This window comes from Pseudothermotoga sp. U03pept (assembly GCF_051235805.1).
In the GTDB taxonomy this organism is placed as follows: domain Bacteria; phylum Thermotogota; class Thermotogae; order Thermotogales; family DSM-5069; genus Pseudothermotoga_B.
On record NZ_JBPNXV010000002.1, the window covers coordinates 57,672 to 115,342 of the forward strand.

The 57,671-nt window shown below is 42.0% G+C and carries 47 protein-coding genes, 1 pseudogene and 1 CRISPR repeat array (1 of these 49 only partly in view); of the genes and pseudogenes, 24 read left to right on the plus strand and 24 right to left on the minus strand.

Features of this window, described 5'->3' with window-relative positions; genetic code table 11:
* The 10 genes in view from ACSFC1_RS10205 to ACSFC1_RS10250 are tightly spaced (at most 26 nt apart) and all read right to left on the minus strand, a layout consistent with a single transcriptional unit that may run on beyond the window.
* A protein-coding gene (locus tag ACSFC1_RS10205) for a transketolase (protein ID WP_435566078.1) crosses the window boundary here: on the minus strand, nt 1–1,012 show its 5' portion. The gene continues 878 nt to the left of window position 1, outside the view; 1,012 of the gene's 1,890 nt are visible here — the first part of the coding sequence; the start codon lies at nt 1,010–1,012; its stop codon lies off the left edge, out of view.
* 22 nt (nt 1,013–1,034) lie between these two features.
* Entirely contained in the window at nt 1,035–1,256 is a 222-nt protein-coding gene (locus ACSFC1_RS10210; protein WP_435566079.1) for a DUF2905 domain-containing protein, read from the minus strand.
* Complete coding sequence (locus ACSFC1_RS10215) at nt 1,240–2,058, minus strand: PSP1 domain-containing protein (protein WP_435566137.1); 819 nt, start codon at nt 2,056–2,058, stop codon at nt 1,240–1,242. Before ACSFC1_RS10215 ends, ACSFC1_RS10210 begins: the two co-directional genes overlap by 17 nt.
* 11 nt (nt 2,059–2,069) lie before the next feature.
* A complete protein-coding gene (locus tag ACSFC1_RS10220) occupies nt 2,070–2,924 on the minus strand; it encodes a hypothetical protein (protein ID WP_435566080.1) in 855 nt (284 codons plus the stop codon).
* Between the two features lie 26 nt (nt 2,925–2,950).
* Nucleotides 2,951–3,400 carry a YaaR family protein gene (locus ACSFC1_RS10225; protein ID WP_435566081.1) on the minus strand — a complete coding sequence of 150 codons (450 nt, stop codon included), beginning with the start codon at nt 3,398–3,400 and terminating at the stop codon, nt 2,951–2,953.
* Nucleotides 3,397–4,449, minus strand: coding sequence for an S-methyl-5-thioribose-1-phosphate isomerase (gene mtnA / locus ACSFC1_RS10230; RefSeq protein ID WP_435566082.1), 1,053 nt, complete (start codon nt 4,447–4,449; stop codon nt 3,397–3,399). Before mtnA ends, ACSFC1_RS10225 begins: the two co-directional genes overlap by 4 nt.
* Complete coding sequence (locus tag ACSFC1_RS10235; protein WP_435566083.1) at nt 4,446–5,474, minus strand: peptidyl-prolyl cis-trans isomerase; 1,029 nt, start codon at nt 5,472–5,474, stop codon at nt 4,446–4,448. Before ACSFC1_RS10235 ends, mtnA begins: the two co-directional genes overlap by 4 nt.
* Nucleotides 5,471–6,247: a nucleoside triphosphate pyrophosphohydrolase gene (gene mazG, locus ACSFC1_RS10240; RefSeq protein WP_435566084.1), complete on the minus strand. Its 777-nt coding sequence runs from the start codon at nt 6,245–6,247 to the stop codon at nt 5,471–5,473. The genes ACSFC1_RS10235 and mazG overlap by 4 nt, the downstream gene beginning before the upstream one ends.
* Nucleotide 6,248: 1 nt before the next feature.
* On the minus strand, nt 6,249–6,896 hold the full coding sequence (locus ACSFC1_RS10245) for a DUF47 domain-containing protein (RefSeq protein ID WP_435566085.1): 648 nt from the start codon (nt 6,894–6,896) through the stop codon (nt 6,249–6,251).
* A gap of 1 nt (nt 6,897) precedes the next feature.
* A complete protein-coding gene (locus ACSFC1_RS10250) occupies nt 6,898–7,830 on the minus strand; it encodes an inorganic phosphate transporter (protein ID WP_435566086.1) in 933 nt (310 codons plus the stop codon).
* A 215-nt stretch (nt 7,831–8,045) separates the two neighbouring features.
* Here ACSFC1_RS10250 and ACSFC1_RS10255 point away from each other — a divergent pair, with 215 nt between their 5' ends.
* The 14 genes from ACSFC1_RS10255 to fliE all read left to right on the plus strand — a co-directional run bounded on the left by ACSFC1_RS10255 (nt 8,046) and on the right by fliE (nt 21,357).
* A complete protein-coding gene (locus ACSFC1_RS10255) occupies nt 8,046–9,011 on the plus strand; it encodes a leucine-rich repeat domain-containing protein (RefSeq protein ID WP_435566087.1) in 966 nt (321 codons plus the stop codon).
* A 641-nt stretch (nt 9,012–9,652) separates the two neighbouring features.
* A complete protein-coding gene (locus tag ACSFC1_RS10260) occupies nt 9,653–11,269 on the plus strand; it encodes an HD-GYP domain-containing protein (RefSeq protein WP_435566088.1) in 1,617 nt (538 codons plus the stop codon).
* A gap of 401 nt (nt 11,270–11,670) precedes the next feature.
* Complete coding sequence (locus ACSFC1_RS10265) at nt 11,671–12,282, plus strand: AroM family protein (RefSeq protein WP_435566089.1); 612 nt, start codon at nt 11,671–11,673, stop codon at nt 12,280–12,282.
* Nucleotides 12,283–12,296: 14 nt separating this feature from the next.
* Complete coding sequence (locus tag ACSFC1_RS10270; RefSeq protein WP_435566090.1) at nt 12,297–13,835, plus strand: ABC transporter substrate-binding protein; 1,539 nt, start codon at nt 12,297–12,299, stop codon at nt 13,833–13,835.
* Nucleotides 13,836–13,880: 45 nt separating this feature from the next.
* On the plus strand, nt 13,881–14,837 hold the full coding sequence (locus ACSFC1_RS10275; protein WP_435566091.1) for an ABC transporter permease: 957 nt from the start codon (nt 13,881–13,883) through the stop codon (nt 14,835–14,837).
* A 1-nt stretch (nt 14,838) separates the two neighbouring features.
* Nucleotides 14,839–15,654, plus strand: a complete 816-nt coding sequence (locus ACSFC1_RS10280; protein ID WP_435566092.1) for an ABC transporter permease — start codon at nt 14,839–14,841, stop codon at nt 15,652–15,654.
* 7 nt (nt 15,655–15,661) lie between these two features.
* Nucleotides 15,662–16,834 (plus strand): M20 family metallopeptidase, encoded by a 1,173-nt coding sequence (locus ACSFC1_RS10285; RefSeq protein ID WP_435566093.1) that lies wholly within the window; start codon nt 15,662–15,664, stop codon nt 16,832–16,834.
* Entirely contained in the window at nt 16,831–17,793 is a 963-nt protein-coding gene (locus tag ACSFC1_RS10290; RefSeq protein ID WP_435566094.1) for an ABC transporter ATP-binding protein, read from the plus strand. Before ACSFC1_RS10285 ends, ACSFC1_RS10290 begins: the two co-directional genes overlap by 4 nt.
* Nucleotides 17,794–18,735, plus strand: a complete 942-nt coding sequence (locus ACSFC1_RS10295; protein WP_435566095.1) for an ABC transporter ATP-binding protein — start codon at nt 17,794–17,796, stop codon at nt 18,733–18,735.
* Nucleotides 18,736–18,738: 3 nt separating this feature from the next.
* Nucleotides 18,739–19,656: a DUF1177 domain-containing protein gene (locus ACSFC1_RS10300; protein WP_435566096.1), complete on the plus strand. Its 918-nt coding sequence runs from the start codon at nt 18,739–18,741 to the stop codon at nt 19,654–19,656.
* A 3-nt stretch (nt 19,657–19,659) separates the two neighbouring features.
* Nucleotides 19,660–20,220, plus strand: coding sequence for a cupin domain-containing protein (locus ACSFC1_RS10305; RefSeq protein WP_435566097.1), 561 nt, complete (start codon nt 19,660–19,662; stop codon nt 20,218–20,220).
* 46 nt (nt 20,221–20,266) lie between these two features.
* Nucleotides 20,267–20,644, plus strand: a complete 378-nt coding sequence (gene flgB, locus ACSFC1_RS10310) for a flagellar basal body rod protein FlgB (RefSeq protein WP_435566098.1) — start codon at nt 20,267–20,269, stop codon at nt 20,642–20,644.
* A gap of 4 nt (nt 20,645–20,648) precedes the next feature.
* Entirely contained in the window at nt 20,649–21,062 is a 414-nt protein-coding gene (flgC, locus tag ACSFC1_RS10315; protein WP_435566099.1) for a flagellar basal body rod protein FlgC, read from the plus strand.
* A gap of 4 nt (nt 21,063–21,066) precedes the next feature.
* Nucleotides 21,067–21,357 carry a flagellar hook-basal body complex protein FliE gene (gene fliE / locus ACSFC1_RS10320; protein ID WP_435566100.1) on the plus strand — a complete coding sequence of 97 codons (291 nt, stop codon included), beginning with the start codon at nt 21,067–21,069 and terminating at the stop codon, nt 21,355–21,357.
* Here fliE and ACSFC1_RS10325 read toward each other — a convergent pair.
* Genes ACSFC1_RS10325 through ACSFC1_RS10360 form a run of 8 tightly spaced genes read right to left on the minus strand, consistent with a single transcriptional unit; the run spans nt 21,338 to nt 31,223 of the window.
* A complete protein-coding gene (locus tag ACSFC1_RS10325) occupies nt 21,338–22,636 on the minus strand; it encodes a glycosyltransferase (protein ID WP_435566101.1) in 1,299 nt (432 codons plus the stop codon). The genes fliE and ACSFC1_RS10325 overlap by 20 nt on opposite strands.
* Nucleotides 22,633–23,469: a MurR/RpiR family transcriptional regulator gene (locus ACSFC1_RS10330; RefSeq protein ID WP_435566102.1), complete on the minus strand. Its 837-nt coding sequence runs from the start codon at nt 23,467–23,469 to the stop codon at nt 22,633–22,635. Before ACSFC1_RS10330 ends, ACSFC1_RS10325 begins: the two co-directional genes overlap by 4 nt.
* Entirely contained in the window at nt 23,457–24,638 is a 1,182-nt protein-coding gene (locus tag ACSFC1_RS10335; RefSeq protein WP_435566103.1) for a glycosyltransferase family 2 protein, read from the minus strand. Before ACSFC1_RS10335 ends, ACSFC1_RS10330 begins: the two co-directional genes overlap by 13 nt.
* 2 nt (nt 24,639–24,640) lie before the next feature.
* Nucleotides 24,641–27,175, minus strand: a complete 2,535-nt coding sequence (locus tag ACSFC1_RS10340) for a glycoside hydrolase family 38 C-terminal domain-containing protein (RefSeq protein WP_435566104.1) — start codon at nt 27,173–27,175, stop codon at nt 24,641–24,643.
* Nucleotides 27,172–28,245, minus strand: a complete 1,074-nt coding sequence (locus ACSFC1_RS10345; RefSeq protein WP_435566105.1) for an ABC transporter ATP-binding protein — start codon at nt 28,243–28,245, stop codon at nt 27,172–27,174. Before ACSFC1_RS10345 ends, ACSFC1_RS10340 begins: the two co-directional genes overlap by 4 nt.
* Nucleotides 28,246–28,258: 13 nt before the next feature.
* Entirely contained in the window at nt 28,259–29,053 is a 795-nt protein-coding gene (locus tag ACSFC1_RS10350) for a carbohydrate ABC transporter permease (RefSeq protein ID WP_435566106.1), read from the minus strand.
* The gene (locus tag ACSFC1_RS10355; RefSeq protein WP_435566107.1) at nt 29,050–29,907 is read right to left on the minus strand and encodes a carbohydrate ABC transporter permease; all 858 of its coding nucleotides are present in this window, start codon (nt 29,905–29,907) and stop codon (nt 29,050–29,052) included. The genes ACSFC1_RS10350 and ACSFC1_RS10355 overlap by 4 nt, the downstream gene beginning before the upstream one ends.
* A 53-nt stretch (nt 29,908–29,960) precedes the next feature.
* On the minus strand, nt 29,961–31,223 hold the full coding sequence (locus tag ACSFC1_RS10360) for an ABC transporter substrate-binding protein (RefSeq protein WP_435566108.1): 1,263 nt from the start codon (nt 31,221–31,223) through the stop codon (nt 29,961–29,963).
* Between the two features lie 617 nt (nt 31,224–31,840).
* Here ACSFC1_RS10360 and ACSFC1_RS10365 point away from each other — a divergent pair.
* The 10 genes and pseudogenes from ACSFC1_RS10365 to ACSFC1_RS10410 all read left to right on the plus strand — a co-directional run bounded on the left by ACSFC1_RS10365 (nt 31,841) and on the right by ACSFC1_RS10410 (nt 47,999).
* The gene (locus ACSFC1_RS10365) at nt 31,841–33,106 is read left to right on the plus strand and encodes an MFS transporter (RefSeq protein WP_435566109.1); all 1,266 of its coding nucleotides are present in this window, start codon (nt 31,841–31,843) and stop codon (nt 33,104–33,106) included.
* 670 nt (nt 33,107–33,776) lie between these two features.
* Nucleotides 33,777–34,043 carry a hypothetical protein gene (locus ACSFC1_RS10370; RefSeq protein WP_435566110.1) on the plus strand — a complete coding sequence of 89 codons (267 nt, stop codon included), beginning with the start codon at nt 33,777–33,779 and terminating at the stop codon, nt 34,041–34,043.
* A gap of 379 nt (nt 34,044–34,422) precedes the next feature.
* Nucleotides 34,423–34,629, plus strand: a complete 207-nt coding sequence (locus ACSFC1_RS10375) for a hypothetical protein (protein WP_435566111.1) — start codon at nt 34,423–34,425, stop codon at nt 34,627–34,629.
* Between the two features lie 1,032 nt (nt 34,630–35,661).
* Nucleotides 35,662–38,766: a DUF499 domain-containing protein gene (locus ACSFC1_RS10380; RefSeq protein WP_435566112.1), complete on the plus strand. Its 3,105-nt coding sequence runs from the start codon at nt 35,662–35,664 to the stop codon at nt 38,764–38,766.
* Complete coding sequence (locus ACSFC1_RS10385; RefSeq protein ID WP_435566113.1) at nt 38,766–39,335, plus strand: DUF3780 domain-containing protein; 570 nt, start codon at nt 38,766–38,768, stop codon at nt 39,333–39,335. The genes ACSFC1_RS10380 and ACSFC1_RS10385 overlap by 1 nt, the downstream gene beginning before the upstream one ends.
* Nucleotides 39,336–39,348: 13 nt before the next feature.
* Nucleotides 39,349–42,234, plus strand: a complete 2,886-nt coding sequence (locus ACSFC1_RS10390; protein ID WP_435566114.1) for an anti-phage-associated DUF1156 domain-containing protein — start codon at nt 39,349–39,351, stop codon at nt 42,232–42,234.
* 78 nt (nt 42,235–42,312) lie between these two features.
* Nucleotides 42,313–42,699, plus strand: a pseudogene (locus ACSFC1_RS10395) (IS607 family transposase); the annotation flags it as partial.
* Nucleotides 42,700–42,722: 23 nt separating this feature from the next.
* Nucleotides 42,723–44,201, plus strand: a complete 1,479-nt coding sequence (locus ACSFC1_RS10400; RefSeq protein WP_435566115.1) for an IS200/IS605 family accessory protein TnpB-related protein — start codon at nt 42,723–42,725, stop codon at nt 44,199–44,201.
* A 178-nt stretch (nt 44,202–44,379) separates the two neighbouring features.
* Nucleotides 44,380–45,264, plus strand: a complete 885-nt coding sequence (locus ACSFC1_RS10405; RefSeq protein WP_435566138.1) for a restriction endonuclease — start codon at nt 44,380–44,382, stop codon at nt 45,262–45,264.
* A 29-nt stretch (nt 45,265–45,293) separates the two neighbouring features.
* Nucleotides 45,294–47,999: a phospholipase D-like domain-containing anti-phage protein gene (locus ACSFC1_RS10410; RefSeq protein WP_435566116.1), complete on the plus strand. Its 2,706-nt coding sequence runs from the start codon at nt 45,294–45,296 to the stop codon at nt 47,997–47,999.
* Between the two features lie 702 nt (nt 48,000–48,701).
* Here the strand turns inward: ACSFC1_RS10410 and ACSFC1_RS10415 are convergent.
* From ACSFC1_RS10415 to ACSFC1_RS10440, 6 genes are all read right to left on the minus strand, one after another.
* A complete protein-coding gene (locus ACSFC1_RS10415) occupies nt 48,702–48,866 on the minus strand; it encodes a hypothetical protein (protein WP_435566117.1) in 165 nt (54 codons plus the stop codon).
* 263 nt (nt 48,867–49,129) lie between these two features.
* Nucleotides 49,130–50,910: a CRISPR direct-repeat array (repeat unit 36 nt; unit sequence GTTGCCATCCCTTTCAGAGAGGACCTTCTTTCGGAC).
* A 1,359-nt stretch (nt 50,911–52,269) separates the two neighbouring features.
* Nucleotides 52,270–53,376, minus strand: a complete 1,107-nt coding sequence (locus tag ACSFC1_RS10420; protein ID WP_435566118.1) for an ROK family protein — start codon at nt 53,374–53,376, stop codon at nt 52,270–52,272.
* 21 nt (nt 53,377–53,397) lie between these two features.
* Nucleotides 53,398–54,624: a glycosyltransferase gene (locus ACSFC1_RS10425; protein ID WP_435566119.1), complete on the minus strand. Its 1,227-nt coding sequence runs from the start codon at nt 54,622–54,624 to the stop codon at nt 53,398–53,400.
* A 13-nt stretch (nt 54,625–54,637) separates the two neighbouring features.
* Nucleotides 54,638–55,459 carry a carbohydrate ABC transporter permease gene (locus ACSFC1_RS10430; protein WP_435566120.1) on the minus strand — a complete coding sequence of 274 codons (822 nt, stop codon included), beginning with the start codon at nt 55,457–55,459 and terminating at the stop codon, nt 54,638–54,640.
* Entirely contained in the window at nt 55,456–56,334 is an 879-nt protein-coding gene (locus ACSFC1_RS10435; RefSeq protein WP_435566121.1) for a carbohydrate ABC transporter permease, read from the minus strand. Before ACSFC1_RS10435 ends, ACSFC1_RS10430 begins: the two co-directional genes overlap by 4 nt.
* Nucleotides 56,335–56,338: 4 nt before the next feature.
* Nucleotides 56,339–57,511 (minus strand): ABC transporter substrate-binding protein, encoded by a 1,173-nt coding sequence (locus ACSFC1_RS10440; RefSeq protein ID WP_435566122.1) that lies wholly within the window; start codon nt 57,509–57,511, stop codon nt 56,339–56,341.
* Nucleotides 57,512–57,671: the final 160 nt, after the last annotated feature.

Below are 57,671 nucleotides of genomic sequence, written 5' to 3' on the forward strand. Positions count from 1 at the left end.
TTTCACTGTCTTTGTTCGCTTTTACCAAATCTAGCAACGCCTTCCCAAAGGCTCCGCGATTGTCCATTTTGTCGGTGTATGTCCTATTCTGTGGGACAGTTACTTTGATGGGATATTCAACATGTAGTGGCTTGTGTTTTTCATTTCCAAGCTGTTGTCTCATCTTGATGTACTTTTCGACATCGTTCTCTATTCCTAATTCACTTAGAGCCTTTTCGAGTTGTTCTTTTGTGAGTGCCTTTCCATGATAAGAGACATCGTTCTCCATGAAAGAAACACCTTTACCCATGACTGTGTGTGCGATGATCACAACGGGATTTAGCTTGTCTTGTACCGCTTCATTCAGGGCATTCAGAAGTTGTTCTATGTCATGGCCATCAACTTCTAAAACTCTCCATCCGTCTGCTTCATAATTTGCCTTTATGTTTACCGGCATGATATCTTGTGCGCGTCCAGATATCTGGGCGTCGTTGTAGTCTATGACAACTGTTATGTTGCTCAAACCGTACTTCTTAGCCACTCTGCGGGCTTCGGCAACCTGTCCTTTTGCTTGTTCTGCATCGCTCATAGCCACAAAGACATGATAGTTTTGCTCCTTTATCTTGGCGGCAAGCGCGAATCCAACACCAGCAGACAAACCTTGCCCTAAGTTTCCTGTGGTCCATTCCACGCCAGGGATACCACGTGTCACATGGCCCTCAAAGATACTCGCATGATGTCTAAAACCTGCTATGACTTCGTCTGTGCTCACAAACCCAAGTCTACCGAGTACTGAATAAACACCTGGTGATGTATGCCCATGGCTTACGACAATCCTATCTCGCAATGGGTCGAAAGGATTCTTAGGATCGATATTGGCAAAAGAGAACAGACTCAAAAAGATCTCCAATGAAGACATAGAACCACCTGGATGACCAGAGTTCGCAACGTAGGTCATCTTCAAAATATCTCCCCGACAGAGCCGAGCTATTTCTTTAAGCTGTCTAATCCTTTCTCTGTTGAAGATCTTCATTCGTTCCAACCTCCCTTTACCTTCACTTTCCCAGTTTTGAGATGATCAAAAAGATCAGTGTGAGAATACCACTTATCAGCAAACTGGTGGCTATTGGAAAATACAAAACAAATCTTTCCCTTTTTATCACTATGTCTCCGGGTAGACGTCCAAGCGGTGTGAAACGTCCCACCAAGTAGGTGATCACTCCAACGATCGTGATGATCAACCCTAAAACAATGAGTACCTTACTCAGTTGGAGCACCTTCATCACCTCTGAAGTATGAAAATGGCAAATAGACCATCTCGCCTTCTTCGGAGACCACCAAAACGTTCTTTTTGAAAACATCGATTGATTGAACTTTGTAGTTCTTCTGATTGTAAAGGACTGTTTCACCTTCCTCGGGAATACCACGTAGCTCTTGATCGTAGAAATCGTACTCGTACATCAAACAACACAAGAGTCTTCTGCACGCGCCAGAGATCTTTGCAGTGTTGATCATAAGCTGTTGGCATTTTGCGTGCTTGAGGGTGATGCTCTCGAATTCACGAAGAAAGGTGCTACAACATGTTGGTAGTCCACACAAGCCGAGACCACCTAAGAATTTGAGTTCATCACGAACTCCGACTTGTCTCAATTCTATACGCGTTTTGAAGATTCTGGCAAGGTCTTTCACGAGCTCTCTGAAATCCACCCTTGTTTCCGAACTGAAAAAGAAGACTAACCTCGATCTGTCGAACATATACCTTGCATGGAGTAGCTTCATGGGTAGATTGTGTTCTCTTATCTTTTCGCGACATATCTGCATTGCTTCTTGTGCATCCTTAAGGTTTTGTTGATGAATCTGGAGGTCCTCTGAGGTCAATTTCTTGATGATGGGTCTTAACTCAGTTCCAATCTCTTCTATTCCCATCTCTTTTGGGCCTCTTATCACTCTGCCTACATCTGGACCGAACTCGGTCATCACCAACACAAGATCGTTGGGCTTTATGTCTTCTCCATTTTCTGCATAATAACTGAGTTTACCCTTTGGCGAAACTTCTATCGCATAAACAACTGCAGTCATTTCCAACTCAATCACCTCTTCTCAGATCTCTTGACGAGTATCAACAGATTCAGCAATGTCAGAGAACCGTTGAAGTTCATCAGCCTATTTGCCACTATCGAATCAAGCCATTTGAAGACTGAAAGATCCCTGCAACCTTTCAACTCCAGGATCATCTGAAATGCCTTGCACATAAAAACTATCATACCGTTTAGGTCTATCTTATTAGATTTTTCCATTAAGTTCATGTACAATTGTACGAATTCTTTTTCTGAAAGATTCAAGAGCCTCTTATAGAGGTCTTCGAGCATCAAAACAGCTCTGATCTTGTTTACGACAGAAAGTTCATTCTCAGAAAAGAGTTGGACGAACTCTGTTTCTTCAAAATTCATAGGTTCCAAAGATTCAGTCCTCTCATTTAGGTGAATGAATATGTCGAAGTCATTTTTGCACAGTTCGAAGATCAGGTCAGCATTTGAATAAGCGGATATCTTTTTCCACACCGAGTCATAGACTTCTCTGCTGACAGAGATATTCATAGTTTTTACCCTGCTTCTGATCGTTGGAAGAAGCTCGCTGAATCTTGTTGTGGTGAGTACGATAGCAGAGTGAGGAGGTGGTTCTTCCAAGATCTTGAGCATCGAGTTTGCCGCTTCTTGCAGGATTCGGTCGGCTTTCTGGATGAAGACTAATTTGTAACCATCATCGCTGGCGGTATATAGAAAATCTGTAAAGTAACGTATCTCATCAATGCCTGGCTCGCTCAAAATGAGATATTCTTTTGTGATTCTTCGAGCTACTTGTGAGCACACCCATTGTAGAAGAGATTCGTCTCTTGAAACCAGGCAGATCGATGAGCCGATATTCTGAATGATGAATCTTTGCACTCTATTGGCTATCTCCTCCATACTTTTCACCTGTATAGGTCCATCAGAAGTCCATATATCTCTTGCACTCTTGCAGCTAACAAGATTGCACCCTTTTCTGCTTCTATCAATTCTTTTGCAATCTGCTCGAGTCTTTGATCTATCTGATCTGCCACAACGTGTAGATCTATCTCCGATGAAAGCTGCTTCCCCACCTTGTAAAGTCTTTTTTCCACAATCTTGAGAAACTCTTTCACGCTCTCACGATAACTTTTGAAATTCTCCTGTGTGGGGGAACGAACTAAATCATTACCCGCCCTGACAACACGTTTTATCAGAGCTTGTAGAATCTCTTCAAGTTTCTCTTCTTGTGCATCTTCGAGGACTTCAAAAAAGCCTGATTTTGAGCTTTCGCTAATAGCTTTTGACCTTGCCGCTTTCTTTCTTTTCACCTCAGAACTCTTGAAGTTCCCATCTTCCAAGGGATTTATTCTCACATCTTGCCCTCCGATGAAAACAATCTTGCGATACTCTGATCGTATGGCGGTCTCAGGATGCCTTTCTCAGTAATAATTGCGTTGACCAATTCGTGTTCTGTGACGTCGAAGGCAGGATTGTAGACTTTAACACCTTCAGCAGCTACCCTCACACCGTTCAAGTGTGTTACTTCCGTGTGAGATCGCTCTTCGATAGGAATTTGTCCACCATCTTTGATCCTTATATCTATTGTAGATGTGGGTGCAGCTACGTAAAAAGGAACTTTGTTTTTATGCGCGAGAACCGCCACTGAATAAGTCCCTATTTTGTTAGCCACATCCCCATTGGCTGCTATTCTATCTGCACCGACTATTACCGCGTTTATCTTGCCCTGTTTCATGACCCAACCAGCCATGTTGTCGGTTATGAGAATACTTTCTACTCCAAGCTGTACGAGTTCCCAAGCAGTGAGACGAGCACCTTGAAGATATGGTCTTGTTTCATCGACGTATGCTCTTATCTTCTTGCCCTTCTCAACGGCTGCTCTGATCACACCAAGAGCTGTGCCGTAATCAACCGTTGCGAGTGCACCGGCATTGCAGTGTGTCAGCACCGTATCGCCATCTTTAAGCAATTCTTGACCATGCATGCCTATGGCTTTGTTGATCTCGATATCTTCCATTGCTATTCTCATCGCTTCTTCTTCCAAAGATTTCAAGAGTTCTTCAGAACTGGAAATACTGTCAAGTTTCTTGTTCATTCTTTCGAGTGCCCAAAACAGATTCACCGCTGTTGGTCTGGTTGAGGCAAGAGTGTTGTGAACGAGATTCATGGAACTTAGAAACTCTTCTTTGCCAAGTTTCGAGAATTCTTTTGCGCCAAGAACAAAACCAAAGGCTGCCACAGCGCCTATGGCGGGCGCGCCACGGACGATCATATCCTTGATCGCCCGGGCAACCTCTTGATAGGTTTTGCACTCGACATACTCAACAATGTGAGGTAACTTTCTTTGATCTACGAGTACCAAAGACTCTCCAGTCCACTGCAACGTCACAGTCTTCAGCTTCATTTACTTGACTCACCCTCTTCGGTTAAAAGATATATCTTTATATCACTGGAGTTCTTGAAAGGAATAAACTGTTGAGTGATCCAATCTTGCCACAGTTGCTGTGCCTTCTGCTGAGTAAGATACTGATAGATATCCTTTGCGACATCTTCGAATGCCTCATACCCTTTTGGTCTTTTGTCCAGTATTCGGTAGATCTCCCAGCCTCCCGATGTCTGAAGAGGTCCAAGCATAGCTCCTTTGGGGCTTGCGAAGAGCTTTTCCTCAACATCGGCTGCTATAAGACCACTGTTTCGCTCGACCCAACCAAGATCTCCTGCTTTGCCCTTTGTCAAAGGATCGATAGAGACATCGCTTGCGACCTGCGAGAAATCTTCGCCCGATCTTATGCGATCGAGTACTTGATTTGCTTTGTCTTTACTGTCGACTATTATGCGCAGCAGCTTTACTCCCTCTTCTATTGTGAAGTACTCCTTGTTCTCTTCGTAGAACTGTTTTGCCTCTTCTTCGGTAATTGTTGCAGCAGAGGTTATCTGTTGCTGAATCGATGAAACAGTTTGCTGAACCGAGAAGATCCATCTGAGCCTGTCTTTGAAAGACTCAAGATCACCAAGTCCAGCTTGTTTGAGGTACCAGTCCAAGTCGCTTTCAGTCATGCTGTACTGGGTCAGAGTTTTGTTCAACTCATCAGATACCATCTTTTCTATGGCTTCTTTGGAGACAGTTATGTTCATTTTCTCAGCTATTTGTATGATGAGAACTTGGTCTATCAATCCGTTCAAGATTTCTCTTTTGTAACGAAGCAAAAGATTCATTCCCTCTGATGTGCTTGTGAGTACCTCGTAGAATCTTTCATCGATCGATTGTATCTGGACAAGCAGTCTGTTCAGATTTACTTCTCTGTCCAGTTCGTCCATTGTGATGAGCGTGCCGTTGACCTCTGCAACCACAGTAGTAGCTGGCTGAGTTTCTTGAGCAACTGCAACGAATGCCAAAATAGTCACGAGAAAAATCAAAAACTTTTTCATTTCAATTCTCCTCCTTTCGCTTCTTCCCAAAGTGCATCCAACTGCTCAAGGGAAAGTTTTTTCATGTCCAGTCCTCTTGAGCGAGCGAATTCTTCAACAACTTGAAATCGCTTGACGAATTTCTCTGTTGCTTTTCTCAAAGCAATCTCTGGATCTAAGTTCAAAAATCGCGCGACGTTGACCACTGCAAAGAGTAGATCACCCAGCTCTTCTTCCAGGTAATCCTTTTCATTCGCTTTCATGGCTTCTTTAAGCTCTCGAACTTCTTCGTCGATCTTCTCCACGGCACCTGAAACATCTGGCCAGTCAAAACCAACAGCTGCCGCATTTTCTTGAATTCTTCGAGCAAGACTCAGTGCAGGTAATGCATGGTTGATCTTACCGATGACTGATACTTTCTCTTCTCCTTTCTCTTGGGATTTAATCTTCTCCCACTGTTGGTATGAATATCCTGGGCTGTCGCCGAAAACATGTGGATGTCTTCTGATGAGTTTTTGGTTTAGATTTTCTATGACGTCCTGAATACAAAAAGCTCCTCTCTCGGAGGCAATCTGGCTGTGAAATACAGCTTGAAGCAAGACATCACCGAGCTCTTCCTTCATCTTCTGATCATCACATTGATCTATTGCTTCGATTAGTTCAAAGGCTTCTTCTATCAAATAAGATTTCAAGCTCTGGTGGGTTTGCTGCCTATCCCATTCACAACCATCAGGTGATCTGAGTTTTTCCATTACAGAGACTAATTCTTCGAACCTCTGCCCAACTTGGGACAATTCAAACCCTCCTCTTCAATGAGACTATCTCTACCCTGTCTGAGCAGTCTTCTGTGCGATCTGCAATGTCTGCTATACTTCTCACAAGTTCCTTGAGCTGAAGTTTGTGTCCATTAGAGATATCCAGTCTGTAGATCTGTTTTATGAGGCATCTCTCGACTCCATCGGCTTCATGTTCCTTTTGCTCAACGAGTAAAACGTGCTGTTCGATCTTTTCAAGATCTTCGAACAGATCTTGTATGCAAATCTTCAAAGCCTCGTAAGCCTCCACACAAATGTCATACAGCTTCAGAAATTTTGAGTTTAAAAGATCTGGTATGACAGGGCGTTCCAGCTCGAGTATGTCTGCCACATATTCACCTTTATTGCCGATCTTATCTGCTGCTTCGATGATACCGAGCAAGTCTCCTCTGAAGTTCGGTAAAAATGCGCCACTGTACATCATTGTTTCAGCCTCTCGTCGAGCGATATCAGCTTGGTGTTCGTAGTATCTAACCTTTTCGGCGAGTGCTTCGATTTCATCGAATTCATGATTCAGGTATTTCTCGATGAGTTTCCTGAGTTCAGATAATTCTGTGCTCATTACGTCGAGATGTTCTAAGACCTTTTTGATGATCTCTTGTTCCTTTTTTCCAACTATCCAGCCCATGTCACCCTCTCCTCAAAAGAATGTAAAGTAACACAGCAAGAGTACCTGAAAAACACGGCGTTAGGGTCAGTCCCAAGACTATTCGAGCTCTCGTTCTTCTACTGCTGAGGTGCTCGCCTCGGCTCATACCCACACCAATCACAGTACCTATGGCAGACTGAGTTGCAGAAACTGGTACACCAATCAAAGAGAATATAAAAACATTTGTTGCCGTAGATACCGCTGCAACGAGTGACGAAAAATGATCCAATAATATTATACTTTTTCCAATCACAAAAGTCATCCTTTTACTAAAACCCAGGATGCCAATGCTTATACAAAATCCTCCAACCAAACCCGAGAGCGTGTAACTCAACCCTCTGCTCAAAAAAGGTCCAGCCACGTTGGCAACATTGTTTGCCCCAAGCGAATAAGCACTGTAGCACAATGCAATCAAAGACATGTATCTGAGGACAAAGTCTTGTACTCTTATGTTTTTCAATCGTCTGAAAAAGACCGCAAAGATTCTGTAGGACAAGAAAGATATCAGGGTTGCCAACAGCGGTGTGGCAACCCAGATACTTGCTATTTTCAACAACACAGTCCATCTCACAATCGTACCGCTGATCAACGCGACACCAAGAAGTGCACCAACTACAGATTGAGATACAGAACCAGGCAGTTTGAGAGATATCATCATAACAACTGTGATACTGGCTGCGAGCACTGCAACTGAATTACCAAAGCTGTTGAGTGTGGTCAAACTGCCAAGAGTCTTCATACCACCTGTGCCACCGAGGAAAGCTCCAAGAACGACAAATACACTGCTCAGCAGTACTGCTGTTGAACGACGTATTGATCCAACTGCTACCTGCGGGCCAAAGATGCTCGCACCATCGTTGGCACCGAGTACTATACCCAATGCTATGCCAGGAAGTAAATAAAGCCAGTCCATCGCTCACCATTCCTTACAAAGTTTACAGTGAATCTTATTATACAACTTTGATCTCAGTAAAGGATACCTGGATGTGCTGTGCAGCATCTATTCTGCTGAAAGTCATATCTAAAGTCTCTTTTCGCCAGCGAGCAGACTCGTCAAATGGTAAGAAGTTTCCCCAGAACACTTGCCAAAATCTTGTGTTATCATAACCTCAAAGGGGGTATGGGGAGATGAAAAGGTCAATCATCTTTGTAATCCTTACTCTGCTTGTAGTAGTTCAGAGTGTATACCCAGCAGGTTCAAACACCGTAAAACCAGATGTGATGATCGTTTTCCCGGCAAACAACTCGGCAGTGTTTGGCACTGTTACAATACAGCTGCTCATCAATGGCAATGTAGCTAAGGTAGAGTTTTACATCGATGCAATTAAAATAGCAGAAGCAACGTCACACCCATACGAGTACAGCTGGAATACAGATAAGCTTGCCCATGGTTCTGTTCATACGATCCAAGTGAAAGCTTACGACGATGCAGGAAATGTAGGAACAAGCGCTACAGTGAGTGTGACTGTCGTTGATCCCAATGCACCGGTAGTCTTTACTGATCCCGGTCTTGAAAAAGCGGTGCGAAGTGCTTTGCAAATACCTTCAAACCAGTCTGTTACAAGAGCAGATATGGCAAAATTAACAACTTTCATTGCACGCAATAAGAATATACAAAGCCTCTCTGGACTCGAATGGGCGATCAATCTGAAAGAACTGCGTCTTGTTAAGAACCAAATAAGCAACCTTAGTCAGTTGGCTAAGCTGACCAAATTGAAATGGATCGCCCTCAATGGTAACCAGATAATTGATATCAGCCCATTAGCCAACTTGATTGACTTGCACTCGATAGATCTCTCCGATAACCAAATAGGTGACATCAGCCCGTTAGCCAATCTCGTTAACTTAGAGTGGATAGATCTCTCTAACAACAAGATAAGCGATATCGGTCCGTTGACCGAGCTCGTCAATTTGAAATGGGTGCTCCTCAATAACAATCAAATAAGTGATATCAGCCCGTTGGTCAACAACACTGGATTGGGAAAAGGGAAGATAGTTGAGCTGAAAAACAATCCCTTGGACCTTTCCCCAGGCTCTGACGACATGCAGAATATCGAAACGCTCAAGAACAGGGGAGTAACGGTGAGTTATTGATGTTGCTCAGTACTGAGCTTTCCATCAAGGCTGTTGTAACAATCTTATGTTGCAGCTTTAGAAGTCTAAATCATCTCGCGTACGCTTCAGAGTATTTTCTTAGTGAATGAAAACAACAAGATATACTTACCCGCAAAGAGAGTAAGACTATTCTTGTAAGAAGGAAAAACAAGACCAGGTACAGGTGAGTACGCATGAAGAAAACACTTAGAAGGAATTCAAAGCAGTTGAGCTTGTGCATTTCGTCTGTGGTTTTTTACAAGCTAAACTGAGCAGAACATGAATAAACACAAACATCAATGCAGCATCTTTGAGGTCGTTAAGATTAGCTTTCAGTACTCATGAAGGATGAACGGTCTTAAACGTTTCTGCGTGACTTCATCGAATCTAACTTGTTGTGAGTTATCTTTCAATGATCTATGAACTGCCGGTGACATAAAAATTCTTCCACATATCATAGTCTCCTGCTATAATAGTGACGATCAATATCAGCAAAGAGTGTGATTTTCTCTTAGTGTGGACAGCGTCCTTTGAAGATTTTTGAGGTGTGGGATATGAATGAGAAGCAAAATCGTAAAAAGTCGATCTTTTCGAACATAAAGTTGTTCAAGATTTTTCTTTTGCTGATGAGCCTTTTTGTTATGGCTTCGTTGGTTTTTTTATTTGGAGTAACCTACGCTACATTGAGGGAATATCGAGACATAAAGAACGCATTCAGAAAAATTAATGCAGCGGTACTTGACCATTCGATGGCTGAGAGTTTAGTTGAAATAATGAGGCGCTATGGGTACGAACCTTTCGAATTCGTAGATGCAATCAAATCGAATGATTCACAGATCATTGCGGAAAAAATAAGAAATTTTGCGCGCTATATGCATGACTACGAAGAAAAAAGGATAAAAAACAACTTTAGGTATTTCACCTTCATGTTGATTCTCGTTCTTGTAGCTGAAACTTGCATTTATTTATTTTTCAGAAAAGCAGTTAATAGTTTAACAGTGTTCCAAGAAAAGATTTTTCGTGTTGTGAGAGATATGTACGAATCATTGTATATAGATAAAATAACTCGTATTCATCCGGAGGTATATCAAGAAGAAGCTGTTATGAACGAGTTAGTTGAAGAAGCCAACCTTAGAGACGACATAATAAGATATTTCAGAACCCTACCGTATGTTGATACAGTTGAAGATTACATCAAGGTTGTTGGAGAACAAGTTTGCAGTTTCTTCCGATGCGGAAGGTTTTCCCTGGCACTAATATCAGGCGAAGATGTGATAGCCGAGATTGCGTATTTCACTGATGCTGGACAAGAAGTTTTCTTGGATAAGGGCTTCAGTCAGAAATTAGCTGAAACATCTCTTGAAAAGATGATAAAAGAAGGTACAAAATATCGCATAATTGATGATTTGAGATTGGTTAACTCGAAAAGCTCAGCACTAATAGTTAAAGAAGGTTTTTTGTCAAACTTGACAGTTCCCGCGATTGTTAACGACGAGGTTATAGGCTTTTTCTTTTTATCAGCGGCAGAACCTAATCATTTCAACGATAAGGATGGAATACTGTTTCACATAGTCTCACTAATACTCTCACCAAAACTGTACCACACGCTGGCACTCCAACACATAATAGCAAATTTCGGTGGTTCGTTAGTCAACCTTGCGGAGTACAGAGACAACGAAACGGGTAACCATATTAAAAGAGTGTCGCTGTATTCGAAGATTTTAGCCGAAGCCCTGAAGTTAGAACCGAGGTTGGTAAGGGAGATATATCAGTTTGCACCGCTTCATGATATTGGAAAGATAGGAATACCAGATGAGATATTGTTCAAACCCGGAAAGCTTGATGAGGCAGAATGGGAAAGAATGAAGCAACATGTGGAGATAGGTGTTAGAATTCTTGAAAGCTTTGCCGAGAAGAGCCGGGAAGTTGTGGGTGAGCAAGCACTGAAAACAGCTATAAACATAGTTAGAGAACATCATGAAAAATGGGATGGAAGCGGTTATCCTCTTGGAAAAAAAGGGGAAGAGATAAGTATAGAGGCAAGGATTGTAGCGCTGGCAGATGTTTTTGATGCTTTAACGACAAGAAGGCCATATAAAAACGCGTTTTCATTTGAAGAATCGGTAAAGATATTGGAAGAGCAGTCTGGGAAACACTTTGATCCAGCAGTGGTGAGAGCCTTTATGAAGGATTTAGACAAGATAAATGCTGTGTACAATGAGCTTAGAGACGCTTTTTGTGAAGATACTGTTGCTTAAGCTTTTCCATAAGTAATATCAAAAGAAATGAACTCAAACTAAGAAAGCATAACAAGTTCGAGCACATCACAGTTTTCTACACGCATATTTATTGAGAAAGATATGATGTAGCAAGATTTTGGTTATATTTATTTCCTTGTTCGTACTACAAAACTTTTTCTTTCATTCACAAGCGTCGATCTATTGACAAACCTCACTACCCAAAAAGTAGGTTCGAATGGTTCTTATGTACTATCTTTTGGTCTTTAGTTCTGCTTGAGCTGTACCTACTTTAGAATCTGAACTCCACTGAATTATTTCACCTCTAAATCTGTCCAAATTCTCAAATTGTGTCAAGAAGGATCGTCTTGACATACTATATGACGTTTACTATAATTAATCACAACAATGGGGGTGCAACGATGTTGTTTGTTACAATCGGGGAAAGCCCGAGAGATGATGTCATACCAGAACTGATCGAAATAATTGGTAAAAAGGATCTTGCCTACAACGAAATAGGTTTGATTGAAGGTGTTGACAGCGAAGAATACAGACCGAAAAGCAATGAAGAGTTTCTCGTGAGTAAGAGGAAAGATGGCACCACAGCTTACATATCTCACGAATGGGTAGCTAAAAAACTCTCTCAGATGCACTTTGAAGATCTTGCCGTACTACTTTGCACCGCAAAATTTGAAGACGACAGATTGATACTGCCTTACAAAGTGATAAGAAACTTTCTCACAGCGATGCCGAAGATAAACAGTATGACAGTTGTAATTCCCGACAAAGCTCAGTGCGAAGAAGCGTTGAAGAGATGGGAGAAAGTTGCTCGCAGAATTCAGTGCATTGCGTTTTCACCCTATTCAGCAGTGATATCTGAACAAAATTTAAAAGATCTGAAAGGCGAACAGCTTGTATACTTAGATTGTATAGGTTTCACACTTGAACACGAAAGAGTTTTCAAAAGGTACACAACTGGTATTGTTTTGAGTGCGAGGAGGATTTTGGGGAATTATTTGAGGATATTACTCTAAGAGGGGGTGTTGGTGTGAAGAGGCTGGCAGTATCACTTGTAGTTCTTTTGATCGCCGCGGCACTCTTTGGGGCTCCAAACTATGATTCAGTGATCCGTGTTGGTTCTGACCAAAATCCAACGACTATGGATCCAGCGATGTACCAAGATTTGGCGTCTGCACAGGTTATGAGAAATGTCTTTGAGACCTTGGTCGCTTACGACGCCGAAGTCAAAGAGATTCATCCGGTTCTGGCAGAGTCTTGGGAAGTCAGTTCAGACCTCACGGAATGGACCTTCAAGCTGAGAAAGGGTGTGCGCTTTCAGAAGGGTAAATTTCAAGATGGGAGAGAGATGACCGCCGAAGACGTGAAGTACAGTTTCGACAGAGAAATTGCCATTAGTCCTATGGTGAGACTTTACATGATCGATCGTGTTGAAGTTATCGACAGGTACACGGTGAAGATTGTTCTTAAGTACCCATACGCTCCTTTCTTGACAGTCCTCACCGATATTGGTGGAGCCATCGTTCCAAAAGAAGAGTGTGAGGGCTGGAAGGATCAGTTCACTCTACACCCAGTGGGAACGGGACCGTTCAAGATGGTGGAATGGGTCAAAGACAGCCACATGGTTTTCGAAAGAAATGAAGATTATTGGGGAGAAAAACCATACCTGAAGCAGATCGTCTACAAATTCATTCCAGATAAGTCTGTACTGACGGTGGCATTGCTGAGTGGTGAGGTAGATATCACGAGCGACGTTCTTGACCAAGATATACCCAAGGTCAAAGCCAGTGTCAATGTTCAGGCGAAGATGGTTGGTGGGTGCAATGTTTACGCTGTTTATATGAACTCTATGAAGGGGCCAACTACAGATAAGAGAATAAGAGAGGCATTCTTCAGAGGTATCGATGTAGAACAGCTTGTGAAGGTGATCTTTCCAAACGGCAGTGCTGAAGCAGCCTATGGACCAATCCCAACTGGTTCCTGGGCTTACAACCCAAACGTGAAGTCCTTCTATACGAACTATGACCCAGAGAAAGCCAAGCAGTTGCTCAAAGAGGCTGGTTATGAAAATAAGCCTGTCAAACTCACGATCTACACACCAGAGGATCCCAACAGAAGAAAAGCCGCGGTAATAATCCAATCGATGCTCAAAAAAGTTGGTTTCGACATCGAAGTTCAGTCGCTCGAGTGGGGAGCCTTCACAGGAACGACCTCTAAGGGAGATGCAGATGCCTACACAATAGGCTGGACTTGGTATCCTGATCCAGAGTTTTTCATCTTTTATATGTTTCACTCCTCCAGAAAAGGAACGTATGGTAACGGCGGTGGCTACAACAACCCAGAGGTTGACAAATACATTGGGCTTGGAGAGTCTTCGGTAGATCAGAAGGAAAGAACTGAGTATTACAGAAAGGCAGAAGAATTGATCATGAAGGATCTGTATTACTTTCCAATGTGGCACAAATTGGTTGTGAACGGAGTTAACAACAAAGTGCAAGGTTACAAGCCATCGCCAGACATGATGATTCGCCTGTATGCTCCTGGCACCAACGTGTGGGTAGAAAAATGAATAAACCAAGGGCGCGCAAGCGCTCTTGGTTTTCGGAGTGATGCAATGGCAAAGTACATCGCAAGAAGGTTAATTCAAGTTATACCAACCTTGTTCTTTGTGGTTTTGACTGTTTTCATCATAATGAAGATGATTCCTGGAGACCCTGCAATGGTTCTGCTTGGTCCACAGGCAAGAGCAGAGGACATCGCGCGCTTCAGGCAAGAACTTGGCTTGGACAGACCTGTGTTGGTACAGTTCATCCTGTATCTGAAAAGAGTCGTCACAGGCGACCTTGGAAAATCATTGATATACAAGCAAGATGTCTTGTCGCTCATTCTTGAGAGACTTCCAACTACGATCACATTGAGCATCTGTGCACTCTTTATAGCTGTTCTTGTTGGAATACCAATGGGAATTGTCGCTGCGGTGAGACACAACTCCTTCATCGATCTCATTGTCACAATTCTTGCACTCATCGGTATATCGATCCCTATATTCTGGTTTGGAATGGTTCTCATCATTATTTTTTCTCTGCAGCTTGGGTGGTTGCCTGCGGTAGGGTTGGGGGATCCTTCAAAGGGACTTTGGGATGTATTGAGTCATTTCATCCTTCCTTCGCTTGCTCTTGGTATCCTTTCAACTGGTACCATTGCTCGTTTCACAAGATCGAGCATGCTTGAAGTACTAAATCAAGATTACATAAGAACTGCTTATGCTAAAGGATTGAGAAGAACTTTGGTCTTGTACCGACACGCACTCAAAAATGCGTTAATACCAGTGATTACAGTCATAGGTTTGCAACTTGGTAATCTCCTCGCTGGCGCAGTTCTCACCGAGACGGTCTTTGCACTGCCTGGGCTTGGAAAGTTGATGGTTGATGGTATCTTCAGACGCGATTACATGCTCGTTCAAGGTGAAGTGTTGTTCACGGCGATCGTCTATATTTTCGTTAATTTGGCTGTTGATATAGCTTATGGCTTAGTGAATCCGAAGATAAGACAGTCCTACAGAGGTGTATGAAATGCGAATGCTGAACAAACAAATTGTCTTTGGACTTGTAATAATACTCATAAATGTTTTTTCTGCGCTCTTTGCTCCGATCATTGCAACTCATCCGATCGATGAAATGGATTTCTTTTATATCTTTGCAAAACCCGGTGAAGGTAACCACATTCTTGGTACAGACGATTATGGGCGGGATATATTCTCTCGTTTGGTCTATGGAAGTAGGATCTCACTCTTGGTAGGTGTGATAGCAGTCGGAATAGGGGCGTTGATTGGTACCTCGCTTGGAATAGTGGCAGGTTACTTTGGTGGTTTTATCGATGCTTTAATCATGAGATTCACCGATGCTCTTTTGTCTTTCCCATATGTGCTTCTTGCAATAGCGATGATGGCTGTTTTGGGTGCAGGACTTTTCAATGCGATGCTTGCGATAGGAATTGTGATGGTACCAAGTTTTTCTCGGGTGATCAGAAGCGCTGTCATGAATGTGAAGAACGAGGAATTTGTTCTCGCAGCAAAGTCTATGGGTGCCTCAAATTTGTGGATAATCTTTCAGCACATAGTACCCAATATCATACCTGTTCTCATCGTCTACTCTTCGTTGAACTTTGCAGGCGCTGTCATCAGCGAGGCGACTTTGAGTTTTCTTGGTCTTGGGATTCAACCTCCAACGCCATCTTGGGGAAGCATGCTTTCTGAGGCGAAGAGTTATCTTCAGACAGCACCTCACATGGCGATCTTCCCAGGTCTTGCCATCTTGATCACCTGTCTTGGTTTCAATATACTCGGTGACGGCTTGAGGGATTTACTCGATCCACGACTGAAGAGCTGAAGGGGTGGTGAAATTGAAAGACAAGATTGCAGCGCAGATCGATTTGCTAAAAGAGAGCTTTGTAAAAACAGCTCAGACAATCTTTCAATTGGCGGAACTTTCATATCAGGAAGTGAAATCTTCGCAGCTGCTGGCGAATCTGTTGGAAGAGAATGGATTTTCAGTGCAAAGAGGTGTTGCTGGGCTTGCAACTTCTTTCATTGCCGTTGCTGGTAGCGGCACTCCCAAGATAGCTCTCTTGGCAGAGTATGACGCATTGCCGGCGATAGGTCATGCCTGTGGACACAACATGATAGGTGTTATGAGCTGTGGTGCTGCTATTGGTTTGAAGTATGCTTTTGAAACTTTACCTTTCACCCTCGTCGTTGTGGGTTGTCCCGCAGAGGAGCACGGGGCTGGAAAGAAAGATCTCATAAAGGCTGGCGTTTTCAAGGATGTGGACGTTGCAATGATGATACACCCCGCATCGATGAGCACGGGTTTTGATATTGCCTACGCTATAAGACGTTACAAGATAGAGTTCTTTGGCAAATCTGCCCACGCAGCAGCAGATCCAGCAAAAGGCGTCAATGCACTCGATGCAATGGTACTCTTGTTCAATTCTATAGGTTTGCTCAGACAACAGCTACCAGAGAAAGTGAGAGTTCACGGGATCATAACCAACGGTGGACAGTCCTTCAATACCATTCCAGAGTACACGAGTGCCGAGCTGGGACTGAGGGCTTTGAAGATGGAAGAAGTGAATTTCCTGGAAGAAAAACTACGTTCTTTGGTAGAAGGTTCTTGCAAGATGACGGGCTGTACGAGCAAGATCACAGTAGAAGAAGAAATGCCAGAGGTTTATGTGAACGTTCCTCTTGCAAAGACACTTGAAGAGAACTACAAACTTGTTGGTGAAAAGGTCAGTATGAGAACTTATGAACAAGGTGTTGGTTCTACAGACATGGGGGCTGTGACTCAAGTTGTTCCGGCAATACATGCCTATGTCAACATCACAGGTGAAAAGATTGTGCCAACTCACACAAAGGAGTTTGCACTGGCTTCTAACTCAGAGTATGGATATCAAGCGATGATCAGGGCAACTAAGGCACTCGCATTCACTGTCTACGATCTTGTGAACGACAAAGAACTTCTTAAAGAAGTCAAAGAGTACTTTGTCCAGAGGAGGAGAGATTTTTGAACCCTCTCTTGACTGTGGAAGATTTGGTAGTGGAGTTCAAGATCTCTAAGGCGAAATTCAGAACACCAGACGGTGTTTCATTCACTGTGATGGAAAACGAGTGTGTGGGTTTTGTAGGGGAAAGTGGTTCTGGCAAGAGCGTTACAGCTTTGGCGATAATGGGTCTTGTGCCAAAGCCGCAAGGAAGGATTTTGAGAGGCAGGATTATCTTCGATGGGACAGACCTATTGAAGGTCGATGAACACCCGCGTGGTAAGAAGATCAGCATGGTCTTTCAGAATCCGCTGAATTCTTTGAACCCAAATATGAAGATCGGGAAACAACTTACCGAGGTTCTTGAAGAGCATTACGGTATCTCTCACAAACAAGCGATTGAAAAAGTTGTCGAGATAATGAAACAGCTTCAAATTGCCGATCCTGAGGAGATGGTGAAAAGATATCCTTTTGAGTACAGCGGAGGTATGAGACAAAGAGTGATGATAGCGATGGCGATGCTGTGTGAACCAAAGTTACTGATTGCAGACGAACCGACCACTGCCCTCGATGTAACCATACAGGCACAGATAATACAGCTCTTCAAACAGCTGAAGAGTCAATCAAAAACTTCGATACTCTTCATCAGTCATGATTTAAGTGTCATATCACAGATTGCAGACCGAATAATCGTGATGTATGCAGGAAAGATCTGTGAAATATCTCCAATGAAAGAGCTTTTTGAAAAACCTCTGCATCCATACACCGCGGGATTGATCTCATCGATACCAGATATGAAAGAGAGAAAGACGAGATTGAAATCGATCGAGGGTAATGTTCCCAGTTTGATAGATCCACCCAGTGGTTGCAGGTTTCACCCAAGATGCCAACAAAGGATGAAAAAGTGTGTTGAAAGCGAACCACCTCTCTTTTCGATAAAAGGTAGACAGGTTAAATGTTGGCTGTACGAAGGAGTTGAAGATTGAATGCTCCTGAGGGTTGAGAATCTTTCCAAATCTTTTCCTGTTGAATTCAGTGTCTTTGGAAAGCCAACGAAGTTCTTGAGGGCTTTGTACGAAGTCTCTTTTGAAGTTGAAGCTGGCTCTATCTTCAGCATAGTTGGTGAGAGTGGCTCTGGAAAGTCAACGATTGCGCGTATTCTCAGTGGGATATACAAAGCTTCTGGTGGGCAGATATTCTACAACGAGAAGCCTTTGGAAGATCCTTCGAAGAATCGTGATATACAAATGGTCTTTCAAGATCCAGATACCTCACTCGACCCCAGAAAAACAGTCTCTTTCATCGTTGAAGAGGGCTTGCGCATACAAAATACTGTGAGCAAAAGGGAGAGAAGAAGATTAGTTCTCGACATCGTCAGATCTGTTGGACTGACAGAAGAGGTGCTTGTGAAATATCCACATCAACTGAGTGGAGGTCAGAAGCAGCGAGTTGCAATAGCGCGCTCTTTGGTGTTGAAGCCCAAGCTGCTCATACTCGATGAACCCACTTCGGCACTCGATGTTTCTGTACAGGCTCAGATACTGAATTTGCTCGTAGAACTGAAGGAGAGATATCAGCTGACATACATACTCATCACGCACGATTTGAAGATCGTCAACCACTTGTCTGATCACACGATGGTTATGTACCTTGGTCAGATAATGGAAATTGGCAGGACAGAGGATATCATTCACAAACCCTTGCATCCTTACACGAAGGCATTGCTTGAGTCTGTACCAAAGCCTGGCTTAGACAATTTATCAAAGTTTTCGATCAAAGGTGAGATACCAAGTCCGCTCAATCCTCCAAAGGGATGTCCCTTCAAGACAAGATGTCCTCTCTGTTTTGAAAGATGTCAAGAAAAACCAGAACTCGTTGATCTTGACAACAGAAAGGTCAGATGCCACTTGTACAAAAGGGAGGTATGAACGATGCTCTTTCAAGTTGAGAGAGTTATGGAGTTACTCGACAGTCCAAAGGTCGACGGAAGGTCGGTGTGTGATCTGTTCAGTGATTACGAAGGTGTGGATGCACAGTACGAACGAGTGGTTACCGCTCGCGGTAAGACAGACATAGTGAGAATAACAATACAGGGGCTGAACAAAGATGCGCCAGTTCTTGGTATCGTTGGTCAACTTGGCGGCGTTGGAGCAAGACCAGAGATGGTTGGTTTGGTGAGCGACGCAGATGGAGCGATCGCAGCTTTGTCGGCAGCTTTGAAGATTGCACAGATGAGAAAGGTCGGGGAGATTCTTCCAGGCGATGTCTACGTTGCAACACACATCTGTCCTGATGCGCCGACGATTGAACATAAGCCTGTGCCCTTCATGGACTCTCCCATTGGCGTGAAAGAGTCCCTGAAACTTATGTTGAACAGAGATTTAAATGCCATTCTTTCATTGGACACAACTAAGGGAAATCGCATTGCCAAAAGGAGGGGTTTTGCGATTTCTCCAACGGTGCTCAGAGGTTATATACTAAAGGTAGCAGATGATTTACTCGATGTGTACGAAAGAGTATGTGGAACGATGCCGTTTGTTCTACCAATAACAATTCAAGATATCACACCCTATGGGAATGGTGTGTATCATATAAACAGTATAATGCAACCTTGTACTGTTAAACTTGATGTTCCCGTTGTAGGCGTGGCGATCACCACAGAGACAGCGGTGGCGGGGTGTGCAACAGGAGCTTCACACGAGACAGATATAGAACTTGCGGCTCGTTTTTGCGTTGAAGTGGCAAAATATTTCGGTTCTGGTAAAATAAAATTCTACGACGAAGGAGAATTCAGCAGGCTCAGAAATCTATATGGTGATTTGACTTTCTTGGTCGGGAAAGGGGTGTGATATATGAGTGGTAACGAACTTGACAACATTGGTCAAAAGATAAGGGCACTGAGACAGTCGAAGAGTATGACCGTTAGAGAACTGGCAAAGTTGACAGGTGTCACACCAGGTTTGATAAGCCAAATCGAACATGGCAGAGTTTCACCATCGCTTGGCACTCTTAAAAAGATACTTGCTGCACTCGGTGAAACTATTATCTCTTTGGTAGAACAAGACGTTGGCGAACAAGCGATGAAGGGAATTGTTCGAAAGAGTGAAAGAAGAAGGGTTTTCGTATCTTCGGGTCTTACTTACGAACTTCTTTCGGCAAAGAACAAGGCTTACTCGATGTTTGTTTCATATCTTGAACCAGGTCACGACAGTGGTCAAAAGTTCTATTCACACGAAGGAATCGAATCTGGCATCGTTATTCAAGGCTCTGTTGAGATCTCCTTAGGGGATAAAACTATCTTGCTCAACGAGGGTGACAGCATAACCTATCCATCTACGATACCGCACAAATGGAGAAATGTTGGAAAAGTGACTGCTGTGGGAATCTGGGTGGTGAGTCCGCCGAGCTTTTAGGAAAAAGAAGGTCTCTTGTAGAACAGATACTCAGGGAGTGAAAAGGTTGTACAATGCGAATTTTCAGATAATAAAAACAGCTATGGATGTAGCAATGCTCAGGCAAAACGTCCATGCCCAAAACGTAGCTAATGCCGAGACACCCGGCTATAAGAGAAAATACGTTGTCTTTGAAGAGTTACTTCAAGAGTCTTTGAAGTTACAGCTCTCTAACACTAACAAATCGCACATTCAGAGGGTTCAGCAGCCAGTACAACCCCAAGTGAAGCAGGAAGAAGCATTTTTTTACAAAAATGACGAAAGTGGTGTAGATATAGATTTCGAGATCTCGCAGATGACAGCCAACGGTCTGAGGTATGAGGTGCTCTCCAGATTGATGTCTAAGAACATAGAATTCTACAACATAGTGCTGAGGAGCGTGTGATTTTATGAATGAGTTTCTAACGCTCAACGTGAGTGCCTCAGGAATGACGGCACAAAGGCTTAGAATCGACGTGATCTCCAGCAATATAGCTAACTCGGAAAGCACGAGAACCGAGCAGGGTACTCCATACAGAAGGCGAGTGCCGATCTTTTCAGAGTATTTGATGGGCGTAGGTAAGATCAAGAGCAGTGGTGTGAAGGTTACAAGAATCGAAGAGGATCCATCGCCTTTTAGGTTGGTTTATGATCCAACCCATCCCGATGCCAATGAAAATGGTTATGTTAGTATGCCGAATGTAAATGTGCTCAGAGAAATGGTAGACTTGATTAGTGCACAGAGATCTTATGATGCCAATGTGGCTGCTTTTAATGTAACAAAAGCGATGATCAGTAGTGCCCTTCAGATAGGGAGGGGATGATTGAATGATCGAGAGAATATCTAATGTTAATCAGAATGTGAGTTCATTGGGGCAGGGTTCACAGAAAAAGAGTGAGGTAGATTTCGCAAGTATTCTAAAAGATGCTCTTGACAAGGTGAATCAAGTACAAAAAAGCGCAGAACAAGCCTCTGCAGACTTTGCACTTGGAAAGATAAGCAACATACACGAAGTCATAATCGAGGCAGAAAAGGCGACAATTGCGCTGAGGCTCACTAACGAGGTGAGAAATAGGATAGTACAAGCGTATCAAGAGATCATGAGAATGCAGCTTTGATGAGAACTTCTTTCACCTTTTCTTGCAAGCTTTGCAAAGAAAGATACTTTTTGCCTATTTCAAAGTTGCGTTGAACTTTTTCTTGTAGAAGTTTTTCGTTATAAAGTAACATCTTCAGTTCTGATGCTGCTTTCTTTAGTACAGTGTTTTCAACTTCATACAGAGCTTTTTCTTTGTTGTAGATTGCTCTGTCAGACAAAGAGATGAAATCAAAACCAAGCGGCGCGATATCTGACTTATAAACAGGGTATTCAAAGACAACCAAAGGTTTTCTTGCAAAAACTGCTTCGATCAACTGATTGCCCCATCCTTCTAACAGTGAAGTGTAGGTCACTGCATCGGCGATGGCGTACATGTCCCAAAGTGAGTAATACTTTCTATCATCAAGATATCTACTCTGTCTCACCATTTGGTGGGCAAAGTGTGTTTTAAAACTCATCTGCTGTGATTTTTTCAAAAGTCTTTCGTAGTATCCCAAGGACTCTTTTTCGGCAAAACCAGCCACGACAAAGTGGACTGTTCGATCTTCAATCTTCTTGAATTCCTCAACAAAATCCATAGCTATCTCTATGGCTTTTCTCTCGACGATCCTTGTGCCGTGCAAGATCACCAGATCATCTTCACCTATAGCGAGTTTCTCCCTAAGATCTCTGTTGTAGTCATCTATCACCCAGGCAGGTTGGTCAAAATCAAAGACATTCGGTATAACCGTTGATTCAATTGCTTTGCGTTGAAGAAGCTCTCTTTTTGCCAGAGTGTTGATCGTTACATGAAAGATGTTATCACTCTTTGGGGGAAAGTAATTGCTTAAAATCTCTTGAACAAATTGGTTCTGAGGCTTTGAATATCTTTCTCTCTCCCAGTAAAAATCATGGTGATGTCCCAAGAGTTTTATTCTTTTTCTTTTTGCGTAGCAAGTTACAGCAACAGCCGCAGCGAGATTGAACCCCAACGAGAGTACGTTGTTCACTACGAGAAGATCTATCGGCGGTACACTTTCTTCAAGTTCTGTGTAGATTCGCTCAACATATTCTTCAAAGGTTTTGATGAAGCTTTCTTCATCTGTTGAGAGTTTCTCAAAGGCATTGGTGTGAATCCACAGATTGGTTTCGTTTTTCATCGACAGCGATGGTATCTCTACACCTGCAACTTCCTTTAGTTCTCCAGCGATGTAAATAACTTCGTGTCCCAATCTCTCAAGAACTACCTTCCATTTATCCATCTCAAGAGAAACACCGTCCGTTTCTCCAACTCTGAAGTGCAAAAGCCCTATCTTCATTCTCTTTCACCTTCGTATCTTTTGGGCTTGAGAACTTCTGAAAGATCATCCAAATAATCTGTCTTATCTGCAAGTGTGTTTTTGAGGATCATTTGAAAGAGTATCTCAACAACCGCCATTTCTCCAAGGTTTCCTCGCAGAAATTCATACTTTTCAAATCTTGCAACGGGGCTGTAAAGAGTTATCTGCGCGGTAGATGAGAGCGGTGAATTTATTCCAGCGGTTATTGCAACGGTCTTTGCCCCGACGTCTCTTGCGACCTGTGTTGATTTTACCGTGTCTCTGATGTTCCCGCTGTGGCTCACAGATATCACAAGGTCTTTCTCACACAAACCAGTTGCCACAATGACCTGGACGTGTGGATCGTTGTAATAAAAGGATGGAATTCCCAAAAGTGACAGCAGCAAGCTTCCATACTCGGCTACAACTGCCGAAAGCCCCACACCGAAAAAGATCGTCTTTTGTGAGTGAACAACCCACTGTGCAACCCTTTGTAGGTCTTCTTTCTTCAGGACAGTCTCTAAACGCTCTACGAGTGATTTTATCTGCGCTATGTAATCTTCAAAGGTGTCTTTTGTGCCGTAAGCAGCGACTTTTGCACCACTGGTCTGCTTGGTGAGCTCTATCTTGAAAGACTGATAGCCGTCGAACTTCATCTTTCTAATCAACCTGTATATGGTGGTTTCGCTTACGCCCACTATTCTTGAGAATTCTGTTATCGAGTAATGAATCACATCATCGGGTCTCTCCAATATGTAAGATGCAACCTTCTTCTCAGTTTCGCTCAATCTGTCGTAAATACCAAGCAGATAATCTAATATCAACCAAACCACCTCTTAAGAAACTCCTTTTTGCGATCTCTAAACAATTCGAGCTGTTCTTCAATGAGTCTTTCAGCCTCTTCACTACTCATATCTTTGGTTTTTTCAACAAAATCTGCAACTCTTGCAAAGTAAAATGGCAGGAGCTTCAGAACTGTCTCTTCTTTTCTTGTCTTCTTGTATTCTAATGCAGCACTGTAGACTGTTTCAACCCAATCGATCGGCTGAATCGTACCTGTGTTGATAACTCCTTCGACGATCTGCTTTGAAACAAAATGAAGATCTTCTGCTTTTTCTTTCAGCTCGTTCTTTGCCCTTTCTTTTAGAGCTTTTAGATCAACAACGATCTCTTCTACGTGCTGGGTGGGTTGCTCTCCGTATACCTCAGTTGCTGTGAGTTCTTCAACGGCTTTCCATCTACTTTCGTATTCAATCATCAGATCAAAGAGTGTTTGAACCACTTGAATGAACATGCCCTGAAGATGTTTACCAGGGTCTTTGACATCGTGCACCTTTGCTCCAAGCGCAGCTTGCATTGGTCTCTTTGAGGACTCATTAATTGCAATGGTGCTCATCCATATGTCGATACCGAATTTGGCTACATTTGTTTGCCACACAGAGGCAGGTTTTTCCAAATAGACTTCAAAAAGTTCTCTACCAACGCCGAAATCACCGCCGATTGGCTGGCGAACCTTCACACCGTACAATGCACAGGTGAGTGGGTAACAGATGTTGTTCGTTATTGTGCCATCGTATTTGTGTCTGAGATAGAGCGGTGCGATGTACTGTGTCTTACCATCGAGAATTGGTTTTGCAAGTCGCTCAATCCACCACGGCTCGACGCTTCTCAAATCTGAGTCGAGCATTATGAAAACCTTCGCTTTCACTCTGTGGGCAATCTCAAAGAGTGCACGAACAGCACTGCCTTTGCCAGAAAATCCTTTGTATCTGATAGAGAATTTTCTTACAGGCTCGGTTTGAACCGAAAGAAACCGTTCGATCGTTCCATCGGTAGAACCACCATCTGAGTTGGCGATCAAGCCTTTCAGCCCAAGATTGGTTATACCTTCTGCGGCAACTTTTGCAACGTGAGCAATCGTTTGTGCGTTGTTGAAGCTTGGTATGCCTACGACAATTTCACAATTCTCAAGATCTTCTGGCAGATCGTTGTAATACTCCATGATCATTCCTCCTTTTGCAGTTCAACTATGTAGTCATAGATTCTCTTTTTTGATCTTGCTTCATTCAACTGTCTCATCAGTTTCCTTGGCATTCTTCCCTTGATCAGTTCTCTTGAAATTTTTAACTCCAGCAAGGTTCTGCTTTGAGTGAGAAAGCCATGCATCAGCGAATGATAAGTTTTGTTTTCGAGATCAACTTTTTGAAGTTTATCTCTAAACTCTTCGATCTCTTTCTCAACCTCATTGATCATTTTGTTCAGTGTGTTGATATCTTTGTCACTCTTTCTTGAATGAGCGTTAAAGTGTGGAAAAGACGGAAAATCAAAGGTCTTGAACTTGATAACTTGCTTTGCTCTTGCTTTGAAGATTTTCAATTCAACCGAAGATACCTTGCCAGCTTCTAAACCATCGATGGTTTTTGGGAATGGATTGTATACTGCAAGCCTACCGTTTTGTTCACAAACCCACGGTAGCTGACTTGAATATAAAGTCATCGTATCAGAATCACCCATAGCAGAAGACAGACTGAGGCGTATTGGTGAGTCATCGAAAAGGTAGTACCACTTCATAAACTGGGATGATCTTGCATCTTCTTTCAGCTCACAGATGGCTAATTCAAAATCCATGCAACCTTCACACCTTGCGCCAGGTACGAGCATCAAAGGTCCTGCATCGCCACTTCGACCTTTAACCTCTTTCTTGGCTATCCACTCAACACTCCTGATGAGAGTGATTTTTATCAAACCTTCTTCGTCGACCTCATATTCATGAACCCCACGCGCCATGACAGCTTTCGTTTTCTCTTTGTTTGAAAGCGCCACAAAACCCTGGAACGGAAATTTCGAAGCAAAACCAGTCTCTCGCGCCGCAAGCAAAACTCTTTCAAGTTGCCGATCGACTTTTTCTGTCAACAGATCTTTGTCCTTCCTTTCCCTTTGAACGATCTCAAATGACATCTTTGCAAAGACTTTGGAATCTTTATCTTGTGTTTGAACTGCGAAGATCAGTGTGTATTGTTTGCCTCTCGAATCTACCTTTATTTGCCACTTGATCAAAGGTGATTGGTCAAAGATCACCCTTTCTTGAGTCTTTATCAGAATACCTTTTGCCTTCAAAGTTCTCTTTAAACTCACTACTTTATGGTTTTTTCCAGTTCTTTCGGTCTGTATATTTTCCAAATAAACAGAGAAATCTACATCTTCTGTGAAGGTTGAATAGGCATCACCGAGTTCTTTTTGAAGCATTAAGATACCAGTGACGATGCCATTGACTTTCAAAGTTCCATCTTCTTGAAATTGTGCGGTGTAATAATCGTTCTTGAAACTCAATGAAAGATCATCACTGTGTTTGTCAAAGTCTTTGATTTTGAACAATCCTACCCCACTACTTTTCAATCTGTAGCAGGCTCTATCGTTTGCATACCAAAGATCGTAACTGTAAGGTGAGAAAGACAGTGCGTAGGTGCCCTTTCGAAGATCTGTCCTTTTCAAGAGTTCTTCGAGTTGTTCTCTCAAATTCTTTCTCAGATTCACATAGAGCTTTCTGTACGTCTTTGACATGCTTTCATGCACCAGATCTATTCCAACACCACAGATGTTGTCGTGCACAAGTGTTTTCAAGTACTCTCTGTATAATTCGCCTTTTTGCTTTGAACTGAGCAAACCAAGAAACTCGGTGTATCTTAGAAGTTTCTCAACTGCATAAGATTGCCTCTTCAAATAACTTCTTGTAGAAAGCGTCCCTGGAAAGACGCACGCATACTTACCACTGAGCAGTTCTCCAGTCACATTCGGAAAGTTCAATGACTTTGAAAAGGCTTTCTCAATCATCATCTTTGGTGAAGAAAGAGAAATTCCTCTGAGTACCATAGAAGGATCTTCAGGCTTTGTTTCTAAATCGTACCCATCCAGTAGGGGTATCTGGTCTGACTTAGAAAAAGGCTTTAGTTTCTCTTTTTCGTGATGTAATCTTTTTTCTGCTAAATCTTTTGTCAATCTGAGTCCGTACAGGTTTCTATAACCACCCAAAAGAAAGATGCATCTGACTTGGGAACCATCGACAGAGTGCCACAAAAATTCCAGCGACGGTTCAGCCATCCTTACACCTCGCCATAGGAAGATATCTTCAACACCATAGATCTTCAGTATCTGTGGAAGCTGTGAAACAAAGCCAAAGTTGTCAACAGCCCAGGCTACATGGTTTGACACACCGAAGTTCTCCATATCTTTTTTGCCTATTTCTAAGTTTTTGAGAATCGCAGCTTCTGAGGACAATCTAAAATCTATCTGTGCATAGAATGGACCTATCAGGAGATTTCCTCTTTCAACAAACTTTCTTACCTCTTTTTCTAAATCTCTTGACTCTTTAAGAAGGTCTTCCAGAATCAGCGTTTGTCCATCGAGAACATGCACATAACTTCTGTTCTGCTCGATTAATTTGAAAAGATTCTCAAAAAGCTCTCTGAGCCATTTGTTTGTGACAGATGAAGGAGCAAACCATTCTCGGTCCCAGTGAGTGTGGCAGATGAGATGGTTCAAAGTTCAATCCTCTCCTCTGTAGACGGATCGAAAAGATGTACAGCATCAAGATCGATGTTGATCTCTATCTTTTCTTCTTCTTTCACAGAAAGATCGTACGGTACCTTGGCAACAATGCTCTTATCTTCATTTAAGGATAAATGCAGTACTGTCTCAGACATCAGTTTTTCGGCAAAATAAACCTTCGAAGTTACAGGTACTGATCTACTCTTCTTTTCGAGAGATATGTGCTCTGGTCTGATGCCCACGATGACATATTCTCTCTCTGGATTTCTTTTTAGTGGTATACTCATGCCAAAACCTTCGGCAAAGAACTGAGTGTCTTTGGAAGTTACCTTCATTTTTAGAAAATTCATCTGTGGTGAGCCAACAAATCCTGCAACAAAGATGGTTCTGGGTTTTTTGTATATCTCTTCTGGAGTACCAAACTGAATTATTCTTCCTGCGTTCATCACTGCTATCTTGTCTCCCATAGTCATCGCTTCCGTTTGATCGTGTGTAACGTAGATCGTCGTGACCTTCACTTGTTCATGGAGCTTCTTCAGCTCACTTCTCATTCTCACTCTCAAAAGCGCATCCAAGTTGGAGAGAGGCTCGTCCATGAGCAAAACAGATGGTCTGTGAACGATAGCTCTCGCCACGGCAACTCTCTGTCTTTGACCACCAGAGAGTTGTGACGGAAATCTATCCAGCAATTCGGTTATGTGGAGCAGTTCAGCTACCCACTTTACTCTCTCTTCTATCTCTGATCTTTGTACTTTTTTCAATCTGAGAGGATACGCTATATTTTCCTTAACTTTCATATGTGGCCAAACAGCATAACTTTGAAAGACCATCGCAACATTTCTATCTTTTGGTGCTATCTGACTCACATCTCTCTCATCGAAAAGGATTCGTCCGTCGGTCAACCTTTCCAGACCAGAGATGCATCTCATAAGGGTTGTCTTTCCGCAACCAGACGGTCCAAGCAAGACGACGAAAGTACCATCTTCAACAACAAGGCTTACACCATCGAGGGCTTTCACAGCACCAAAGTACTTCTTGACGTTTTCTACAGTTACTCTTGCCAACTGTATCACCTCGTCATTTGAGGGAGATTCCCCACATTGATATCAAGTATTTCCTTATGATGAATATAAAAACCATCGCGGGAACTGCCATGATCGTTCCTGCCGCAAATTTGAAATAGTCAGGAGAAGCCATCGCTGTGCTCAGTATGTGTGCAGGCAGCGTCCTATTTGTTATAGCCAACACAGAGGCTGCAAAGACCTCATTCCACGACATGATGAAGGCAAAGATTGCAGACGCAGCAAGCCCAGGCAGGGCAAGCGGCATGGTGATTCTCAAAAAGGCACCAAATCTTGAAAGACCAAAGATCATACCTGCTTCTTCATATTCCACAAAGACACCAGAGAATATACTCGAGGTTATCAGAACAACAAAGGGCAGAACCATCGCAGCGTGTGAAAGTCCCACACCAATTACGGTGTCTGCCAGATTCAACCTCAGATAGATTGTCACAAGTGAAACGGCTATCACAACGAGTGGTATTGATCTTGTAAACAACATCAAGAGCTTTAACAGATTCTTTCCACGAAAGACAAACCTGGTCAAGGCATAGCCTGCTGGAATACCGAGTGCAAAGGAAATTGCTATGGCTATCAAGGCAACTTGGAGACTGACCAACAGAGCTCTCCACCCACCGAGATTCACGAGCAATTTGAGGATGTGCTCAAAGGTCAGTTTGCTTGGAAAGATCTTCCCCATCATATAGAAATCTGAAGAAGGAGTCAGAGAAGCCAAAAACACGAAGAACAAAGGTCCCAAGAACCACAACACAACGCCAACAAAGGCAAGCACGTAAAAGAACTTTCTCATGCCCTAACACCTTCTTCAAGGTATTTGGAACGAATCGTCCCAATGTAGAACCAGCCCACTATGAAGGTCAGTACTGCTATGATCAAAGCATAAGTGCTCGCCACATTTCGGTTGTTCATAAAAACGTACCAGTAATAAGTTTCACCAGCCAGCACGGTGATATCTCTACCCGCCAAAAGCCACACAACACCAAAGATTTGAAATGCGAAAAGTGTTCTAACAAGCAGCGCCGAGACGATCGATGGCTTGAGTAGAGGTAATGTGATCTTTGTGAGTTTCTGCCAAGAAGAAAATCCAAAGACATCGGCAGCCTCTAAGTATTCTCTGTTTATCGATTGCAGACCAGCAAGCAGTATGACAAAGACCAGTGGGGTAGCCCTCCAGACCTCCGTCAAAACTATGACCAAAAACTCTCGAGATTTGAACATATATCCAAAGAAGTACATTGGGTACTCTATCCAGTTCAATTTCATCAAGATCTTATTCAAATAGCCATTTGGAGCAAAGATCGAATAACTTATCAACGCCGCTGTAACATCACTTAGAGCAAGCGGTGTGGCGATTATGTACAAAAGCACATTGTAGCCTTTGAATTTCTTGTTTACCAAAAGTGCAAGTGCCATTGCCAAAACAAACTGAATTGGTATAACCACAGCACCTAAAAGTATCGTGTTGAAAAATGCATTCCTGAAGTCCCTTGAGAGAAAGACATATTTGAAGTTTTCAAGCCACCCTTTTGGATTGCTGAATGAAAGCTGAAAGGTTCCAATGATTGGATAACCAATGAAAACCAAAAGGTATGCAAGAGCGGGCAGTAGCAACAAAAGCGGTGTTAAGCTCTCTGCTCTTCTCATTCAAGTCACTCCCAAGAACGTATATGCAGGTGGCAGACGCCACCTGCAGTTATTTAGAACAGACTTGAGTCTGGTTCAGGCAACGGTGCTCCAACTTCTTTGAACAGTCCTCTGATCTTCTCACCGAGTTCTCCTATAACCTTGGCTGGGTCTTCTTTGTTAAAGACAATTCTTGTGAAAGCCTGTCGATAAGTTTCGTTGAACTCTCCACCTTTTGCTCCAAGTCCAGGTATGAAGGAGATGATTGAATCAGCTGCAGCAGATTGGCTTACAACGCCTTGTGCGAGGATCTTCAAACCACCTTCGGGAATCTGACCGGTTGCCTCTTGAACTACTGGGAAGAACCCAATATTTTCTAAGATTGCTGTCTGAGCCTTTGGACTGGTCAGGAAATCCAGAAGTTTCAATGGCTCAGTCATATCTGCACCTTTTGGAACTGACAGACCAACCAGAACGATTATGTAACCTCTTCCCATCGGACCACGTGGAACTGGAGCAACGACAAAGTCATTGGGTCTTTCGACGATCGCTTGTTTTATTCTGGCAGTGTGATCCCACGCTAAGAGAACCTCTTCTCTAAGAAGTGGTTGGTCCATATTGTCCCAAGTGGTGGCTGCTGGATGAACGTATTTGAACAGTTCACGCAGATAGTTCCACATCTCGATTGCTTTTACGCTGTCAAATTTCACCGCCTGCGCACCTGTGTAGGACGGATAGATATGGCCATGCAGGAACCTGTGCCACAGCCCCTTTGGACCAAGAGGAAAGCCAAGTTGTGGTCTCTTTGTTTTCTCTTGCATGTTCTTAGCCCATTCAAGCAAGTTGTCATAAGTCCATTTTTCTGTTGCGTTCATCACATCATCTTTGGTTAGACCCTTGGGTAAGTAATCAAATGCCTTTTTGTTGATTGCCATCGCAAAGGTTGCCTGCAACCACGGGAAGAATACCTTTTGGTTTCCAGCATAGGTGTACCTTTCAAAGGTTGAAACAAAGGTCTTGCCCTCAAGTTTTACTTGCGAAAGATCTGTGAGTAAGCCTTTTGAACCCATTGTGTAAAGACCACTTTGAAGATCTGCTATGAGATTTAGAACTATCCTTCCAGCCTTTTGCTCAGCTTCAACTCTGCTCAGCAAATCTGTGTACTCAAAGTTCAAAAACTCAATTTCAACACCCGAAGTTTTTGCAAAGTCACCCAGTAATCTGATCATGAACTCTCGTTCAGCCGCAGGTGTCATTTGGGTAGAACCAAAGTTGACCTTTGCCAAGACAAAGACTACAGATAATACCAGCGCAAGAACAACAAACCATCGCCTCATAAAAACACCCCCTTATTAAGTGAAAATATTTTTCGCATAATGGCTCATGATAGAAAATTTCCTACCATCTTTCTACCATATGTTACATATTTTGTCAATCGGTTTAATATAAAACCTTCAAAGTGAACGAAGAATGAAAGGCTTAACTGCTCTGAAACTAAAGCAGGAGAATGCAGGTTCCACTTTGCTTAATGAAGAATATGAAAGATGGCAAACCCAACAAGCGAAGCAGGTGAGAACATTGAAGACAGCTTGAAACAGCTGATAGAGTACCGCAACTGTTCAGAAAAAGCAACTTTCTTGAAGTTGTTGGCTTAACGAAATCTTGATTCACTCGAAGAGTTAGAATCGAGCGGTTGTCATTGCTGCAAGAAAAGAATATCAAAGTCTTTATAGAACACCCAAGACGGTGATGATAAAGAGGAAAGGCATTTCTGTTTAGCATACTCAAGTGTTCAGAAAATGACAGTTTTCTCTTTTCAAAGCAATGGTTCAACAAAATATCTTCAGACAATGTTTTGAGCGAAAATCAACGAAAACTTCAAAATGAGATAAGAGACCTTACTGAAAGTTTGTAGTACGATTCTTTAGGAGAGTGAATTATTCTGTTCAAATTCGTGAAAGGTGCAGAGATCAGAGAACTTACACAAAAGGATTATCGCTGGAATTTCATTGTCAACTGTATCGATAACGCGTTTTTTAGCGTTGGTATGACCTTTGGTTCTGTTTTCACTTTGTTTCCCGTCTTTGCCAAGAACCTTGGTGCATCAAACATTGAACTTGGTCTCATCTCAGCCATAACAAACTTGGGCTGGGGAATACCAGCGATCTGGGGTGCAAAATATGCAGAAAGATCTGCCAGAAAACTGAATCTTGTTCTTAAGGTGACGATGCTTGAAAGAATTCCTTATCTTTTCATGGCACTCATCAGTTTGTATCTGGTCGGTTCTTCATCCAAACTCTCACTGTATCTTTCAATCTCGATGATGGGCATTGCTGTCTTTGCGATGGGTTTTCTGGGACCACCTTGGATGAGCATGATAGAAAAGGTCATTGAACCACAAAGAAGAGGCACTTATTTCGCTATGGGCAGTGGTCTTGGAGCGATACTTGGCATAGGTGGCTCGCTCATTGCAAAGAGTCTGCTGGCAAATCATCCTTTTCCGAAGAATTTCGCTTATGTGTTCTTCGTAGGTTTCATCTTCTTCATGTTATCCCTTCTCTTTCTGGCACTCACAAGGGAAGTTCCAGACAGACGAGTCTATGACGATGAACCTGTTATCGATTACATGCGAAAGATGAAATCTGTTTTCAAAGACAAGAACTTCAAAAATTTCCTCATAGAGAGAATTATCAACAGCTTCACCTTCAGCTCGAGTGGCTTTGTGACGGTGTACCTTTTAAGGAAGCTTTCACTTCCCGATGATGCCGCTGCGATCTTCACGGCAGTGGTTCTGTCTTCTCAAGGTCTTTCATCCTTTGTCTTTGGACCTCTGGGAGACAAAATGGGGCACAAACTGAACTTACTCATAAGCAAGGTCTTTTATGTTTCAGCAATAATTACTGCACTACTCTCTAAAAGTGTAGTTCAAGCTTACGTTGTGTATGCGTTCATGGGTATAGTGAACACGACAGGCAACGTTGGAAGCATGGCAATCACTCTGGACTTAACCTCCGGCAAGCGCAAAGAACTCTACATGGGTTCACTCTATTTCTTGACAGCACCCTTTTCCTTCGTAGCACCGCTGATCTGTGGAAAGATGATCGATGCCTTTGGGTACGGTACACCTTTTTTTATAACGAGTGCGGTAGGCATCTTCAACCTTTTCTATCTTCTCAAATTCATCGTCGATCCAAGAGTGAAAAAGACTACTCAAGATTGATAATCACAGTGTCTTATATTTGCTCACAAGCCATAACTGTTGTGGAAGATTTAAAGCACCTGCTCAAAGACGAAACCACAAGTTATCGACTAATTGATTTTGACGACCAGATGTTCAAGAGCAACTCTATCACAAGCAGCAAGTCAATCTTCATTCGTTCGAAGTCAACTTCTCAAAAGATGTCCATTTATGTGAAATCATCGGGAATTATGAATGCTACGTCCGAAAAATATTTTATGAACCTTCAGCCATCAATCATGAGCTTGCAGAAAATATCGAGGTGCTCCAAGAGTGTGAGATCATGAATTCGAGCATAACAAACAACGTTGAAAAACTTTCGCAGGGAAACTGCAAAAGCCTGTCTTGGCGCAGGACAGAACCTTCAATGAATTATCAGTAAACCATGTCGTTTCGATGTTGAAAGATGATTGCTTTGAAAAGAAGCTCTTTCAGCGTCTTTGAGATCGAGGATTTCTTCATTGTAACTTTTTACCCAGGAAAGGTTTTCTGTCTTTGAACCGCGTTCTGTGAGGTTCATTGTTTTCCTTTTTAGTTACGAAAGGAGTTTCAGACCATCACGCAGAAGATTGATAACTGTGAAGATTCGCTTGATTCTACGTTTCTTTTTATGATAAGATCATTATGTCAATGAGAGGGGGTGCTAACAAAGATGGAAGAGATCTCAGTAAGAACGATAATGGCAATCCTTGTTGGCAAGAGAGAAAAGGCTGCCGTTGAGGTTCAAAAGCTTTTGACAGAGTTCGGTTGCTACATTAAGACGCGTCTGGGGCTCCACGAGGGAGCAGGCGAGAGTTGTTCACCATCTGGTCTGATTATTCTTGAGCTTGTTGGTAGTGAATCAAAACACCAAGAACTCTGTCAAAGATTAAATCTCATTGACGGTGTAAAAGCCAAATGCATGAAGCTTGATTTTTAGGTTGTAGTTAATACGAGATAATGGTGGCGAACAGCAGACGCCACCATTAATTTTGGCGCTCAGTTGGTTTTGAGCGTTTTCTGGTGATGTAATCCTTCAAACAATCTATGGTAGAAATGCCCGAATGGATGCGGCGGTGATTAAGGCGACAGATAAAGGCTACATCGTGGCTGGATACACTTGGTCAAACGATGGTGATGTTAGTAGGAATCATGCTCATGATGATGTTTGGATATAGAGCTCGATGGACGTTGATTGACTGTTTTCTTTCAGCCAAGCTGTGGAAGCTTGTGTTGTTCCAACAAGAGAGAAAGTATAATAATAGAAAAGATAAAGTATAGATTCAATCACATCAACAGCTGCACAGAGGGGGGAGAAAATGAACAAGAAACACTGGATAATGTTCATCGTGTGGATAGGTTTGGGCGTCTGGACACTCTTACCCATACCTGGGGCGAGCAAACCTTGTTTGATAGGATATTACGCACACTGCACGTTCACACCCATCAGCACAGTGATGTGTTTCGTAGCTGCAGCGATAGTCTATTGGCGTGGTAGACGGAAGGGTAAAGAAACCACAAAGTGAGGCTTCTTGGGGTTGAAAGATTCACCGTTATTACAGCTTTAGCATTAGGGCAGCGTAATTGCTGCGCAAGCGTTGTTTTGCCTGCAACAATTCTTGTGCACCAGAACAATTTTCGTTCTTGACAGCAAATAACTGAAGCTGAAGGTAACTGAAAGAGAAAATCAAGACTGTGACATTTAATTCGTGAATCTTCAAACTCTCAGGGCAAGAATTTTATTAAAAGTATACAGATGTCCCTTTTTGTATGTTTTCGGACTTGGCAAGAGAATGGTTTTTTGAAATCAAAAGGAGTGACGGACCAACTTAAGCTTTGTATTAGCAACGGTGGGCTATTCAAAGCAGTGAATTTCAAGAAATAGACAAACTCATAAGCAGTGTGTTGCAAATTGTGGAAAGCAAAACAACGATATTCAAATTAATTTGTTATAGAATATTTTCTACAACGCTCAATCTGTGTGTGTGATCAAAATATTTCAGAAGGAACAAAGCTCAAGGAAGCTTTCGAGTCATTCTAAAGAAGGAAGTGAAGTCTTCAAGACCTAAAGCAGAACAGATGAGGTATTTAATATTTGTTTGGATGCGGCAAAGACAAACAAATTGGTTGTGTTCTGTGCCATCTCACGCAAGAATGGTTTTGCAACTCACGAACCTTGAAGGAAAATCTAAAACACTTGGTGAATCTTATTATACATTGTGCTATGATTGAAAAGGGGAGGGGTTCGTTTCGTCGGAAAACATCATCAAAAATGAGTTTTATTGAGTGTGAAGGTTCATAGGAAATTAAAGGAATATGGATTTGAAGACCTAAGAGTTTCTATCTGTCTGTACTTTTCAATCGAAGGCGGGGAAAAAGTTTCCTATGTAGAGCTTGGGTATATCAAACTTACGATGCAACTGTTAGCCGCTTGTTAAGAAATATGGTCTACAACTTTTCAGGAAACGCGAAGAACAAAAAAGACGGGAATATCTCAGTTGAGAGACTTTATATAGTGATGCTTTGGGAATAATGAAGTGAAAGGCGGGGGATTTAAAATGAAGAGTTTATATGAGCTTTGCGCACCGCGCGAGAGCGTCTTTGATGAAACAAAAAGAGACGACGTGTTAGATCTAACTGATTTAATCGAAAATAGGATAGACCCCCATCGATTTTTTGAGGAAACCTACCTAACCCAGGGCATGAAGATATTGTTCGAAACAGCCTTTAAGCGCTTCCACAGGCAGAATGCCGCAGCTGTAGTTAGGTTGACACAGAGCATGGGCGGCGGTAAAACGCATAACATGATTGCGCTTGGTCTTTTGGCAAAACACCCAGAGTTTCGGGGAAAGATAATGGAGGAAAAGTTTAAGGACAGTCCTCTTGGAAAAATTAAAGTTGTTGCATTCACAGGAAGAGAAAGCGATGTTCCTTACGGTATATGGGGAGCAATCGCGGAACAACTTGGGAGAAAGGAAATGTTCAAAGACTATTATTCACCATTGCAAGCACCTGGGCAAAGTGCGTGGGTGAACCTTTTAAAAGGAGAACCGCTCTTAATTCTTCTTGACGAGTTACCCCCATATTTAGAAAATGCTAAAGCAAAACAGGTTGGCGATTCTAACTTGGCAACGGTAACTACTACAGCCTTGGCAAATCTTTTCAACGCTCTAAACAAAGAAGAACTTTCTAATGTATGTCTTGTTATTTCAGACTTGCGGGCTACGTATGAAAGCGGGAGTGAACTTTTACAATCTTCCTTCAAAGAACTTGAAAATGAGGTCAATCGTTTAGCCATAAATATTGAACCAGTTAATATGACTTCGGATGAAATATATCACATTTTAAGGAAGAGACTTTTTAAAGTTTTACCTTCAGATGTAGAGATAAATGAGGTGGCGAATGCCTATAAACAAGCCGTTTTAGAAGCAAGGCAAATGGGCTATACCAATGTTTCACCTGACCAGATCTTCATCGGGATAAAGGATTCTTATCCTTTTCATCCTTCAATAAGAGACCTTTATGCAAGATTTAAAGAAAACCCAGGTTTTCAGCAGACAAGAGGCTTACTTAGATTAATGCGCATAGTTGTCTCTCAGCTTTATAGAGGTGATAATCCAAAAGCCAAAAATAAATATTTGATAAACGCTTACGATTTTGACTTGAATGACCATGAAATGCTAACTGCGATTACTCAGGTTAAGCCATCGCTTGCCAATGCTATTGCTCATGATATTGCTTCAAATGGAAAATCCGTTGCGGAAATAGTTGATGCAACAATGGGAGAAACCCACATGCAGGACCTTGCAAAGCTTATACTTGTCTCCTCTTTAGCAGATGTACCAAATGCACTTTTAGGACTTTCACTTCAGGAAACAATAGGATACTTATGTGAACCGGGAAAGGATATTACCCGTGTAAAAAGGGCTCTTGACGAATTTGTCATGAGGGCTTGGTATCTTCATACCGACAGAGATGGTAGGTTATATTTCCAAAACACAAGAAACTTAATAGCAGAACTTAATTCTTTGGTGGATTCTTACGATAACGAAAGTGCTAAAAAAGAATTGAGGACCTTCCTTGAGGGAAAATTCAAACCCACTATTGGAGATTGCTACCAAAAGATTTTAGTTTTTCCTGCTGTTGATGAAATAAGGCTTTCTGAAGATAAAGTTACCCTGGTTATATTTGAACCGTATACGGGAGGACCAGGTTTACACCCTGATTTGCAAAAATTCTATGAAAACGAAAAATACAAGAACAGGGTAATGTTTCTCTCGGGTTCCAGGAGCACAATGGAAAAGCTCCTGCATGCAGCTAAAGAACATAAAGCAATTAATGAAATAATTAACAGAATGGAAAACGAAGATAAAGTTCCCGCAAACAATCCGCAATACCAGAAGGCTCTTGAAAAAAGAGACAGGATAGTATTGGAACTTTTGCAAGCAGCGAGGGAGACTTTTACGCAGCTATACTATCCTGCAAAGACTGGTCTTTTAAAAGGTGACTTTTTGATGGAGTTTACGAGTAATGAATATAACGGAGAAAAGCAAATAAGGGATGTTTTAATACAGCGACAGAAATTCACTACGGATATCACAGGCGATACTTTCAGAAGAAAATGCGAAGACAGATTGTTTACCCAAAAAGAAATGCGGTGGAACGATGTAAAAGAGCGAGCAGCTACCAATCCTTCATGGCAGTGGCATATTCCTACCGCACTTGATAATTTAAAAGAGGAGATGCTCAAAAAGAGCATATGGCGTGAAGTTGGTGGCTACATAGACAAAGGTCCGTTCCCCAAAGAAAAGACCAGTGTTCAAATTCAGGAATTGCGAAGAGATGAAGGAACAGGTGAAGTAATCTTGAAAATCACGCCGCTTTATGGAGATAAGGTGTATTATGAAGTTGGCTCTGTAGCAACCGAAGCTTCAAACCTTGTGGAAAATCTGTATGAGTTTAGGACAAAAGAAGTAAAACTTTCGTTCTTATGTGTTGACAGCAGTGGCGAACACGAAACAGGCGAACCAGTCGAATGGGTTAACAAAATAGAACTTAAGTATCGAGAGTACAACAAGGGAACGAGTAAGGTTGTTGAATTGAAATCCATTCCTCCAGTTACCATAAAATACACAACAGATGGTTCTAATCCGAAGGAAAACGGAGGTATATACGAGGGCCAGATCCTAGTCCCTGAAAACTGTACATATGTTGTAGCAGTCGCAGAAGCCAAAGGGGTTTATTCAAATACCCTGGAAATAAAGATAGGCAAGGAAAAGTTCAATGTAGACGTTGGAAAACCGTTGGCACTCAACAAACGTCAGAGAACAAATGATACCAAAGAAACCTATGAAGAACTTGATTTGCTCAAAAAGTACAATGCAAAAATCGGTGATATTATAGTGACTTTTTATAAGGAAAAAGAGACAAACGGCAATAGAAGTTGGTTGGAGTTAACTTTCGATTCTTCTATGAAAATAGATATAGATAAACTCGAAAACACCATAGACAATATAAGAAGCAACTTTATGAACGATGGAGTAATAAATATCAATTTTGAATACGGCACTATCCATTTTAATACTGGCCAGGATTTTTTGGATTGGGTTGCAGAGAAGAAGATGGAGCTAAAAGATTTTAAAGAACAGGAGATCGTTCAATAATGGCAGGCAAAAGACAGGTTTTCGGCTTTGGCTTTATTCCAGAAGAATCTCAGCATCACTTTTTAGTAATTATTCCGAATACCAGCGATGGCAAGGTTATCATTTACGAGCGATTTAAGTGGCAAGATGGTGTTGAAGAGCAGAAGATCGATTTAAACGAAGACAAGCCAAAGGTTGCGCTTTCAAAATACAAATGGAAGCAGATAGAAGAAGATCTAAGAAATGAATTCAATGCAAGGTTAAAGAAAGAAAAACTGCCTGCTGGTAAATGGCATCCTGGACAGGTTCCTGTTCAGCGGCTTTTTGGCAAAGAGATGTTGCTTTTGGCTTGGGCGATAGAGGATTGCGACCCTTCTGTGATACCGACAGCTATAAAAAACTGGCTTGGGCTTTCTCCCGAGGAGCGGTGGTGGCTTTTCACGATGACCAATGCCGCAACAGGTGGGCTAAATGATAAAAGAGGCTGGCGAAAGGCTATAAGATATGCGCTTACCGAAAACCCAGTAGAAGAATCAAACAGGCAATTAGACTTTTTCGACTTGATGCTTCGAAGAAAAACAGACGAGTGAAGGGGAGTCAAAATTGTTTGATTGGAATAAGTCCTTCATTGAGGTTCAATTCCCTGTATCAAAGATTTCAAAGGAAAGCTACAAAGAAAGAAAAGCAGGCAGTGGTCAGACATTGACAGGACTTGGAAAATGGTGGGGCAGAAAGCCCCTTATTCTTGTCAGGGCGGCACTGCTTGGGTTATTGATGCCTGTAAGCGATAATCCAAAAAAGGATATGGAAATATTTTTGAAAATACTTACTATGGATAAAGAAGGTCTGTGGCTTCGCAAAAAACAACCAATTCCTGTTAAAGAGCTATATGAAAATTCGTCCAAAGAGGAGAGAGAAAGGTATTTTGAAAACAACGACGGCAAGATCACATATAATAAAAAGAATGTAACCAAGGAAGAAAAGGAACAACTGCAAAGGCTTGTATTCAATAGGTTGTCTTATGATGAAAAGCTGAAGTACTGCGTAAGACCTGAAGAAATAGACAATCTTCCAGAGTCCGAGTGGAAGGTTATAAATCAGTATTTTGGCACAAATGCAAAAAGCTTACAAGAGCTTGTTCGCGAGCTTGGTATAAAAAGATTTGGAAAAGTCCCAGTTGTCGGCGACTGTTTCTGCGGTGGTGGAAGTGTGCCTTTTGAAGCGGCAAGGATGGGCTTTGATGTGTACGCTTCTGATTTAAATCCTGTTGCCATGCTTTTGACGTGGGCAGCACTAAATATTCTGGGCAGTTCTGAGAAAGAAATTGAAAGTTTAAAAAAGTTTCAAGAAAAGATATTTGAACTTGCGGATGAGCAGATTACTGAGTGGGGGATAGAACATAACGAACAGGGCCACAGGGCAAATGCTTATTTGTACTGCAATGAAACCATATGCCCAGAGTGCGGCTGGAGAGTTCCTCTTGCACCTTCTTGGATTATAGGGAAAGGGACAAAAACCATAGCTATTTTGAAAGAGAACCACGAAACTAAAAGTTTTGATATAGAGATAAAGTCAAATGCAACGGATGAAGAAATGAAACTTGCAGAGAAGATGGCTACAGTGAAGGACAGCAGCCTTGTATGCCCGCACTGCAAGGTTTCAACTCCAATAGCGGCTATTCGAAAAGATAGGATAAAAGAGGATGGTTCAGTAGAATACGGCCTTCGCAGATGGGAAGCTCATGAATTTGTACCCCGCCCCGACGATGTGTTTCAGGAGAGGCTGTATTGCATTAGGTATGAAACACAGGACGGCGCAAGGTATTACACAGCACCTACAGAAGAAGATTTAAAGAGGGAAAAGAAGGTTATAGAACTTCTTGAAGAAAGGTTCAGCACATGGCAGGAGAAGGGATATATTCCAAGTAGCAGCATTGAAGAAGGGGAAAAGACTAATGAGCCTATAAGAACAAGAGGTTGGACATACTGGCACCAGCTTTTTAATCCAAGGCAGTTGTTGGTGCACGGGTTGTTGATGGAGCTTATTGATAAATATGCAAAAACACAAAAGGAAAAGGTAGTATGGCTGTTGGGGGTGAACAAATCATATTATTATAATTCCAAATTATGTATATGGGATCTATCAAGCGAAAAGGGTCAACAAACATATTATAATCAAGCTTTAAATACATTATTCAATTACGTAACAAGATCCTTCACCTCGAATAAAGATAGTGTTTTCATCGAATTATCCAAATTAATAAACAATAATAACTCAAAATGTTGTTTAGATGATGCCAGATTAACTGATTATACATCTATTTTTTGGCTCACCGACCCCCCTTACGCTGATGCCATAAATTACCACGAGCTGTCAGAATTCTTCCTCGCATGGGACAAGAAGATGCTTCTTGATATCTTTCCAGACTGGTATGCCGACAGCAAGCGTGCACTTGCAATAAAAGGGACAGGGGAGAATTTCAAACAGAGCATGGTGGAAGTCTATAAAAATCTGGCAGCTCATATGCCAGATAATGGGATGCAGATAATAATGTTCACACATCAAGACGTCAGTGTATGGGCAGATTTGGCATTGATTTTGTGGGCAGCAGGTTTGAGTGTTACTGCCGCATGGAATATAGCAACAGAAACAGATGCAAGTGGGCTTAAAGAGGGCAACTATGTAAAAGGGACTGTCCTTCTTGTCCTTCGCAAGCAGAAATCCGAAGAAACAGCATACCTTGACGAACTTTATCCAGAGATTGAAAGTGAAGTTCAAAGACAAATTGACATTATGCGAGAACTGGACGACAAAGAAGACCCCAATTTCAGCGATACCGATTACTTACTTGCCGCTTATGCCGCTTCATTGAAGGTGTTGACATCATACAGAAGAATTGAAGATATCGACATCCAGTATGAGCTTTCAAAAAAAAGACTACCAGGAGAAGAATCTTCAATTGAAAAGATGATATACGAAGCTGTGAAGATTGCCTATGATTACATAATACCTAAAGGTTTTGATTCATACACTTGGAAAACGCTGACACCCGAGGAAAGGTTTTATATTAAAGGCTTAGACCTTGAGAAGGACGGGATTTATCAACTGAGCGCATATCAAGAATTGGCAAAAGGTTTTGGCGTTAAGGAATATAAAGGATTTCTTGCTTCTACAAAAGCCAACAGCGCAAGATTGAAAACGGCATTGGAGTTTGGAATGAGGGGACTTACCGGCAGTGACAGATTCAGCAACACGATTGTTAGAAATGTCCTTGCCGCTTTGCACCAAGCTATAAAATCAGAAGACACAACAAAAGGAAGAAACTGGCTCAAAAACGAATTGCCCAATTACTGGAATCAAAGAAATACAATTGTTGAAATATTGGAATACATCTCTGCTTTAGGCAACATAGAGACAATGCCTCACTGGAAAGAGGAAGCAAAATATGCACGGCTTCTTACAGAGCTTGTAAAGAATGATGGGGTATGATGATAGCGAATTGTTTGATAGGAGGTGAACAACAGTTGAAAATAACAATGCAAAAAGGTATAGACTGGGTGATGTTAAATATTGCTAAGTGTGCAAAAAGTTAAAGAGATATATGGCATCAGCCGAAGAACACTAATAAACTGGGAAAAGAAAGGGTTAATAACACCTCTCAGGACACCGAAAGGAAGGAGAAGATATAAAAAAGAAGATATAGAAAAACTACTTGGCATGATAGAGGAAAAACAAAAACCAACCGTTGTTTTGTATGCAAGAGTCTCCATTAAAAACCAAATTAGAAGACTTGAAGAATATGCTTAGTCGCAAGGTTGGCAGTATGAAGTTATATCTGAAATAGCTAGCGGAGTGAAGGAAAACAGGAGAGGACTATTAAAACTTTTGAACAAAATCAAAAGAGGAGAAGTTGCAAAAGTTGTAATAGAGTATCCTGACAGACTTGCAAGGTTTATACAAAGAGGTGCTAAAAAGACATGGTAACAATCCAGGCAAAGTTAGTATTTGATAGAGAAGAAGACAAAAGGGCAGTACAGGATCTTATGAGAAGATGGTCATCGTGTGTGAGATTTGCATACAACAGACTTCTGGAAGGCTACGATAGAAACACCCTCAAAAGAGAACTTCAAAAGATTTTCAATTTGAACTCAAGGTATGTTGACGATGCGATAATGAGAGCAGAGAGTGTTTTGGAATCCTGCAAGAAGAAAGGAGAAGACCCGAAAAAAGTTGTTTTTGGTGGCAGAGAACTTTTTGAAAAACTCAAGAGACGACACATTAACGGTAAACCATACGAAAAACTCAAGATTGAGTGGGAGGAAAGAAGGAAAGGGAATCTTTATTCGAGAGGGGATAAAAGCAAGAAAGGAAATCTCAATACACGAATTGAAGAAGACAAGAATGGGCTAAGACTTAGAATTAATCTGGGAGAAAGGAAACGCTATGCATATGCAGGGATAAGAGCGGGCTGGAAGAAGCGAAAAGGAGAACTGATAAACAGGGAAGAAATTCTGCACAGTCTTGCGATAGAAGGTGAGGCATGTACAAAAGGGTACTCTGTAGAGTTAAAGTTGAGGAAAAACACGATATATGCCTATTTTGCAGTTAATGAACTTTTCCCTGCGGTCAAGATAACCAGAGCAAATGGTGTTATAGGAATAGATACGAACGCATATCCTAAGCACTTAGCATGGGTAGAAGCAGACAAGAACGGGCAGTTTTTAGAATATGGAAAAATTCCAATGCCAGAACTTGAGAGTGGAAGTTTTGACAAGAAAGAGTACTACAGATGGCAGTATGCCCACAAGATAGTACAGATGGCAAAGGAGAAACAAAAAGCCATAGTGATTGAGAGCCTTAACATACAGGACAGGGGCAGGAGAAGAGACTTTTCGGGAAGAAAATCGAGGAGGATAAGGCACTATTTTGGGAGCAGGCTACTTTTGGAGAAGGTAAAACTTCTGGCAAAGCGTGAAGGGGTAGAGGTTATAGAGGTTGACCCTGCGTACACATCTGTGATAGGGATGTTGAAGTATGCCCCGCAGTATATGGTGAGCAAAGATGTGGCAGCGGCATATGTGATAGCCCGAAGAGGATTAGGACTAAAAGAGAGGATACCAGCTAACTACATGGAATTTCTCAACGAGCTTGATGTCAGCAGTTTGGGAGAACTAAAAGAGTATGTAAACAAGGTAGTTAAGAACGTGCACTTGAGGAGGAAACAACTTAAAGAGATTGATTATGTAATGCGGATATTACAAAGCCTTGGGAGTGAGCTAGGGAGACCACCTGAGCCTCTGGATGGAACAAGCGCGGGTGGTTGTAGCGAAAGCTACAATCTCTGGCGAGTTCTCAGGGTAGCGGTGGCAGTGCCACTCTCCCCTGACAGGGTGTTGCGTGATATGTCTGTCCTGAGATCGCATTTGATCTCAGGGCAAGTGGGGAGACCGGGATAGCGGCGCAAGTTCCTGTTTCTTGGGACAGGGGCTATGGCTTTCCCAAAAACCGCCTGCTGGGGCTGGGAAAGCTTGATGTGGCGGTTAACAAATACCCCAGCCACCAAACTCGTGCCAGTTTTGCACAGTTTGGTTGACCAGGATAAGTAATATGTCAATACCTAGTTTTCAGGATTTTATGCTCCCTTTATTGGAAATGTTGAAAGATGGAAAGAACTATCATATATCAGACTTATATGAGAGGTTAGCTGAATACTTTAAATTAAGCGAAGAAGAAAAGAGAATTTTACTTCCAAGTGGGAAGCAAGAAATTTATAAGAATAGGATAGGATGGGCTAAAAGTTATTTAGTGAAAGCTGGGCTTATTGAGAAATTAGAAAGAGGAGTTTATAAAATTACGGACAGAGGTTTAGAAGTATTAAAGCAAAATCCAACAAGGGTTGATGTAAATTATTTACTACAGTATCCAGAATTCAAAGAATTTATAAACAGAAATAAAGTTGATACAAACAACAGTAGAGATTTAGGAAAAGAACAAGAAACTCCAATTGAGATATTGGATAAAGCATATCAATTAATTAAGAATCAATTAGCCCAGGAATTAATAGATAGAATATTGCAAAAGCCACCGAGCTTTTTTGAAAAATTGATTATTGATCTGCTATTGGCAATGGGTTATGGTGGTTCAGTCGATGATGCTGGGACAATTACAGGGAAAACTTCAGATGAAGGTATTGACGGTATCATAAAAGAGGATAAACTCGGGTTAGATGTTATTTATGTTCAGGCAAAAAGGTGGGGGCCAAAGACATTGGTTGGTAGGCCTGAAATACAGAAATTTGTAGGGGCTTTAGCTGGATTTGGAGCTCGAAAAGGCATATTTATTACAACCTCAGACTTTACAAAAGAGGCCAGAGAGTATATTCCCAAAAATGAAACTAAAATTGTTTTAATAAATGGTCAGATGTTAGCAAATTTAATGATTGAGTATAACGTTGGTGTATTTGTGGATACCAAATATGAGATAAAAAAGATAGATAATGATTACTTCGATGAAGAATAAATGTATTTTTAGTGAGTGAGGGTAATAAAATGATTTACCGTTATTCCTCAAGAAGAAAAAGATTGGATTCAAGTTTTTTAAATGAAAAGCTAAAAGATGCTGTAAGTTATGACAGGATTGCTGGTTATTTCAGCTCTTCCATCATTGAGCTTGCAGGAGAAGCAATTGAGAATATACAGGGTTGTGCCAGGATTGTGTGCAATTCGGAAATGCAGAAGGAAGATGCTGTTACGATAAGTGCTGCCGTTAGTGCTATGCGAAAAGAATGGTGTAATGCAAAGCCTGAAGAAAAATATGCAAATATCCCTGAAAGATTAAAAAAGCTTTATAATCTCATAAAAAGCGGAAAACTTCAAATAAAAATTATTCCAAACGATGTTTTTGGACTTATCCATGGAAAAGCAGGAGTTATTACCCTAAAAGATGGGCGGAAAACAGCCTTTATAGGCAGTGTAAACGAAAGTTATGCTGGTTGGAAACTGAATTATGAGATACTTTGGGAAGATGATTCAGAAGAGGCAGTAAAATGGGTCCAGGAAGAGTTTGACTATTTCTGGAATAATCCTTTTGCGGTGCCTCTTGCAGATTTTATCGTTGAGGACATTAAGAGGATTTCCGAAAGAAAAGTGATTTATTCTATTGATGAATGGAAAAAAGACCCTGAACCTGCTTCAACTGTTATTGAATCTTCAGTATATAGAGAAGAACTGGGTTTATGGGAACATCAGAAGTATTTCATAAATATGGTTTTTGAGAACCATAAAAAATACGGAGCAAGGTATGTGCTCGCCGATATGGTTGGGCTTGGGAAAACTGTGCAGCTTGCTATGGCTGCACAGCTTATGGCTTTGTATGGGGAAAAGCCTATCCTGATAATTGTGCCAAAGACACTAATCTGGCAGTGGCAGGATGAGATGAACACCCTTTTAGATATGCCATCAGCAGTATGGGATGGAAAAGGATGGGTTGATGAGAATGGTATAAGATATCCTGCAAACGGTGATACAGCTATAAAAAAATGTCCAAGGCGCATTGGTATAATCTCACAAGGGTTAATTACAGCAAATTCCGAACAGGTCCAGCATCTTTTGAATTTGGAGTATGAATGTGTAATTGTGGATGAAGCCCACAGGGCAAGGAGAAGAAATTTAGGTCCTGGCAGGGAAAATGAAAAACCTGAACCGAATAACCTGATGAGATTTTTACTCGAAATCTCTAGACGTACTAAAAGCATGCTCTTAGCCACTGCGACACCTGTGCAGTTGTATCCGATTGAAGCGTGGGATTTGCTCTACGTTCTTGCGCAAGGCAGCGATGCTGTATTAGGAAATGCTTTTAGCATGTGGAGAAGGTACCCTGAAAGAGCTATAAGCTTGATTACAGGGAAAGAAGTTCTTGACCGTTCCGACAAAGAGAACTGGGAATGGATTAGAAATCCTTTTCCACCAGCATCCGAAGGAGAAACAACATTTGGGTTTATTAGAAAGCAGTTAGGTATGTCTGATGATGAATTTGTAATAAAACCGGAGGAATTTGACCAGCTGAGAGAGCAGGATAAGCGCAGGATTTTTAGGATTATTGATGATAATTTTATGACCGAACATAACCCTTTCATAAGACACATCGTGAGGAGAACAAGGGACTATCTTGAAAACACTATGAACCCTGAAACGGGAGAACCATATTTAAAGAAGATCGAAGTGGAACTGCTGGGAGAAAGTGATGATGAGGCTATTGTTTTGCCGCCGTATCTGCAGGAAGCCTACAGGTATGCAGAGGAATTTTGCGCGATGTTGAAGAGAAGATCTAAAACCAGGGGATTTTTTAAGACATTGCTTTTAAGAAGGATGGGTAGCACTGTAATTGCAGGAAGGATTACTGCGGAGAGGATGCTTAAAAGCTGGAGAGATCTGCCAGCAGAAGAAGATTACGAAGAAGAGGAACTGGAGGATGAAGAGGATATTCAAACAGATAGTTTGACCGAAGAAGAGGGCGATTTACTCAAAAAATTAATCGAGACCCTCAACATGAATAAAGAAAGAGATCCCAAATACAGTCTTGTTTTAAAGTTACTTATCGAGGATAAATGGATAGAACGTGGGTGTATTATTTTTTCTCAATATTATGACTCTGCCTTTTGGGTTGCCGAGAGATTATCTTGCGATCTTCCAAATGAAAAAATAGGGCTTTATGCAGGTGGAGAGAAGTCGGGTGTTTTTGTTAATGGAATTTATGAAAGGGAAAGCAAGGATGAGATAAAGCAAATGGTTAAAAGGCACGAATTAAGAGTTTTGGTAGGTACTGATGCTGCCAGCGAGGGATTAAATCTTCAAACATTGGGCACGCTTGTAAATCTTGACTTGCCGTGGAATCCAACCAGGCTTGAGCAGCGCAAAGGAAGGATTCAACGCATAGGGCAGGTTTACGATAAGGTGTACATATACAACATGAGATATAAAGGTTCAGTTGAAGATAGAGTACATCAATTGCTTTCCCAAAGGCTTGCGAATATTTACAATATGTTTGGTCAAATTCCCGATGTTTTGGAGGATCTATGGGTGCATGTGGCATTAAACGAAATCGAAGAAGTTAACAAGAAGATTGATGCTATTCCAAGACAGCACCCCTTTGAACTGCGCTATCATGCTCTTATTGGCAAAGTCGATTGGGAAAGCTGTGCGAAGGTGCTGGATAATAAAGAAAAGAAGAAATATCTTATGGCTGGCTGGCAATGAAACTAAAGTAATTTCAGTCCTTTTATTTGAGATTCCTAACAAGAATCGATCATCTTTGAGAGAATTTAAAGGCTACATTTGCGCCAGCATAAACACCTTGACTTCCTCTCAATCCCCTAAAGTGGACGAGATTCCACCTTCCCATTTCATCGTACGAGATTCTCTAAGATATGGGGATTAGTCCAAATATCTTGGCACTCTCCTACTCCGCAGATTTGACTTCGGCTGTAATTTCATTGCGAAAACAAACTTTTTACGAAACGGCTCAAGAAAAAGAGATTGGATGCTCGAAACCACCTCAGATGTAATGCTAAGAGCAGAACAGAAAGCCGCACTCAGTAAAACATTAGAAGATAGCACATTGGTTAGTTATCATCGCTTTCACAGAGAACCTTCTTTTGGACAAGACAGATGGAAGCTACATCGTGGCTGGATACACGTATTCAAACAATGGAGATGTGATTGGAAATCATGGTTCTTTTGGTGCTTGGGTAGTGAAGCTTGGTTACGGTTATTGATAGGGTTTGATCAAGGTTCGACAATCACAATGGTTCAGTTTATCTTTAGCTTATGAGAGTAGAGGGACATCTATGGATGTCCCTTTTTTGAATGCTTCTGGATTGGGGTAAAAAATGTCTTTTTGAAAGCAATTAGTAGCAAACACAGACTAACTCGAATTTTCTGTTAGCAACGGTGGGCTATTCAAAAAACTAATCTGTGATCCAAGTTTCTCGCGATGGTTCTCCTTTTCGATATTAGGTGCAGTGTTGTCATATCGATTCTTGGAGCGATTTTAAAGAGTTCTTGCAGCAATCTCTTGCCAGCACTTGCTTTCCTGTGCTGAGGATAAAATGCGAGATTGCTCACACAGAACCTGCCAGGTGAAGGCTTGCCCAAAGTTCTGTTGACTTTGAACAGATCGATATTTTTAAGAAACTGATTTGTTCAAAGATGGTTCTTCCTGTTTCAAGGTGCCACTTTTTCGCATAGTCATAAGAATAACCGTGAACCATCCATAGACGATACTCTGTTCAACGGCGAAGATTATCCATTTGTGACTGAAGAGGTTTGCTGTTGAGCGATAAAGTTTGTCCAACATTCTTTTGACATTTCACAAAAAGCTGCAATACCTTGCCATCCCTTTCAGAGAGGACCTTCTTTCGGACACTACTTGTTTCAGACATATGGAATAGACAGGCACACTCTGTTGCCATCCCTTTCAGAGAGGACCTTCTTTCGGACAGGCGAACACAGTCGGAGAAACTAACAGCGGGAAAACTGTGTTGCCATCCCTTTCAGAGAGGACCTTCTTTCGGACTAGTGTTGACTACGCACAGTCTTAAGAGAATTGATAAGGTGGTTGCCATCCCTTTCAGAGAGGACCTTCTTTCGGACACGCAGCGATCATGTACAACGCAAACATCACGGCAACATTGTTGCCATCCCTTTCAGAGAGGACCTTCTTTCGGACAGCAATGTCCAAAGAACAACGTAGTTGTGGGTTCCACAAAGTTGCCATCCCTTTCAGAGAGGACCTTCTTTCGGACAATCAATGGACGGTGGGTTCAGACTCCCAAGAGTGCGCCTCTGTTGCCATCCCTTTCAGAGAGGACCTTCTTTCGGACCGTTATTCGTGGTTATCGTGCTTGACGGGGCCATAAAACAGGTTGCCATCCCTTTCAGAGAGGACCTTCTTTCGGACACGCAGCGATCATGTACAACGCAAACATCACGGCAACATTGTTGCCATCCCTTTCAGAGAGGACCTTCTTTCGGACCAAGCAAAAGCCTTGAAGTAGACAGAGACATGATGCTGAAGTTGCCATCCCTTTCAGAGAGGACCTTCTTTCGGACCGGGAACCCACCGGCGGGGTTATGACCGAAAACATTCATGGTTGCCATCCCTTTCAGAGAGGACCTTCTTTCGGACACGATGTCATCCATGACGGCCGCCGCGGGTACTACGTGATGTTGCCATCCCTTTCAGAGAGGACCTTCTTTCGGACTTATATGAGTTCGGTATCACCAGACAAGCACTTAGAGTTGCCATCCCTTTCAGAGAGGACCTTCTTTCGGACATACAGTACCCGAAAGACGTCATAGTTGGAAAAACAAGAAGTTGCCATCCCTTTCAGAGAGGACCTTCTTTCGGACGTGATTCGGATGGAAAAATCATCGGAATCACAAGATTCCAGTTGCCATCCCTTTCAGAGAGGACCTTCTTTCGGACATGCAGAATTGATCGCTGAACTTGAAAGAAGAGGCTATAAGTTGCCATCCCTTTCAGAGAGGACCTTCTTTCGGACTGCAGGCTTCACACTCCCACAGGCCAACTTGTAGGAGAAGTTGCCATCCCTTTCAGAGAGGACCTTCTTTCGGACTAACGCAAGAAGCACTGGCAAAGAGAGCAAACCTTTCGTTGCCATCCCTTTCAGAGAGGACCTTCTTTCGGACTAAATTTAGAGATTTACAAAGAGTTGAAGCAGAAAGAAGGGTTGCCATCCCTTTCAGAGAGGACCTTCTTTCGGACTCGAGGACGAAGACGCACCGGAAATCCTGAGACAAAACACGTTGCCATCCCTTTCAGAGAGGACCTTCTTTCGGACTTGACTTTCCTTGTTCGGGAGATTTCTTGGATTTTTATCAGTTGCCATCCCTTTCAGAGAGGACCTTCTTTCGGACCGGAGTGGTATGCAGGCTTGTTCCGAACATCAAACGTCTTCGTTGCCATCCCTTTCAGAGAGGACCTTCTTTCGGACCAGAAAAGTAGGATTAAAGAAGTTCACTGTGAACACCTTGGTTGCCATCCCTTTCAGAGAGGACCTTCTTTCGGACCTTTACCCGCCCTCTTTCGAAGACCCACCCTTTTTTTGGGGTTGCCATCCCTTTCAGAGAGGACCTTCTTTCGGACCCTTACTTTTTGAATATATCATAGATATGATGCCAAATATGTATAATATTCTGTGTCTAGTGTTAACAAAGTGAGTGCGAGGCTAACATGGGGGCGATTTGGTTAAGTTTATTCAGTATTGATGCGTATTCAGGATCTGTTGACGGAAACCCGCACAAATACGCAACTGATACTTTTTGAGGGGGATATGGAACTTTTCAGACTACAATATTAACATGTCAATGACCAAAAGGACATATGGTTACACTAACGATGTTGTGTACGCAAGAGCTCAGAGTCTAAGATTGTCTTTCAGAGTGTGTTTGGTATTATGTCTTGCGTCTAACATTGCTCTACATGTTATAAAATTGTGTGTATAGAAGTGATTATATTTTCTATTCAGGACGTTCCACCCACAGAGAAGATTATATTTTTCTAAAAAGTATTAGCAAATTTTTTCCCGGTTCGCTCGTCACAACCCATGGCTATATGTGTTTGATTAATGCATATGTTTACGTAGTCGTAATAGTGTGCAGTGTATTGTTCTTTCTGAAAGTATTCTACAACATTTTGCATTGTGTTGTGAAATAGATGCGGGTTTGATTTTGTAGCAGATTCTTTGGTTTGTCAAGTTTATGTTCAATAGAGTAACTAAGAAAAGTGCTGAATGTGGTAAACTGTTGAACAGTCTTATTGATGCGTTTTCGATACCGACATATGGTTTCTAATAAATTAGAGTCTATCAGAAAATGTGTAAAGGGCTCAAGTGAGCTATGATTCATAAGTCCGTATGATGTTCGTCCATGACTTCAAGACAGGATTCAGAAGCAAAATAAAGCCCTCCATCAACAAACAACGCCGTTGTGAGAACTATTACTGTGTCAACGGGAATGCTGGTATTTTGTCTTATCGCTATGGTATTCTCAATCTCAAGCTGTTTCAGCCTTTTCTGGATCTGTCGATTATCCTTTTAGATGCTTTCAACCTATCTTTCTTGATGCTCTGGCAGAATTCTTTGCTAATTCCAATATTTTAGAAGAAAGTGTTTTGACAATACATACATGAAAACCTCTGTTCAAGACTATTGAACCCAGTCAAAGTTGACAATTCATTTTATGCTACAGCATACATTTGGTTGAAAATAGGGGCGATTAATGATTGCGTTCGATGCATAAACTATGTAATCACGTATGATCTAAAAACAAAAGCTCATTCTGTAGATTTTTGTTGGAATAAAGATGTAAGCAATTTCTTAGCAATTTTCATGCAAGTCAAGAATTCATTGGATATATTTTATGATAGATTCAACAGAAACATTCAAAAATGAGAGACCAGCAGAATGAAATTGCTGAGCCGACAAAACAATCGAGGTTGAAAGAGTTACAAGAGCTGTTTTATGAACCTGTCGACGGATGCCGATGCTACACCAAGTTCCCAATCGGCAAGATCGGTCTTGAAATCAACCTCTTTTACGAAATCCTTGTTAAAGATCTCAGACACATTCTTTTTTACAATCTGTACCATTTGTGGGTTCACTATACCTTCTCCAAGAAGGATCACTTTAGAAGGTTTTAGAGTCATTACCAGGTCGCCGACTGTCACTGAAAGTATCTTAAGTGGAGTTTCGTAGAAATCTTTGGCATCGTTAAAATCATTGCTCGCAACTTTTCTTAGTTTTTCAATAAATGGTCTGTATTTTTCCTCTTCGTTCCATGCAAAGTCTTCAAAATCTATTTCTTTCCCAAGAAAATTCTTTAAGACTGCATACTCTGAAGCATTGTATTCCAAACAACCTGTTTGACCACAGTAGCACTTTCCCTGGGTTGAAACGATCAAATGACCCATTTCGATGTGATTGGCCTGTTCCTGTTTCCAGAAACTTGCACCTATACCTGTTCCATAGCTTACAACCAAAAAGTTTTCACCATTGGATCTTGATAGAGAGTAGCAAAGTGCGTCTACGTCATTCATGAGGAAGAAGTTGTTCAACTTGAAAGCACTCTTCAAAAGAGCTTTAAGGTCAAGATTTCTCACGTTCATTAAATGGGAAACAACAACCTTTCCATCTTCGACGATACCGGATGAGCATATGCCGACAGCCAAAAGATTATCACAAGAAAGCTTTCCAACAATTTCTGAGATGGCTTTCCAGTAGCCATCGTTGTTTCTCATATCAGAAAGGATACTGATTCTATGTTTTTTCAGTGGTTTCGCAGTTGCATCGAACAGAGTTCCTTTGACTTCTTCTCTTCCAACTTTTATTCCAACTACTCTCCAGGCTGAAGGATTTATCTTTACAATTTGAGATGGTCTGCCCCTTTCTTTCTGAACCTCCTCGACTAACAACAGACCAGAATCCTCCAGCTCTCGAACAATGTAGCTCAGTGTACTCAAGGAAAGCCCAGTTTTTCTTGCAAGTTCAAATCTGAGCAATTGTCCTTCTCTTAAAACGATCTTCAAAACATCGAGTTTGTTTTTCTTCCTCAAAGCTGGCGCTGGCAGTTCTATTCACCCCAAGAGATCCAAGAACAACTTCAGATAGTTTTTCAGATTCACGGTGATTATAAACCTATCTATGACGATCTTTCTACCGTTCCTACCCAATTGCTTTCTTTGCTCTTCATTCTCAAGCAAGTATAGTACTTTCTCTGCAAGCTTTTCTACGTCGCTTTCAAGATAGCCACACTTGCCATGCTCTATCTGGATTTTAACCCCTCCAACTGGTCTTGCCACAACTGGTACTTCTTTGTAGAGAGCTTCACTTATGACCAACCCAAAGCCTTCTCTAATGGCTGTGTGCAGAGCAACTGTCGACATTCTCTGGATGGCGTTTACTTCTTTGTTTCCAACGTTGTTCAAGTTGGTGCAGAAGAATATATCTGTGTCTGTGCCAGCATATCTTGCCACCTTTTCAAAGAAGATCCAACCCTCAGGATCGTCCGAAGCCATTGCTGAAACGATCGCAAGTTGCAATGTAGGTATCTCTTTTTTCACCAACCTGTAGACGTCGATCGCAGAAAACAGATCCTTCCAAGGGTCAAATCTTGCAACCACTGTTATCAAAGGTCTGTTTGGATCTATTCCAAGTTTGCGCAAGATCTCTTTACAGAAGTTCTCATCGAGTTCTATATTCTTTTCGCTGAGTGGATCGATGCTCGGTGGAAAGTCAGTACACTTGTCTTTTATTTGTTTTGGAAAGTATTCATTCAGATGAAAGATCATCTTGTCGTAATCTCTTAAGTAAGTTGAGAATCTTTCCCAAATTTTTGTGTTTGGGGTAGAAAGATCTATGTGGCATCGCCAGATCCATTTAGTCGATGGCTTTGTTTTTGCATAGAGTCTTATGGCGGCTGGCTGTGGATCGTGTATGACTACTATGTCTGCATCCTCTTCTATTAACTTCGAATTTTCCTTGCACACCTGTTCGTAAAGCGCCCACTCTTGGGGTGAGATTTCTAATTGAGCTCCTTGTAAGGTGTTGTGAAACTTCTTAGTGACATTAAAAAACTCATTCGGTGCTTCGAGTGCATACCAGTGTGCGTCTATGCCGACAGATCTCATCAGTGGAACGAGGTTTTGAAGTATCTCTGCGACACCACCTCCAAAGGCAGTGGCGTTGAGATGAATAACCTTTTTACCTTTCAAAGGTTCAGCAAATTCTTTGATCCTCTCGACTTCATCACCTATGATAGATCTGTATTCTTCAACAGATCGTTCTTTGAGCTGTACTCTCACAGTTTACCTCCTCTCACTTTAAAGACCAACCGATCATACCTTTTATGTAATACCGCTGGAGCAGTAGATAGACTGCTATTGGAACAATCATCACAAGGATTGCTGCAGAGGAGAGTAAGCCCCAGTCGACGTGGTAGACTCCTCTCATCAATGGTATGCGCTGTGTAGCAAGAAGTTTGTTTGGTGAGTAAATGAGTATCAAAGCCAAGAAGAAATCACTCCACACCCAAGTGAACTGCAGGGCAAAGGCGGATCCAATTGCTGGAAGCGCCATGGGCAAGACTATCTTGAAGAATATGGTTATGTCGCTGGCACCATCTATTCTTGCAGCTTCTTCCATAGCCTTTGGTATGGTTGTGAAAAAGTTTCTCATGAAAAAGGTTATCCATGGTATTCCCCAAGCAGTGTGAACGATTATGAGTCCAAGGTATGTATCAACCAGATTGAGCCAGTTCATGAGTTGAAAGATAGGCACAGCGATGGTCTGCTGTGGCAATGCGAGTGTTATAACTACCACAGCAAAAAGAGTTCTCCTCATTGGAAATTTGTATCGTGAGAAACCATAACCAGCCATGGTAGCAAGGATGAGCGGGAAAAATGTTGCCGGCAGAACTACGATAAGAGAGTTAAACATTCCCTGCCTCAGCGATGCGGTAGGGTGATTCAATGCACTGACGAAGTTGCTGAGTGTTGGATGAAAGGAATCAAAGTTCCACCAACCTTTGAGCAGCTCATCAAGAGGACGTGTGGCAGTCATCACGACACCAATGAACGGAATTATCCAGATCAAACCGATTGTCCAGCCTAAAACAGTCCAAAACAATTTCTTACTCATGCCTGCTCATCCTTTACAGACCTCAGAAGTGACAAACTTACAACAAGTGTCGACAGCGTTAATACGACTGCAACTGCAGCAGATCTGTTGAAGTCGAAGGCTCGGAAAGCATAGGTGTACATCTGTAGTGCCAAGACGTTCGAAGCTCCACCAGGTCCTCCCATCGTTGCTACATAGACGATATCGAAAACTTTAAGCTCCCACAACAATGTCATGGTGATCACAACTATCGTTATGGGTCTCAACAGAGGCACAGTTATGTTGGTGAAAATCTTCCAAGAAGAAGCTCCATCGAGTTGGGCAGCTTCGTAGTAGTCTTTTGGTATTGTCTCCAGACCTGCAGAGTAAAGAACTACTGAAAAACCAGTCCAAAGCCACACCGAGCCAAAGATCAGCGACAAAAGAGCGGTATCTGGGTGAGCGGTCCAGTTCTTTCCAGTGATTCCAAAAATGCTGAGCACACCATTCACGATACCAAGGTTTCGGTCGAAGATGAAGTTGATCATCACGCCACCAACTATCATCGGCATGACCATTCCAAGAAAGATGATCGATTTTATCAAAGCGCCACCTTTGACATTTTTCAAAAGAACAGCCAGAGACAAACCTAAAGCTACTGTGAGCGGTAAGTGAATAGCAATCCAGAGTAAGTTGTGTACAAGGGCTCCCAGGGGAAAACCCCTGGAGAAGCCCTGAAGATCGATTATGTCGCGACTTGAGAATATTCTTGTGTAATTCTGGAGTCCGACGAATTCACCTTCTGAGTTTAGAAAACTGAGTGTGAAAGTTCTCGCAACCGGGTATATCACAAAGATCAACAGCATCAACATTCCCGGCAGAACAAAGAACAAAACGTACTTTGCGTTGCTTTTCATATTATCACTTTTTTGGTGCCTTCTCTTGCAGCGTCCTTATTACGTCGCTCAAGCGATCTGGTCTTACCCAAAGCAGTTTGAGTTGATCCCAGAACGCCGGTTGGAACTCTCCACCAATCGAGTCATCAAGGTCATCCAAGGCACTAACCCCTTGGATTATTTTTGCAACTTCTCTGTCTACTGGTGGATAGATGGAAAGATCTATTCCCACAGCTGTCGCGATATGCCCACCTTGTTTCACTTGCACGGCTTGTCCTTGTGGACCAGAGAGCCATGCGATGAGTTTCTTGGCTTCCTCGGGATACTGGGTGTACTTTGGCACAAAAGCATAATCTGCTCCAAAGACAACACCTTTTGCGCCTGGCAGTGCGAAGACACCAAGATCATTTGGATCGTCAACCATGCCGGTTATCCAGCTTCCCATGAAGTACAGTGCGTAATCGCCAGCCCACCATTGCTTCAATACCAAAGTCCATTCTGTTGGTTCACCAAAATACTTCTTTTCGAGCAACGAGGTCAGTTTGTTCATTGCATTCATAACGATGTTGCTGTCCCATCTGATGTTGCCGGCTATTAGATCACGCTGCAGTTCTGGACCACCAAAGGTGATGAGGAAATGTTCTGTGACATCTGACAGGGGCCAGCCAACTCCGTTACCGCTTGCAATAGGTGCTTTGATGCCGGGAATCTTCTTGATCTTTTCGAGCAGTGCCACAAAGTCATCCCAGCTTGTTGGTGGTTGGAGATTGTTCTTTTGGAAGAAAGATTTTCTGTACCAAAAACCTGGTTTTACCTTACCGGTGTAGGCTACACCGTAAAGTTCCTTTCCAACTTTGACAGGGTTGAGAGAACCTGGAAGATATAGACCTTCATCGACAACATTGGTCAGAGGCATGATGTGTCCCTTTTGTCCATATTCCCTTATGAAGCTTGCCCACATGAAGATTACGTCGCCGGGTGACTTCTTGGCAGCAAACTGTGCTGGCAGGAGGTTGGCAAGATCTTCAGCTCTGTAGATCTTGTACTCAATCTTTATCCCTGTTTGTTTTTCGAACTCTTGAAGTACAGGCATGAATTTCTCCATCTCTGGGCCAGACCAAGGACCTATAACGGTGAGTGTTGCGGCGCTCAGAACAACTGCTAATAGCGTGAGAGAAAGAACAAACCACCTTGACATACACACTCCCTCCCCTTCTGGAAGTAGTCGATATTTTTATCGTAACATGAATTAATTCTAAGGAAATAATAGCACCGGTTACTTTACATGTCAAGATTCTCAAAAACAAGTTCAGAATGGAGTAAAGATAAGAACTTGCTGTCACTTTTCAGTTTTTGTT

Excerpts from the sequence above, each read along its gene's own strand:
- ACSFC1_RS10215 (WP_435566137.1), bottom strand. The coding sequence starts at position 2,058 with ATGACTGCAGTTGTTTATGCGATAGAAGTTTCGCCAAAGGGTAAACTC.
- mtnA (WP_435566082.1), bottom strand. The coding sequence starts at position 4,449 with ATGAAGCTGAAGACTGTGACGTTGCAGTGGACTGGAGAGTCTTTGGTA.
- ACSFC1_RS10235 (WP_435566083.1), bottom strand. The coding sequence starts at position 5,474 with ATGAAAAAGTTTTTGATTTTTCTCGTGACTATTTTGGCATTCGTTGCA.
- ACSFC1_RS10245 (WP_435566085.1), bottom strand. The coding sequence starts at position 6,896 with ATGGGCTGGATAGTTGGAAAAAAGGAACAAGAGATCATCAAAAAGGTC.
- ACSFC1_RS10250 (WP_435566086.1), bottom strand. The coding sequence starts at position 7,830 with ATGGACTGGCTTTATTTACTTCCTGGCATAGCATTGGGTATAGTACTC.
- ACSFC1_RS10255 (WP_435566087.1), top strand. The coding sequence starts at position 8,046 with ATGAAAAGGTCAATCATCTTTGTAATCCTTACTCTGCTTGTAGTAGTT.
- ACSFC1_RS10260 (WP_435566088.1), top strand. The coding sequence starts at position 9,653 with ATGGCTTCGTTGGTTTTTTTATTTGGAGTAACCTACGCTACATTGAGG.
- ACSFC1_RS10265 (WP_435566089.1), top strand. The coding sequence starts at position 11,671 with ATGTTGTTTGTTACAATCGGGGAAAGCCCGAGAGATGATGTCATACCA.
- ACSFC1_RS10275 (WP_435566091.1), top strand. The coding sequence starts at position 13,881 with ATGGCAAAGTACATCGCAAGAAGGTTAATTCAAGTTATACCAACCTTG.
- ACSFC1_RS10280 (WP_435566092.1), top strand. The coding sequence starts at position 14,839 with ATGCGAATGCTGAACAAACAAATTGTCTTTGGACTTGTAATAATACTC.
- ACSFC1_RS10295 (WP_435566095.1), top strand. The coding sequence starts at position 17,794 with ATGCTCCTGAGGGTTGAGAATCTTTCCAAATCTTTTCCTGTTGAATTC.
- ACSFC1_RS10300 (WP_435566096.1), top strand. The coding sequence starts at position 18,739 with ATGCTCTTTCAAGTTGAGAGAGTTATGGAGTTACTCGACAGTCCAAAG.
- ACSFC1_RS10305 (WP_435566097.1), top strand. The coding sequence starts at position 19,660 with ATGAGTGGTAACGAACTTGACAACATTGGTCAAAAGATAAGGGCACTG.
- flgC (WP_435566099.1), top strand. The coding sequence starts at position 20,649 with ATGAATGAGTTTCTAACGCTCAACGTGAGTGCCTCAGGAATGACGGCA.
- fliE (WP_435566100.1), top strand. The coding sequence starts at position 21,067 with ATGATCGAGAGAATATCTAATGTTAATCAGAATGTGAGTTCATTGGGG.
- ACSFC1_RS10325 (WP_435566101.1), bottom strand. The coding sequence starts at position 22,636 with ATGAAGATAGGGCTTTTGCACTTCAGAGTTGGAGAAACGGACGGTGTT.
- ACSFC1_RS10335 (WP_435566103.1), bottom strand. The coding sequence starts at position 24,638 with ATGGAGTATTACAACGATCTGCCAGAAGATCTTGAGAATTGTGAAATT.
- ACSFC1_RS10350 (WP_435566106.1), bottom strand. The coding sequence starts at position 29,053 with ATGAGAAAGTTCTTTTACGTGCTTGCCTTTGTTGGCGTTGTGTTGTGG.
- ACSFC1_RS10355 (WP_435566107.1), bottom strand. The coding sequence starts at position 29,907 with ATGAGAAGAGCAGAGAGCTTAACACCGCTTTTGTTGCTACTGCCCGCT.
- ACSFC1_RS10360 (WP_435566108.1), bottom strand. The coding sequence starts at position 31,223 with ATGAGGCGATGGTTTGTTGTTCTTGCGCTGGTATTATCTGTAGTCTTT.
- ACSFC1_RS10370 (WP_435566110.1), top strand. The coding sequence starts at position 33,777 with ATGGAAGAGATCTCAGTAAGAACGATAATGGCAATCCTTGTTGGCAAG.
- ACSFC1_RS10375 (WP_435566111.1), top strand. The coding sequence starts at position 34,423 with ATGAACAAGAAACACTGGATAATGTTCATCGTGTGGATAGGTTTGGGC.
- ACSFC1_RS10380 (WP_435566112.1), top strand. The coding sequence starts at position 35,662 with ATGAAGAGTTTATATGAGCTTTGCGCACCGCGCGAGAGCGTCTTTGAT.
- ACSFC1_RS10385 (WP_435566113.1), top strand. The coding sequence starts at position 38,766 with ATGGCAGGCAAAAGACAGGTTTTCGGCTTTGGCTTTATTCCAGAAGAA.
- ACSFC1_RS10400 (WP_435566115.1), top strand. The coding sequence starts at position 42,723 with ATGGTAACAATCCAGGCAAAGTTAGTATTTGATAGAGAAGAAGACAAA.
- ACSFC1_RS10405 (WP_435566138.1), top strand. The coding sequence starts at position 44,380 with ATGCTCCCTTTATTGGAAATGTTGAAAGATGGAAAGAACTATCATATA.
- ACSFC1_RS10410 (WP_435566116.1), top strand. The coding sequence starts at position 45,294 with ATGATTTACCGTTATTCCTCAAGAAGAAAAAGATTGGATTCAAGTTTT.
- ACSFC1_RS10430 (WP_435566120.1), bottom strand. The coding sequence starts at position 55,459 with ATGAGTAAGAAATTGTTTTGGACTGTTTTAGGCTGGACAATCGGTTTG.
- ACSFC1_RS10435 (WP_435566121.1), bottom strand. The coding sequence starts at position 56,334 with ATGAAAAGCAACGCAAAGTACGTTTTGTTCTTTGTTCTGCCGGGAATG.
- ACSFC1_RS10440 (WP_435566122.1), bottom strand. The coding sequence starts at position 57,511 with ATGTCAAGGTGGTTTGTTCTTTCTCTCACGCTATTAGCAGTTGTTCTG.